Source organism: Herbaspirillum huttiense (genome assembly GCF_047300815.1).
In the GTDB taxonomy this organism is placed as follows: Bacteria; Pseudomonadota; Gammaproteobacteria; order Burkholderiales; family Burkholderiaceae_D; genus Herbaspirillum; species Herbaspirillum huttiense_A.
The window spans coordinates 5172896-5228879 of sequence record NZ_CP178608.1 but is presented as its reverse complement, the minus strand read 5'-3'; the positions used below and the strand labels follow the sequence as shown (position 1 = coordinate 5228879).

Below are 55984 nucleotides of genomic sequence, written 5' to 3'. Positions count from 1 at the left end.
AGTTTCAATCCTGGTATCCAGATCAACGAGCTGACCGAACTGATGGTGATGGAACGCACTACCCTGGTCCGCGCCCTGAAGCCTTTGCAGCAAGAGGGCTGGGTGTCTGCCCAGAAGCCCGAGACCGGGCGCTCCTACCGCTTCGCCGTGACCGATCAGGGCAAGGCCAAGATTGCGCAATGCGCTCCCTTCTGGGAAGAAGCCCGCCAGGAACTGGAGACCAAGGTGGGCAAAGCCAGGGTCGAGCAGATCCGTGACAACAACCTGGCCATGAGTTCCATCGCCTTGTAAAACACTCGTCGCAACAAACGCTGTCGCCTTTGGTGCGGCAGCTTTTTTTAACCCGCTATATGTGTAATTGCACATTTGGAGTACGCAATGGATAAACTGCTTTTCTCGCCCTTCACGCTCAACAGCCTGGTCCTGGCCAACCGCATCGTGATGTCGCCCATGACACGCGGTGCCAGTCCCCACGGCATCCCCACTGCGGAGGTCGCCCGCTACTACGCGGCCCGCGCGGCCGGCGGCGTGGGCCTGATCACCACGGAAGCCATCGCCGTGGACCGACCGTACTCGGCCAACAACCAGGGCATTCCGAACCTGCATCATCCCGAGGCCATCGCCGGTTGGCATGCCGTGGTCGATGCAGTGCACGCCAAGGGCGGGCGCATCTTCGCGCAGCTGTGGCATTGCGGCAAGCAGCAGCCCATGGATCCGCTGTTCGCCGAAGGCATTCCCCATGAAGGGCCCGAGAACATGAGCGCCAGGGACGTGGAAAATACCATCGTCGCTTTCGGCCAGGCGGCGCGGCGCGCCAAGGAAGTCGGCTTCGACGGTGTCGAGATCCACGGCGCCAACGGCTATCTGGTGGACCAGTTCCTGTGGGCCAAGACCAATACCCGCACCGACCAGTGGGGCGGCAGCGTGGCCAATCGTGTCGCCTTCCCGGCCGCGCTGGTCAAGGAGATCAAGCGCCAGGCCGGCAGCGACTATCCGCTGAGCTTCCGCTTCTCGCAATTCAAGCTGAGCGACTACCAAGGCAAGTTGGCCCACACCCCGCAGGAACTGGAGCAGGTACTGCAGCCGCTGGCCGACGCCGGGGTGGACATCTTCCACGCTTCGCAACGCCGTTTCTGGATCCCCGAGTTCGAGGGTTCGACCCTGAACCTGGCCGGCTGGGCCAAGAAGCTCACCGGCAAGATCGCCACCAGCGTCGGCTCGGTTGGCCTCGAAGGACCCGACACGGGCGACCTGCTGGCCCATACCGGCGGCTCGGCCCAGGTCGGCAGCCTGGACCAGGTGGAAGAACGCCTGGCCAAGGGTGAATTCGATCTCATCGCCGTCGGCCGCGCGCTGCTGACCGACGCCGAATGGGCCAACAAGGTACGCGAAGGCCGGCTCGCCGAGCTCAAGGGCTTTGAAGTCCAGTCGCTGCATTCGCTGGTCGGCGCCTGATCGCGGAGGGCGACATCATGGCAGACAAACTCATGCTCACCGGGGCCTCCGGCCAGCTTGGCCTGGCCATCGGCCAGCGCCTGCTTGCAACAGGCCAGACCAACCTGGTCTTCGGCTCGCGTACCCCCGAGAAGCTGGTCGGACGCCTGGGCAGCCAGGACCGCATCCGGCATATCGATTTTGATCTGGAGGAGTCGCTGCAGCATGGACTTCATGACGTGGGCACGCTTTTTATCATCTCTACCGATGCACTGGCCCATCCTGGCCAGCGCATTGCGCAACATCGCAATGCGCTGGAAGCTGCGCGCCGCGCCGGCGTGCAGCGCGTGCTCTACACCTCCATGCCCAATCCGGCCCACAGCGTGGAGATCCCCTTTGCGCTGGATCACGCGGAGATGGAAGCGGACCTCGCCGCCAGCGAACTGAAGTACACCATCCTGCGCAACAGCTGGTACCAGGAAAACCTGCTGGCCTATCTGCCCGCCATCGCCAGGAGCGGTGTCTGGTACACCTCGGCCGGCCAGGGCCGCATCGCCTACGCAGCGCGTGAGGATATCGCGCACGCCAGTGCCGCCCTGGCCGTGCGTGCCCATGATGTCTCGGGCGTGTTCGAACTGGCCGGGCCCGAGGCCCTGACCCAGGAAGAAATCGCCCAAGCCGTGCAGCAGGCCACAGGCAAGCCGCTGCGCGTGGAGCACGTCTCTTCGCAGCGGGTCAGCGAAGAGCTGGGGCGTTTGGGCCTGGATCCTCATGTCATCGCGCTGGTGCTGATGACCGAAGCCAACCAGCGTGCAGGCCTCTTCGAGGTAGGCGAGGGTTCGCTCCCGCACTACCTCGATCACGCTCCCACCTACCTGGCGGACTTCCTTCATCGCCACGCAGCCGTGTTCGCCGCGTGACCCGTCATCGACATACTCAGGAGAATCACCATGCAAGACAAGGCCAAGCGCCATCCCTTCCTCGATGACCTGCATGAAGACGTCATCCTCGTCACCTCGGTGCTCAACCGCCCGGTACGCGGGAAGACGGAAGTGCTCAAGGTCGTCAAGGCCGGTGCGCAGCAGTACGCCAGCCAGACCGCGCGCTTTCTCGACCACGTCGGGCAGCGCAGCTTCTTCGAATACGATGCCACGTTGACAGATGGCCAGGCCGCACGCGGCCTGGTCTCCATCGAGCGGGACGCTTCGGGCAAGGTCACTGAGCTGCACATCGCCTTCAGTCCGCTGGCGGCGGTGTACTCGCTGGCCGGTTCCGTCCGGCAGATCCTGCGCGACGAGATCGATCCCGGCTTCTTCGTGGAGCATTGAAGATGAAGGCCGTGCGACTGATTGCCTACGGCGATCCACGCCAGGGCGTGCGCCTCGATGACGTCGATGCGCCACCCGCCCCGGGGCCCGGAGAAGCGGTGGTGGCGGTGCGGTATGCCCCCATCAATGTGAGCGACCTGATGGTGGTGCGCGACATCTATCCGTGGAAGCCCGCATTGCCGGAGATACTGGGCAACGAAGGCGCGGGCATCGTGCAGGCCGTGGGCGCGGACGTCACCGCCGTGCGTCCCGGCGACAAGGTACTGCTGCCCTTCATGGCGCGCACCTGGCGCCAGCTTGCCACCGTGCCGGCCGATGAACTGGTGGTGCTGCCGGCGGAGGCCGACCTCGTGCAGGCCTCCATGCTGACCATCAATGCGGCCACCGCCTATCTGCTCATCACCAGCTTTGCCGACCTGGCGCCTGGCGACGCCATCCTCTACAACGCGGCCACCTCCGGCTTCGGCCAGTGCGTGGCGACCATCGCACGCCGCCTGGGCTATCGCACCATCGGCGTGGTACGGCGTGAAGAAGACAAGCAGCCGGTGCATGAGCGCGGCTGCGAGCATGTCTTCACCGAACAGGAACTGGCGACAAGCGACCACGCCATCGCCGGCCTGAACATCCGGCTTGCGCTGGAAGGCGTCGGTGGCGCGTCTGCCGGCAAGCTGGCCGCCCGGCTTTCCGACCATGGGGTGCTGGTGGCCTACGCTGCGGCCAGCAAGAAGAGCATGGAGATTTCTGCACAGCATGTGATCTTCAAGCGCCTGCAGATCCACGGGTTCTTCGAGGGGCATCCTGAGCGGATGGCGCAGGTCAGGCCAGCCCTGCAAGCCCTCATCGACCTGGGCCTGGTCGCACATCTGCAGCAGCCGGTGCACGCCGTTCGTCCCCTGGACGAGTTAGTTGCAGCCATGGCCGAAGCCTGTGACGGCAAGAAGATCATCCTGAAACTGGCCGACGATGAGCAGCCATGAAAACCGCTTGATACGATGATGGGCCGGATGATCCATCCACACCCACCCTCCGGCAGCAGATTTGCCGTACACCCACCCCATACCGGGGCGTCTGTTCAAGGCGCCCCTTCCTCAAGAGCTGAATCATGAAACTGGAAAATGCTGTCGTACTCGTCACCGGCGCCAACCCTGGCTCCGGTCTTGAATTTGCCCGCCCGGCACTGCCGCCTGGCGCGGCCGAAGCCTGAGAGGAGGAAGCATCATGAGAATCCTCGTACTCGGCGCCGGTGCCATCGGGGGCTACTACGGCGCGCGACTGCTGCAAGCAGGCGCGGAGGTGAGCTTCGCCGTGCGCCCCCGGCGGCGCGAAATCCTGCAACGCAACGGGCTGGTGGTACGCAGCCCGCTGGGCGATGTGCGGCAGGAGGTCCACACCATCGATGCCGGCCAGATCGATGGCACTTATGACGTCGTGCTGCTGGCCTGCAAAGGCTATGACCTGGCCGAAGCGATCGACAATATCGCACCGGCCATCGGCAGCGACAGCGTGATCCTGCCTTTCCTCAACGGGCTGGGTGTCTACGATGTGCTGGACCGCCGTTTCGGCCGCGCCCGCGTACTGGGTGGTGTGGCCTATATCGCCACCCAGTTGGACAGCGAAGGCGCCATCGAACATCTCGCCCCTGCGGATGTGGTGATGCTCGGTGCGCGCAGCGACAACAAGTTCGCCGTCGATGCGGCAGAGGCGCTTCACGCCTTGCTGCGCACCAGCGAGGGCACGCGCATCCTGTCGCCTGACATCACGCAGGCCTTGTGGGACAAGTGGGCCATGCTGGCCACGGGCGCGGCGATGACCTGCCTGCTGGGGGCGAACATCGCGCAGATCCAGGCCAGCACATCGGGCCGGCCGCTGATCGAGCGCGCCATTGCTGAGGTCGAGGCCATCGCTTCAGCGCAGGGCCATCCGATCCGCGGCGAAGGCGCCGAGCGCATCCGCAAGTTGCTCCTCGATCCGGCTTCGCAATGGAAAGCGTCCATGGCGCGCGATATGGCGCAAGCGGCCCGCCGCATCGAGCATGAAGAAATCGTCGGGGATATGCTGCGCCTGGGTCGCCGCCATGGTCACGACACCCCCTTGCTGGATGCCGCCTATACTTTGTTGCAAATCTATGCAAACCAGCAGGCACGCCCAAGCTGAGGTGCGTTTTGTATTGCCGTGGCCGGTGCAAGGCTGGTGAACAGCAACTCCGCCGATCCCCTCCGCTGACCGGGCAGGGATCGGCGGAGGGTTTTGCCATCTCAGTGCTGGATGGCCTGCACGTCGTCTCTTGCCTTGACGATGGCCAGGAACAAGCGGTCGATATCGGCCTTCTCCGTGCGCCATGAGGAAATGCTGATCCGGAACGCGGCACTGCCTTTCCACACTGTAGGGCCGAACCAGGCCTCGCCTGACTTCTCCACGGCCAGCCTGATCGCGGTGGTTTCCTGGTCGGTGCGGCCCTGGACCACCACCTGGTTCAACACCACCCGGTTGAGCACGTTCAGTCCGGCTCCCTTGAGCAGGGTCGCCAGCTCACGCGCCATCGCACAATGCCGTTCCACCATCGCGGCCACGCCGCTCTTGCCGAGGCTGCGCAAGGCCGCCCAGACCGGCACGCCACGGGCCCTGCGGGAAAATTCCAGGGTCAGGTTCTTCTGCGCATTCTTCGATCCCGACGCATAGGCAGCGTCGCTGTTCATCGCCTGGGCCAGGGCATCGGCATCCCGGCAGATGGACATGGCGCAGTCGTAGGGCGTGTTGAGCCATTTGTGGCCATCCACGGTCCAGCTGTCGGCCTCTTCGATGCCGGCGGTATGGGTCTGTTTGAGCGAGGATGCGCGAGCCCACAGGCCGAAGGCGCCGTCCACGTGGACCCAGGCGCCTGCCTGCCGGGCACGCGGTATCAGTGCGCTGAACGGATCGAACTCCCCCGTATTGACTTCACCGGCCTGCAGGCAAAGGATCGTCATCGCATCCAGCGCCGGCAACCGTTCGGGATCGATACGGCCATGCTGGTCCACCGGGGCCTTGATGATCTGCTGCTGGCCGAAGCCGAGGATGCGCAGCGCCTTCAGGATGGTGACGTGCACCGTCTCGGACACCACCACGCGAATCAGGGGAGCGCCGTACACCCCTTGTTCATGCAGATTCCATCCTGCGCGCAGCAACAACTGCGATCGCGCCACGGTGAGACAGGTCAGTCCGCAGGCGGTGGCCGAGGTGCCGAATCCGATGCCACTCTCGCCTGGCAGGTCGAGGATCTCCAGCAGCCAGCGCCGTGCCACTTCTTCGATGCTGGCGCAGGTGGGCGAGGTCATGGCCATGGCGGCACCCTGGTCCCAGGCCAGCATCAGGCGCTCGGCCGCAGCGGCGGCGGGCAGGGCGGCGCCCACCACGAAACCGAAATAGCGCGGACCATTGGTCACCACCGTGGCTGGTGAACCAAGCGTATCGAGCATGGCCAGCGTCTGCGAGGAGTCGCACCCATGCTCAGGCAATGCTTCATCGAAGCCGCGCAAGCCATCCAGCGCTGCCTGCGTGGGATAGACATTGCGATGATCGACCGAAGAGAGGTAGTCAAATGACCTCTGCTCGGCTTGCTTCATGACTTCCTTTTCGTCTTCCCGCATCTGCTACTCCTGTTTGTTCAATGTTGAAACCAAGCTCAAGGTGCGGCCCATCTTAAATGTGTAATTACACAATGTAAAGCAGATCATCGGCCGCTTGCTCGGCTGAATTTGCTCGCCATGGTGCGGGTGATGCGATCGAGATGCTGTCCTGAAGCGCCCTCAAGGCTGCGGCGGCAAGCCCATGCGCCGACGTGCCAGATGAATGGATCCGTTGCGCATGGCCCAGCGGATCGGCTGTGCGGCCAGCAAGACGGAACGCCGCAGCAGTTCGCGCCGCAGCGCTCCGCGCGGCGTCACGCCCAGCATCTCCTGTGCCCAGGGCGGCAGCAGGTCCACGCCACCGCGCATCATCAGCCGTGTCCACGGTTGCGCTACCGCATTGGGAGCAGCTGCATTCAAGACCAGTTGCAAGGTAGCGCGGGTGCGATCGTCGCAGCGCAATTGCGGGCGCATGCGCGCGATGTAATCGGCGATGGCCGCCCTTGAGCGCGGGACCTCGCGTGCGCCAAGCGCTTCCGCCACGCAGGCGATTTCATCGAGATACTGATCCTGCCGCGCCGCCGGAAAATCCGGCCGGCGATACCGCAGGTACCCCTGCAGGAAGCAATGCACCTCGGCCACGTGGACCCAGGTGAGCAGGTCCGGATCGCTGGCCGCATAAGGGCGGCCGTCGGGTGCCACGCCGGTGACGCCAAGATGAATCTGCTTGACGCGGGCGATGAGCCGCTCGGCGTCTGCCCGGCTGCCGAAGGTGGTGCCGGCCACGAACTGCGCGGTGCGGCGCAGGCGGCCCAGCATGTCGGCCTGGAAGTTGGAGTGGTCCCAGACACCCGCCAGCGGCAGGGGATGCAGCATCTGCAGCAGCAATGCCGCCACGCCGCCGGTGAGCATGGCCGTGAAATCACTATGGACCTGCCATGCCGCCGAGTCCGGCCCAAACAGGCCGGGGTCGCCCGGTGGCTGCAGGAAATCGGCACTGCCGGGGCCACGGCTGATGGCGAGGACGTTGGCTTCGATGCGCTGGCGCAGGAATTCCATGAGGCAGAAAAAGCGGAAAGGGGAGGGCAGTGTGCCATAGCGACTGCATTCCTGCCGGGGCGCTCATGTGGACATTTTTCCGGTTGAGTTTGCAGCCCGCGAGAAGCGCTTCGCTGACATTTCTGTCAGAAAGCGATTTGTCGCAACGCCCCCTGCACGCGGCCTGCGAGGCCGTTACAATAGCCACGCCGCAGGGCCCCAGAAGAACAATATCGGGGCCGCAGGACAGGGAACAGGACGGCGCAATTCAGGGATCGCGGCCAGGCTACCGGGGAAGCACGCCAGGCCGCGCAAGACAGAACACAGCATCGGGGGAGAGGACGGCCGGCATCGCACGGGATGCCGGCTGCGGGCATGGGTGAGCCACAGCGCGCCTGGTCCGGCCTGCCCGTTTCACAGGGATAGCAGTTCATGAACATGGTCGCGCTGGCCTTGCGCCGCCCGTACACCTTCATCGTGATGGCCTTGCTCATCGTGCTGGCCACGCCGTTGACGCTGAAGAACATGGCCACCGACATCTTCCCCGAGATCAATATCCCGGTGGTCTCCGTCATCTGGAACTACAACGGCCTGTCGGCCCAGGAGATGGGCCAGCGCATCGCCGCCCAGAACGAGCGCGGGCTGACCACCGTGGTGAGCGACATCGAACACATCGAGTCGCAATCCCTGGCCGGGGTGGCCGTGATCAAGGTGTTCTTCCAGCCCAAGGCCAACATCCAGACCGCCATCGCCCAGGTGGTGGCCTCGGTGCAGTCGCAGTTGCGCCAGCTGCCGCCGGGCATCACGCCGCCGCTGGTGATCAAGTATTCGGCTTCCAGCATCCCGGTGATGCAGCTGGCGCTGTCCTCGCCCACGCTGCCCGAGCAAACCGTCTTCGATACTGCCGTGCAGACGCTGCGCCCGCAGCTCATCACCATCCCCGGCGTGGCCGTACCGTTTCCCTATGGCGGCAAGACACGCCTGATCTCGGTCGACCTCGATACACCTGCGCTGCAGTCGCGCGGCCTCTCGCCCATCGATGTGGTCAATGCCATCAACACCCAGAACCTGATCCTGCCCTCCGGTACCGCCAAGTTCGGCGGTACCGAATATTCGGTCAAGATCAACGGCTCGCCGGAAGCGGTGGCCGGCTTGAATGAGCTGCCGGTGCGCACCGCCAACGGGGCCACGATCTACCTCAAGGACGTGGCCAACGTGCGCGACGGCTTCTCGCCCCAGACCAACGTGGTGCGACAGGATGGCGCGCGCGGCGTGCTGCTGTCCATCGTCAAGAATGGCGGCGCCTCCACCCTGGACATCGTCGACAACCTGCGCAAGCTCCTGCCCACTGCCGCCCAGACCCTGCCGGAAGACATCAAGATCACGCCGCTGTTCGACCAGTCGCTGTTCGTCAAGGCAGCCGTGACCGGCGTCATCAGCGAGGCGCTCATCGCCGCCGGGCTCACGGCCGCCATGGTGCTGCTGTTCCTGGGCAACTGGCGCAGCACGCTCATCATCGGGCTGACCATTCCGCTGTCCATCATGGCGGCCATCCTGATGCTGGCCGCGCTGGGCGAGACGCTCAACCTCATGACCCTGGGCGGCCTGGCGCTGTCGGTGGGCATCCTGGTGGACCAGGCCATCGTCACCATCGAGAACATCGAGCGCCACCTGCACCTGGGCAAGCCGCTGCATGACGCCGTCATCGTCGGCGCAGGCGAGATCGGCGTGCCGGCCTTCGTGGCGACGCTGTGCATCTGCATCGTGTTCGTGCCGATGTTCTTCCTCTCGGGCGTGGCGCGCTTCCTGTTCGTCCCGCTGGCAGAAGCGGTGGTGTTCGCCATGGCTGCGTCCTACCTGCTCTCGCGCACCCTGGTGCCGACCCTGGTGATGCTGCTCATGGGCAGTCATGGCCAGGTGGACAGCGCCAAGCAGAGCCTGCTGCAGCGGCTCTATCGCGCTTTCGACAACCGTTTCGAGCGCGTGCGCCATGGCTATACGCTGGTGCTGTCTTCGCTCTTGGCGCACCGGCGCCGTTTCGCGCTGGGCTTCCTCGGGTTCTGCCTGCTGTCCTGCCTGCTCTATCCCTTCCTCGGGCGCGACTTCTTCCCCAACGTGGATGGCGGCCAGATCCGCCTGCACATGCGCATGCCGACCGGTACCCGCATCGAGGAAACGGCGCGCGCGGCCGATGAAGTCGAGCGCGTCATCCGCTCACTGATCCCGGCCTCGGAACTGGAGACCATCCTCGACAACCTGGGCGTGCCCAACTCCGGCATCAACCTCTCCTACAGCAATGCCGGCACCATCGGCACGCTCGATGGCGAGATCCTGATGGCTTTGAAGGAAGGCCACCGTCCCACCGAGGAACTGGTATCGCTGCTGCGCGAGCACTTGCCGCGCCGTTTCCCGGGCATCGAATTCTTTTTCCAGCCGGCCGACATCGTCACCCAGATCCTCAACTTCGGCCTGCCGGCCGCCATCGACGTGCAGTTCACCGGCCCCAACATGGAAGCCAACGCGCGCCTGGCCGCGGAACTGACCAAGCAGATCCGCCAGATTCCGGGCGCAGTCGACGCCCACGTGCACCAGCGCCTGGATGGCCCCTCGCTGGACCTGCGCATGGATCGCACGCGCCTGCAGCAGTTCGGCCTGTCTGCGGCCAACGTCGGCCAGAACCTGCTGATCGCCTTGTCCGGCAGTTCGCAGACACAGCCGGCCTTCTGGCTCAATCCCAACAATGGCGTGGTCTACAGCATCGCGGTGCAATCCCCGCAATACCAGGTCGATTCGCTCGATGCCATGCTCAACATCCCGGTCGGTGCCGGTGCCAATGCCGCCACGCCGCCGCAGCTGCTGGGCAACCTGGTCGATGTGCATGCGGGACGCCAGATGGCGGTGGCCTCGCGCTACAACATCTCGCCGGCCATCGATGTCTATGTGAGCGTGCAGGGCACTGACCTGGCCAGCGTGGCCGGCAAGGTTGCCAGGCTGGTGGAGGAGATCAAGCCCAAGCTGGCGCGCGGCAGCCAGGTGGTCATCCGTGGCCAGGTGGAGACCATGCAGTCCTCCTTCATCGGCCTGGGCGTGGGCCTGGCCATGGCCATCGTGCTGGTCTACCTGCTGGTGGTGGTGAACTTCCAGTCGTGGATCGATGCGGCCATCATCATCGCCGCCTTGCCGGCTGCACTGGCGGGGATTGCGTGGATGCTCTTCATCACCGGCACCACGCTGTCGGTGCCGGCCCTGACCGGCGCCATCATGACCATGGGGGTGGCCACCGCCAACAGTATCCTCATCGTCGCCTTTGCCCGGCAGCGCCGCGAGGAAGGCGCGACCCCGCTGGCTTCTGCCCTGGAGGCGGGCTCCACCCGTATCCGTCCGGTGCTCATGACGGCGCTGGCGATGATCATCGGCATGATCCCCATGGCCCTGGGCCTGGGCGAGGGGGCCGAGCAGAACGCGCCGCTGGGGCGCGCCGTGATCGGGGGCCTGCTGCTGGCCACCGTATCGACCTTGTTCTTCGTGCCGGTGGTGTTCGCCGGTGTGCATCAGCGGCTGGCCCGCCGCGCCGAAAGGCGACGCCATCTGGCGGGCGGACCCGCGCATCAGGAGTCTTGAACCATGTCGCATGACCGTCATTCCGAACTCGGCATCCACCCTCTCGGCGAGGGCGAGCCGCAACAGCGCCAGCAGATGATGAAACGCGCCCGCCTGGTGCTGGTCGTGGTCCTGGTGTTGCTGGCCGCCGGTGCCGCTCGCACTATCGTGAGCCGCGCCGCCAACGCCCGTGCACTGGAGGCCGGCACCGCTGAGCGCGCAAAGATCTTCGTGCGGGTGGCACCGGCCCGCAGCAGCGCCGAGGGCCAGACGCTGGCCTTGCCGGGTAGCCTGCAGGGCTTCGTGCAGTCGCCCATCTCGGCACGCTCGGGCGGCTATCTCAAGCGCTGGACCAAGGACATCGGATCGGAAGTGAAGAAGGGCGAACTGCTGGCCGAACTCGACACGCCGGAAATCGACCAGCAACTGTCGCAAGCGCTGGCCGCGCGCCAGCAGGCCGCCTCCAGCATGGAGCTGGCCAGGAGTTCGATGGCGCGCTGGGAAGCCCTGCGCAAGAAGGACGCCGTCTCCCAGCAGGAACTCGATGAACGCCGCAGCGCCTTTGCCCAGGCCAGCTCCAACCTGGCGGCGGCCGATGCCAACGTCGAGCGACTGCGCCAGGTGGAGGGTTTCAAGCGCATCGTGGCGCCGTTCTCGGGCATCATCACGCGCCGCAACGTGGATGTGGGCGACCTGATCGATCCGGGCGCGGGCCGCGCATTGTTCGTGCTGTCGCAGACCGATCCGCTGCGGGTCTACGTCAACGTGCCGCAGGCCTATGCCAACCTGGTCAAGCCCGGCCAGCAGGTGACGGTGACCCAGTCCGAACTGCGCGGGCGCAAGTTCGAGGGCAAGGTCGCACGCACGGCCGGTTCCATCGATGCGGCCACGCGGTCGATGCAGATCGAGGTCACGCTCTCCAATGCCGACAACGCGCTGCTGCCCGGTGCCTTCGTGCAGGTGGAGCTGCCGTTGAAGCCCAGCGGCACGCTGCTGGTGGCGGCCGATACGCTCATGTTCCGGCGGGATGGCTCGCTGGTGGCGGCCGTGGATGAACAGAACAAGGTGCGCCTGAAGAAGGTCAGGCTGGGCCGCAATTTCGGCCTGACGGTGGAAGTGCTGGAGGGCTTGAAGGGCGATGAAAAGCTGATCCTCAATCCTTCCGATTCGCTGGCTGAAGGCGACCAGGTCGAGCCCACACTGGACCAGCCCAAGGACAAGGCCGCCGACAAGAAGGCCGCCTCATGAGCCTGCCGCCCCGCCACAGCGTCGCTAAAGCCTTGGCCCTGGCCAGCGCCCTGCTGCTGGCCGCCTGCGCCAGCGGTCCCGATTACGTGCGGCCACAGGTCGACATGCCCGCCGCCTGGACCCCGGAAGCCCCGTGGCGCGCCATGCAGCCGCAGGACGCCGCCCCGCGCGGCCCCTGGTGGGAGCGCTTCAACGATGCACAACTCAACGCCCTGCAGCAGCAGGCCCTGGCCGGCAACCAGACGCTGGCCATCGCCTCGGCGCGGCTGGCGCAGGCGCGCGCGCAACTCGATGTGGCCGGCGCGGCACAAGCCCCGCAGGTGGGCATCAATACCCGTGCGGCCCGCGCCCGCATCTCGGCCAACCGGCCCCTGACCAACTACAACTCGCCCAATTACGCGACCGTGCAAAACGATTTCGCGCTGGGCTTGAATGTCAGCTACGAACTGGATTTCTTCGGGCGCGTGCGTCGCTCGGTGGAAGCGGCCACGGCCTCGGCCCAGCAATCGGCGGCGGATCTGGAAAACACCCGGCTTCTGCTCACGGCGGAACTGGCCAGCAATTACTTCAACCTGCGCGAGCTGGACATCGAGCTCGACGTAGTCCGGCGTGCCATCGAACTGCAGCGCAAGGCCCTGGAACTGGCCACCTCGCGCCACGACCTGGGAGCGACCTCGGGGCTGGACGTGGCCCAGCAGCAAGCCCTGCTGGACAACACGCTGACCCAGGTGGACCTGCTGGGCCGCCAGCGCGCGCAATACGAGCATGCCATCGCCACGCTGACCGGCACCCCGGCACCTGCCTTCAGCCTGCCCCCTTCGCTGGCGCCCATCGCGCTGCCGGAGATTCCCCTGGGCGTCCCCTCGGACGTGCTGGAGCGCCGCCCCGACGTGGCCGCCGCCGAACGTTCGATGGCCGCCGCCAATGCGCAGATCGGCGTGGCCAGCGCGGCCTTCTATCCCAGCTTCATGCTGCAGCCCGGTTATGGCGTGGACAGCCGCAACTGGGCCACCCTCTTCAATGCACCCAGCGTGCTGTGGTCACTGGGCGTGTCGGCCTCGCAAAGCCTGTTCGATGCCGGCCGCCTGCGCGCCGGGGTGGATTTCACCCAGGCCGGCTACAACGCCACCGTGGCGACCTATCGCCGCACCGTGCTGACCGCGATGCAGGAAGTGGAAGATGGCATCACCGGTATCGCCTCACTGGACCGCGCCTGGCGGCAATCGCAATCGGCCATTACCAGTGCCCGCCGCGTGCTGGACATCGCCACCAGCCGTTACGAGGGCGGCGCCACGCCTTATCTGGATGTCATCACCGCCCAGCAGGCCCTGCTCAACAGCGAACGCCAGTCGGCGCAGTTGATGGGGCAGCGGCTGCTGGTGTCGGTGTTCCTCATCAAGGCGCTGGGCGGCGACTGGCATGTCCGTCGTGAGCAAACACCTCTTGTGCAATCGCAAACTTTATCGTCAACGGAGAGGTAGTGATCAGGTGGCCTGACCAGTTTGCACGATAGTTGGCGCTCTTCCAGTCGGGGTTGTCAGCTTCGGGCAGGAAGCGGGCAATTGCCCCGTAAACGCCCGTGTAATCGGCGTTATGGCCGCTTTCAGACCTGCCTAGAATCGCTGGTGAAATCCATCATCAGCAGAACAACGGGGCAGACATGAACTGGTTCAACAATCTCAAGATTGCCAAGAAACTCATCCTTTCCTTTGCGGCCGTCATCATCCTGACAGTCATCCTCGGCGTCTTTGCGATTCTCGAGCTGAAGGCGGTGAACCAGGCCTCCACCGACATGGCCACCAACTGGCTGCCCACCATCAAGGCGGCACAGTCGATCCAGGCCTCGCTGCCGCGCATGCGCATTTCCGAATTGCAGATGATCACGGCGGCCACGCCCGCCGAGCGTGAAGATGCCATCAAGGCCATCAAGTCGCGGCTGGATATCCTGGCCAAACAGCGCGCCACCTACGAAGCCCAGATTTCGGAAGCGGAAGAGAAACTGGCCTACGAGAAGTTCTCCAAGAGCTTCGCCACCTACCTGGAGATCGACAAGAAGATCGCCCAGATTTCCGGCGAGGGCAAGGAAGAAGAAGCGCGTGCGATGTTCAAGGGCGACTCCAACAAGACCTTCCGCAGCATGCTCGAAAGCATGGACGAGATCATCAAGATCAACGACGCCGGCAGCATGCGTTCGGACCAGGCCGCCACTGACGTCTTCAATGCGGCGCGCGCCTGGATCATTGGCCTGCTGGCGGCCATCGTGGTGATCGCCTTCGCGCTGGCGCTGGCGGTGGCGCGCGCGGTGTCGCGTCCGCTCAATGAGGCGGTGAGCGTGGCCGAGCGCGTGGCGCAGGGCGATCTGACAGTGGACATCCGTTCCGACAGCAAGGATGAAACCGGCATGCTCATGCACTCCCTGCGCGCCATGAACGACAGTCTGCACAAGATCGTCTGCGAAGTGCGCTATGGCACCGATGCCATCACCACCGCTTCGCAGGAAATCGCCACCGGCAACCTCGACCTGTCCTCGCGCACCGAAGAACAGGCCGGTTCGCTCGAAGAAACCGCTTCGGCCATGGAAGAACTGACGGCCACCGTCAAGCAGAACGCCGACAACGCGCGCCAGGCCAACCAGCTGGCCGCATCGGCCTCGGACGTGGCCAGCCAGGGCGGTGAAGTGGTGGGCCAGGTGGTGCAGACCATGGAAGGCATTACCGAAAGCTCGAACCGCATTGCCGACATCATCACGGTGATCGACGGCATCGCCTTCCAGACCAACATCCTGGCCTTGAACGCGGCCGTGGAAGCGGCCCGTGCTGGCGAGCAGGGACGCGGCTTTGCGGTGGTGGCCTCGGAAGTGCGTTCGCTGGCGCAGCGTTCGGCCTCCGCCGCCAAGGAGATCAAGCAGCTCATCGACGACTCGGTACAGAAGGTCGGCGCCGGCAGCGAGCTGGTCGAACGTGCGGGCGCCACCATGAGCGAGGTGGTGGCCAGCGTCAAGCGCGTCACCGACGTGGTGGCCGAGATCAGCGCAGCCAGCAGCGAGCAGAGCACCGGCATCGAGGAAATCAATCGCGCCATCACCCAGATGGATGAAGTGACCCAGCAGAATGCGGCGCTGGTCGAAGAGGCCGCCGCCGCCGCGCAATCCTTGCAGGATCAGGCGGGGCGTTTGTCGCAGGTGGTGAGCGTGTTCAAGATCGAGCGTTGAGGCCCGCCAGACTTGATTGCTGATGACGTCCCCCATTCATTCCATTTTGGAATGAATCGATCCTGCCTTTCATTGCGGCGGCAACGCGAAGCAATAGCCCACCCCATACACCGCCTGGATGGCATTGTGTCCGGGGAAGCAGGGTTCGAGCTTGCGGCGCAAATTCTTGATGTGGGTATCGATGGCGCGATCGGTGACTGAGCGGTCGTCATCGTGCAGGTGATTGAGCAGCTGTTCGCGCGAAAACACCTGGCCCGGCGCGGCCGCGAAGGTCTTGAGCAGGCGCAGTTCCAGCGGCGTCAGGTTCAGCGGTTCGCCGCGCACGCTGGCCTGATGGCGGGCTTCGTCAATGACCAGCGGCGAGCTGTCCTGCGGCGGCGCTTCCGCTTGCACTGAGCGCTGCACCGAGGCATTGCGCCTGAGCATGGACTTGACCCGCGCCACGATCTCGCGCGGCGAAAACGGGGTCTTGCCGATGTAGTCATCGGCCCCCAGCTCCAGTCCGCGCAGGCGGTCTTCTTCCTCGGCGCGCGCCGTCAGCATCAGTACCGGCACGTCCGAGAAGGTGCGCAACTGGCGGCAGATTTCCCATCCATCCATCCCCGGCAACATGATGTCGAGCAGGATCAGGTCCGGCCGCTGTACGCGCACCGCATCCAGTGCCGCATCCCCGCGTGCCACATGGCGCGAGGTATAGCCGGCCACGGCCAGGTATTTCTGCAGCAGTTCAGCCAGCTTGGGCTCGTCCTCGACGATGAGGATGTCGGCCCGCGCGGGGGCGGCGAACCGGAAATCTTCGCTGGACCCGGTCATGCTTTGTCTGCCTCATCGTCCAGGCGGGCCGGCAGCACCACCGTGACCCGTAATCCACCCAGGGGTGAGGCGGTAGCGCCGATGGTCCCCTGGTGCGCATCGACGATGCGGCGGCAGATCGCCAGACCCAGTCCGGCACCGCCACTGGCGCGGTTGCGCGAGGCCTCGACCCGGAAGAAGCGCTCGAACAGGCGCGCCATCACCTCAGGAGGCACGCCCGGTTCGCTGTCATCGAAGACCAGGTGCCAGTGCTGTTGCAGCAGTTGCGCATGCACCTGCAGACGGCCGCCGCTGTCGGTATAGCGCAGGCTGTTCTCGAACAGGTTGTTGAACAGTTGCTGCAGGCGCGCCGCATCGGCATGCACCGGCATGGTGGCGGGCAGGCTGCAGGTCAGCGTCATGCCTCGCTGGCTGAAGCGCTCGGCGTAGATCGCCGCACTGTCGCCCAGCAGCGGCGCGAGGTCGATGTCGGACCGGCGATAGGTGAGGGCGCCGGCATCGGCCAGCGACAGATCGTAGAGGTCGCCGACCAGCTTGTTGAGATGTTCGACTTCGCTCTTGAGCGAGCGCAGCGTTTGCGTATCGGGCTGCAGCACGCCATCTTCCAGGGCTTCGAGCTGGCCGTTGAGGATGCCCAGGGGAGTGCGCAATTCATGCGAGACATCGGCCATGAATTCGCGCCGCAGTTTCTCGTTGCGCTCCAGGGTCATGGCCAGCTGGTTGAAGTCCTGGGCCAGCCTGCCCACTTCGTCGCCCGATTCCACTTCCACCCGGATCGCATAATCGCCGCCCGCCAGGCGGTGCGTTGCACGCGCCACGCGTGTCAGCGGACGGGTCAGCACCCCCGAGATGCGCACCACCAGGAAAGCCGCCAGCATCACGGCCACCACCGCAATGATGATCTGCGCCAGGAACTGGCTTTGCTGGAAACGCAGGTCGATGGAGCCGATCACGCTCTCGAAGGGCGTTTGCGCCACCCAGCCGACGATGACGTCATCCTGCAGCAGCGGACTCAGGCGTGCGTCGGGGCCGACAGCGGGATAGCCGATCACCAATTGACGACGCGCATCGAGAAGCGAAAACCGCAGGGTCGCACCGGTCAGGTCGGAGGGGGTGAAGGTGGGACCGGAAGTGCGGACCGCACCGCTGTGTTCGACGATGGCCGGCTTCATCAATTCGAACCAGGCGCGCGGATTGTCGCGCAGGAATTCCCAATTGCCGTGTTCGCGATAGGCCTGTTCCAGGCGCGGCACCATGTCTTCCATGCGCTGCTGGGCTTGCTCGTTGAGATAGCCGAGGAAGTCGCGGTTGAAAATGTAATGCCCCGCGCCATTGATGGCCGCGATCACCACCACGATCAGGGCCAGCATCGCATAGAAGAGCTTCAAGCGAATGTTGGCGCGATAGAAGAAGCGGTCGGTCAGCTCGGCGATCGAGTGGGCGATGGACATGGGATGCAGCAAGTAGTCGGTGGAATCAGGCCAGAGCTTATCAAGAACCCGGCCTGCGGTGGCATAACACAGGCCGATGTGATGAGGGATGTTGCAGGACGGACAGGCTGCCGCGCTTGCTCATTTTTCCCTCACATTTGTTTTCCATAATCGCGGGTCCGATAGCTCATTGCGCCCGGAAACCGCGCCCACGGCGGCTGGCGGACGGGCAGAAAGCCCCCCGATCATGCAAGAAAACCTCACCCTCCCGCGCCGACCCGGGCGCAGTTGCTCCACCGCAGCCCGCCTGGTGCTGTCGCTGATGCTGGTGGCCGTCCTGGGCGCCTGCTCCAAATCGGGCGACCAGCCCAAGCCTGCCGCCCAGTCCGAAGTCGGCTACATCGTCGTCAAGGCCCAGCGCCAGGCGCTGACCACCGAACTGCCGGGACGCACCACCGCCTATCTGGCGGCCGACATCCGTCCGCAGGTGGGCGGCATCATCCAGAAGCGCCTGTTCAAGGAAGGCAGCAACGTCAAGGCCGGCCAGCCGCTGTACCAGATCGATCCGGCCAGCTACCAGGCGGCCTATGACAGCGCCAAGGCTTCCCTGCTGAAGGCACAGGCCACGCTGGCCTCCTCCAAGCTGAAGGCCGATCGTTATGCCGAGCTCAACAAGATCGACGCCGTCTCCAAGCAGGACAATGACGACGCCCAGAGCACGCTGCGCCAGAACCAGGCCGACGTGGAAGTACAGAAGGCCGCCGTGCAGACCGCAGCCATCAACCTGCAATACACGAAGATCCTCTCGCCGATCTCGGGCCGCATCGAAAAATCCAGCGTTACGCCCGGCGCGCTGGTGACGGCCGGCCAGACCACCGCACTGACCACGGTGCAACAGATCGATCCGATCTATGTCGATGTGACCCAATCCACCGTGGACCTGCTGCGCCTGCGCCGCGAACTGGCCAGCGGCCAGATCAAAAAAAGTGGCGACAATGCCGCCCAGGTCAAGATCCTGCTGGAAGACGGCTCCACCTATGAGCGCACCGGCAAGCTCGAATTCACGGGCCTGTCGGTCGATACCGGTACCGGCATGATCACGCTGCGCGCAGTGGTCCCGAATCCGGAGGGCGTGCTGCTGCCGGGCGCCTACGTGCGTGCGGTGCTGGAAGAAGGTGTCGATGAACACGCACTGCTGGTGCCGCAAAAGGCCGTCAGCCGCGACCAGACCGGTGCGGCGACGGCCCTGGTGCTGGGGGCCGACGGCAAGGTTCAGCAGCGCCTGGTGACCGTGGCGCGTGCCGTGGGCAACAACTGGTGGGTTAGCCGTGGGCTGCAGCAAGGCGACAAGCTCATCGTCGATGGCTTGCAGAAAATACGCACCGGCGACACCCCGCGCGCCATCGACATCACCGACAGCCTGCAGAAGGACCTGGCGCGTGAAGCCGCAGCGGCAGCAGCCGATCCCTCGCTGGGCGGTGATGCCGACAAGGCCGACAAGGCGGGCGAGTCCGCCGCTGCCCCGGCCGCCAGCGCCCAGTCGAAGTAAGCGAGGCGCACATGGCACGTTTCTTTATCGACCGGCCCATCTTCGCGTGGGTCATCGCCATCATCATCATGCTGGGCGGGATGATGTCGATCCGCTCGCTGTCGCTGGAGCAGTACCCGGACATCGCCCCGCCCAAGGTCAACATCAAGGCGACTTATACCGGTGCCTCGGCCAAGACCCTGGAAGACTCGGTGACCCAGGTCATCGAACAGCAGATGAAGGGGCTGGACAACCTGCAATACATGTCGGCCAGCTCCAGTTCGGCCGGCAGCGCCACGGTGGCGCTGACCTTCACCGCCGGGACCAATCCGGACGTGGCGCAGATGCAGGTGCAGAACAAGCTGCAGCAGGTCACGGCACGCCTGCCGCAGGCGGTGCAGAACAATGGCGTGACCGTCACCAAGGCCTCCACCGATATCCTGATGGTGCTGTCGCTGACCTCGGATGACCCGCGCATCACCAGCATCGACATCGGCGACTTCATCAGCAGCACGCTGACCGACCAGATCAGCCGCGTGGAAGGGGTGGGCGACGTGACCGCCTTCGGTACCAATTACGCGATGCGCATCTGGATCGATCCGGCCAAGCTGCAGAAGTACGCGCTCATGCCGTCCGACGTCACCAGTGCGCTCGAAGCGCAGAACACCGAAGTGTCGGCCGGCGAGATCGGCGCACTGCCGGCGCAGCCGGGTCAGCAGATCAACGCCACCATCACGGCGCGCAGCAAGCTGACCACGCCGGATGAATTCCGCAACATCATCGTCAAGTCTTCCGCCGATGGTTCAGTGGTGAAACTATCTGATGTGGCCCGCGTGGAGCTGGGTGGCGAGAGCTACCAGGTGGCCTCGCAGCAGAACGGCAAACCGTCCTCGGCGCTGGCGATCCAGCTGGCCACCGGTGCCAATGCATTGGCCACGGCCGATGCGGTCAAGAAGAAGATGGCCGAACTGGAGCCCTACTTCCCGGCCTCCATGAAGCTCAAGACCAACATCGCCTACGACACCACGCCCTTCGTGCGCGTGTCGCTGGAAGAAGTGGTCAAGACCCTGATCGAAGCCATCGTGCTGGTGGTGCTGATCATGTACCTGTTCCTGCAGAACATCCGCGCCACCTTCATTCCGGCCATCACGGTGCCGGTGGTGCTGCTGGGGACCTTCGGCATCCTGGCCATGTTCGGCTATTCCATCAACACCCTGACCATGTTCGGGATGGTGCTGGCCATCGGCTTGCTGGTGGACGATGCCATCGTGGTGGTGGAAAACGTCGAGCGCCTCATGAGCGAGGAGAAGCTCAGTCCCAAGGAAGCCACCCGCAAGTCGATGCAGGAAATTACCGGTGCGCTGGTCGGTATCGCCATGGTGCTGTCGGCGGTGTTCATCCCGATGGCCTTCTTCGGCGGATCGACCGGCGTGATCTATCGCCAGTTCTCCATCACCATCGTCTCGGCCATGGCCTTGTCGGTGATGGTGGCGCTGACCCTGACCCCGGCGCTGTGCGCCACGCTGCTCAAGCCACATGCGAGCGGCCATGTGCAGCAAGGTAAATTCTTTACCTGGTTCAACCGCACCTTCGACCGCAGCGCGACCCGCTACCAGGGCGGCGTCGGCGGCCTGCTCAAGCGGGGCAAGCGCGGCCTGCTGATGTATGCGCTGATCGCCGTGGCGATGGCGGTACTGTTCATGCGCCTGCCCACGTCCTTCCTGCCGGAAGAAGACCAGGGCGTACTGATGGCCCAGATCCAGCTGCCCACCGGCGCGACCGCCGAGCAGACCGCCACCGTCGTGAAGACCGTGCAGGAATACTTCATGAACAAGCCCGAGTCGGTCGATTCGGTGCTGGCCATCGTCGGTGCGGGCGTAGGTGGCAACAGCCAGAACGGTGCGCGCGCCTTCATCCGTTTGAAGGAATGGGACCAGCGTACCGGCGCTGGGCAGTCGGCGTCCGAGCTGGTGCGCCTGGCCAACGCGGACTTGTCCAAGATCCGCGGGGCACGCGTGTTCCTGATGAATCCGCCGGCGGTGCGCGGCCTGGGACAGAGTTCCGGCTTCGACCTGGAATTGAAGGATGTGGGCGGCGTGGGCCACGATGCGCTGTTGAAGGCGCGTGACCAGTTCCTGCAACTGGCGCGCGGCAATGCGCTGCTGGCCAACGTACGCACCACCGGCCTCGATGACACGCCGCAATTGCGTGTGGCCATCGATGACCGCAAGGCTGATGCACTGTCGATTGCGACCGCCGACATCAACTCGACATTGGCCACCGCCATGGGCGGCACCTACGTCAATGACTTCCTCAGCAACGGGCGCGTCAAGAAGGTGTATGTACAGGGCGACTCCGCCTTCCGCATGCAGGCCGAAGACCTGAACCGCTGGTACGTGCGCAATTCGGCCAGCCAGATGGTGCCGTTCTCGGCCTTCATGAGCAGCAAGTGGACCTATGGCCCGTCGCTGCTGGAGCGCTACAACGGCGTGTCCTCCTTCGAGATCGTCGGTGAACCGGCAGCGGGCGTGAGCTCGGGTACGGCCATGGCTGAAGTGGAAAAACTGGTGGCGCAACTGCCGGCCGGCATCGGTTTCGAGTGGACCGGTTCGTCCTATCAGGAGCGGCTCTCGGGCAACCAGGCACCGATGCTGTATGCGATTTCCATCCTCTTCGTGTTCCTCTGCCTGGCGGCCTTGTATGAGAGCTGGTCGGTACCCTTCGCGGTGATCCTGGCGGTGCCGCTGGGTATCGTCGGGACCGTGCTGCTGACGGGGATCTTCGGGATGTCCAATGACGTGTATTTCCAGGTGGGGCTGTTGACCACGGTGGGCTTGTCGGCCAAGAACGCGATCCTGATCGTGGAATTCGCCAAGCAATTGCACGAGTCCGGCAAGAGCCTGCGGGATGCCACGCTGGAAGCGGTGCAGCTGCGCCTGCGTCCGATTCTGATGACCTCGCTGGCCTTCATGTTCGGCGTGCTGCCGCTGGCCGTGGCCAGCGGGGCCGGCTCGGCCAGCCGCCGCGCCATCGGCACGGGCGTGCTGGGCGGCATGCTGTCGGCGACCTTGCTGGGCATTTTCTTCGTGCCCTTGTTCTACTACCTGATCGGCACCTGGCTGGACCGCCGCGCGGCGAAGAAGCCTCGCCGGGATGACGATCACGCCACACAAAAGGAGGCCATGTGATGACCCGGCCCGTACAACAAAAATCCATTCTCCGGACCCGCACAGCCATGGTGCTGGCGCTGACCGCAGCGCTGGCGGGCTGCGCCAATCTTGCCCCCGATTACGCGCAACCGGCCGCACCGGTGCCGGCCAGCTGGTCCCAGCAGGTCGATGGCAAGCCGGTCGGCAGCAGCGCCGCCAAGACCGATGGCGAGATCGATGCGGACCAGCTCGGCTGGCGCGAATTCTTCCTCGATCCACGCCTGCAGCAGGTGATTGCCGCTGCGCTGGAGAACAACCGCGACCTGCGCGTGGCGGCGTTGAACATCGAGAAGGCGCGTGCCCAATATCGCATCACCGATGCCGATCGTTATCCGGCCATCTCCGCCACCGGCACCAGTACGGCCGGCCGCACACCGGCCGAGCTGTCCACCAGTGGCCGTGCCACGGTGTCGCGGCAGCAGAGCGTGACGGTGGGGATCAGCGCTTATGAACTGGACTTCTTCGGTCGCCTGAAGAATCTCTCAGATGCCGCGCTGGAAACTTATCAGTACCAGGTCGAGACCCGCCGCAGCACGCACATCAGCCTGGTGGCCGAAGTCGCTACGGCCTGGCTGACGCTGGCCTCCGACCGCGAGCTGTTGAAGCTGGCGCAGGACACCTATGCCAGCCAGTCGCGCACCTTCGAACTGAGCCAGCGCAGCCATGATATCGGCACCGTCTCCGGGGTCGACCTGGCCAGCCAGGAAGCCACGGTGCAAGCGGCTCGCGCCGATGTGGCCAGCTACACCAGCCAGGTTGCGCAGGACATCAATGCGCTGCGCCTGCTGGTCGGGGCCGATATCGATGCGGCGCTGTTGCCCACCGGCTTGCCGGATACCGCCAGCGTACTGCCTGCCACGCCTGCCGGCTTGCCCTCGCAGGTGCTGCTGCGCCGCCCGGATGTGCTGGCCGCAGAACATACGCTCAAATCCGCCAATGCCGACATCGGTGCGGCGCGCGCAGCCTTCTTCCCCAGCATTTCGCTCACCGCTGATGGTGGTACGGCCAGCCGCACGCTGGGCGGCTTGTTCAAGGCCGGCAGTGGCAGCTGGAGTTTCGTGCCATCGATCAACCTGCCCATCTTCAACGCGGGCAGCCTGCGGGCCAGCCTGGATTCGGCCAGGATCACGCGCGATATCGATGTGGCCAATTACGAGAAGGCGATCCAGACTGCCTTCCGTGAAGTGGCCGACGCACTCGCCGTGCGCGCCACGCTGGACCAGCGGCTGGATGCGCAGGGCCGGGCCACGGCGGCCAGCGAGAAAGCCTTCCGGTTGTCAGAGGCGCGCTACAAGAATGGCATCGACAGCTATCTCACCACGCTGGTGGCGCAGCGTACGCTGTACTCGGCACAGCAGACGCTGATCTCGCTGCGACTGACCGAGCAGAGCAATCGCATCACGCTCTACAAGGTCCTGGGCGGCGGTTGGAATGAAGACACGGCGCAGCCCGTGGCAGCTGCGCAGCACAGCCCATCGTGATCGCGCTGAGGGCCGTCAGCGCATCCCGATCCGCTGCTGTACCGGCGTGATGTCGATCGTCACCGGGCCCTCATCATTGGCCGCCACCTCGGCATCCATCTGTTCGGCGCTCAGCTTGAACGCGCCCACCAGATGGCTCAGGTGATCGGCCTGCTGGCTCATCGATTGCGAGGCGGCAGCCGCCTCTTCCACCAGTGCAGCATTCTGCTGGGTGTTCTCATCCAGGCGCGCGAGGGCGTCATTGACGGCCAGGATGCCTTGGGTCTGCGCCTGACTGGCGTCGCTGATCTCGGCCACCACCGCCGTCACGCGCTGCACGCTGGCCACCACCTGCTGCATGGTGCCGCCCGCTTGCTGCACGAGGCGGCTGCCATCGCTCACGCTGGCCACCGAACTGTCGATGAGGTGCTTGATCTCGTGCGCGGCCGCTGCCGAGCGCTGGGCCAGTGAGCGGACCTCCGAGGCCACCACCGCAAAGCCGCGGCCTTGTTCCCCGGCACGCGCTGCTTCCACCGCCGCGTTCAAGGCCAGGATGTTGGTCTGGAAGGCGATGCTGTCGATCACGCCGATGATGTCGACGATCTTGCGCGAGGCCGCATCGATCTGGCCCATGGTGGAGACCACCTGCTGCACCACCGCCCCGCCTTGGCTGGCGATGTCAGAGGCTGAGCCGGCCAGTGCGTTGGCCTGGCGCGCATTGTCCGCATTGCGGCGTACGGCGGCGGTGAGTTCTTCCATGGCAGCCACGGTTTTCTCCAGGGTCTCGGCCTGTTGTTCGGTACGCTCCGACAGATTCTGGTTGCCCGTGGCGATTTCGGCCGAGGCCTCGGCGATGGTATGGGTGCCGCTGCGCACCTGCTGCACCAGCGAGGCCAGCTTGTCGCGCATCACGCGGATTTCATACAGCAGGCTGGTACGGTCGCCGGTCCGGGTCTGCACCGGCGCGGACAATTCGCCATGCGCGATGCGTCCGGCGATTTCCACCGCATAACGCGGTTCGCCACCCAGCTGGCCCAGCAGGCTCCTGCGAATCATCCACGCCGTGGCCATCGAGACCACCAGGATCACGGCACCACACAGGATCACCAGCCGCAGCGAGCTCTCGAAGAGGGCATCGGCCGCAGCGCTGGCTTGCTGGTTCTCGCGTTGGACCGACTTGAGCAGCACGTCGATGTCGGCCACGATCTGGCGCCGCAGCGGGCTGCATTCCTTGACCAGGAATTCGCCATAGGCTTGCATCTGGCCGCTTTCACGATAGTTGCGCGGCCGCTTCAGTTCTTCGGCCATGGCCAGCAGGCCGGCCCTGGCTTTCTCGAACTGCGCATTGCCGGCCATGACCGGCTCCAGCTGGCGCAGGGCGGACAGGTACAGGGCTTTCTGTTCGTCGACGATGGCCAGCTCACGCGCCGCATCGGCATCGTCGCGGAAGATGTAGGCGTTGCGTGCCGAGATGCCGGTCTGGTCCAGCGCCTCGCGGGCCACATACAGCGGCTCCAGTCTGGTTTCGGTCACCTGGTCCTGGTAGCGCATCGCACCGGAAATGGCGTGCATGCGCATCAGGGAAAGGGTGATCAGGACCAGCATCAGTGCAATGACGATGCCGAAGCCGATACGCAATTGCGTACCGATCTTGAATTTGCTCAACGTGTGCATGGGTCTCTTGCTTTTCTTGGGCGTCAGTCCGGCTGCGCGGCGCAGCGGACAGGGAGGAATGGAAACGGGACAGGATGGGATGCCGCGCATCGTCAGTCAGCCGGGCCGTCTCGTAGACGGCCCGGCCGTTTTCCCTTTGGCAAGGAGTGTAAATGAGAGTTGTTCCAGTTCCAAGCCAATTTGGCGGATGACCGTGTTTTGTCTCAGTTGCTGAAAAATGGCGTGGTTTTATTGTGAGATGAACGCGTGTTAGCGTGATTTTCCTGAGAGTATTTCCTACGTGAAGCTTCATATCGAGACCCGTCAATTGCCCCTGAATCTGGTTGACAAGCCGTACACCGGCGGGAATAATCCGCCAAGTGATACGACGACGTACAAGCTCTGCTGACCGAATCTACGTGCAGTGCAGTCGGCGATTTCACCGCCTTTGAATTGCAGCACCCGATCCGACAACAACAACGATGAGCAACCATCAGGAGACAGCCCGCATGAGCGCAGACACCGACCGTGATGCGTGGCAGACCGCCCGTTTTTCCCGACTCCTGCTGACCGGCGCGGCCGGTGGCGTGGGCCGGCAATTGCGTGGCCGTCTGGCGTCCTTCGCCGAGCGCGTGCGGGTAGCGGATCTGGCTGCGGCCATGGAGGCCGCGGGTCCCGCTGCGGCGCATGAAGAAGTGCTGGGTTGCGACCTGGCCGACCGCGCTGCGGTCGATGCCATGGTGGCGGGCTGCGAGGCCATCATCCATCTCGGTGGCGTGTCGGTGGAGCGTCCCTTCGAAGAGATCCTGGAAGCCAACATCAAGGGCGTCTTCCACATCTACGAAGCCGCGCGCCGGCATGGCGTCAAGCGCGTCATCTTCGCCAGCTCAAACCACGTCACCGGTTTCTATGGCCAGGATGAGCGCATCGATGCGCACGACATGAAGCGTCCCGATGGCTACTACGGCTTGTCCAAGTCCTATGGCGAAGACATGGCGCAGTTCTACTTCGACCGCTATGGCGTGGAGACGGTGAGCATCCGCATCGGGTCGATCTTCCCGGAAGCGACCAACCGCCGCATGCTGGCCAGCTGGATGAGCATGGACGATTTCGAGCAACTGCTGCGCCGTGCGCTGTTCATCCCTGGCGTGGGTCACACCATCGTCTACGGCATGTCGGCCAACGCCAAGACCTGGTGGGACAACCGCCACGCCGCGCACCTGGGCTATGCGCCCAAGGACAGTTCGGAAATCTTCCGCGCCAAGGTGGAAGCGCAACCGCAGCCGGGAGCCGATGATCCGGTGGCGACCCTGCAAGGAGGCGCCTTCACGGCTGCCGGACCCTTTGATCCGTTGGCGAACTAACTTAATTTATCCACAGCATTTTCTCGTTTCATCGCGGCATTCCGTCGTAGTTCATCGCCGCAGTTCATTGCATTTTTCGCGCGCTACGCCATTCTTCAGCGCGCGGTATGGCAGCACAGCACGCAACAGCTTGACCTGAATCGCAGCAAGGCAGCACCCGGCACACCGGGCCGCTCGCACGCAGCAGGATCGCGCCCGCGCCGCACCGATGTCCGGTTCCCTGAACCCTTGACGGACCCGGCAGCCCATGAACTTCTCTCTCGACTTCACTCCACTGGCGCCTTACTGGCCCGTGTTCCTGCACGGCGCCTGGCTGACGCTGAAGATGACCACGCTGGCCGTCATCGTGGGCGTAGCCATCGGCATCTTCGTCGCCTTCGCCAAGAACAGTCCTAATCGCTTCGTGGCCCGCACCTGCAGCGGCTACATCGAGGTGGTGCGCAATACCCCGTTCCTGGTGCAGATCTTCCTGCTCTATTTCGGCCTGGCCAGTCTCGGTATCCGCATGCCCACCTTCGCGGCGGCGGTGCTGGCCATGATCATCAACATCGCCGCCTATGCCGCCGAGATCATTCGCGCCGGCATTGATTCGGTGCCACGCGGACAGATCGAAGCCGCCGAATGCCTGGGCCTGTCAGTCTGGCGCATCCGCTGGCACGTGATGCTGCAGCCGGCCATCGAGCGCGTCTATCCGGCGCTGACCAGCCAGTTCCTGCTGATGATGCAGGCCTCGGCGATGGCCTCGCAGATTTCCGCCGAAGAGTTGACGGCCATCGCCAATACCGTGCAGTCCGATACCTTCCGTTCATTGGAAACCTATCTCGTGGTGGCTGCCCTGTACCTGGTGCTGGCCGTGCTGGTCAAGCTGGTGGCTTATTCCATCGGTGAAACTATTTTCAAACGCCGCCGCACCTTGCGCCGCGCGGCTGCACAGGGCAGGCGCAGTCCGGTGTCGCGCTTGCCCGCCAGCGATCCGGCAGCGATGGCACCGCTGGCCCATGTGCCGTATGTACATGCTGCCTCGCGGCCGGTGGCGGTCAACACCGCAGCCGCGCTGCGCATCGAAGGGAGCACATCATGATGGGCAACTTCAGCTGGACCTATTTCTTCTTCATGGTGCAGTCGATCGGCTGGACCCTGGTCTTGTCGCTACTGGCTTTCGTGCTGGGCGGCATCGGCGGATTCCTGGTGATGCTGGCGCGCATCTCGCCACGCGCCTGGCTGCGGCGTCCGGCCATCCTCTTCATCGAATGCGTGCAGGGCATTCCCTTGCTGATCCTGCTCTTCATCGTCTATTTCGGTCTGTCGGTCTATGGACTGGTGCTGCCAGCACTGGTGGCAGCGGGGCTGGCGATGATGATCTATGCCAGCGCGTATCTGGGAGACATCTGGCGCGGTTGCGTGGAAGCCATGCCGCGTCCGCAGTGGGAGGCTTCCGAGTGCCTGTCGCTGACGCGCTGGCAGACGCTGCGCCTGGTCATCATCCCGCAGGCCACGCGGCTGTCGCTGCCGCCGACCATCGGCTTTTTGGTGCAGCTGATCAAGATGACCTCGCTGGCATCGGTGATCGGCTTCGTCGAACTGACGCGGGCCGGGCAGATCATCAACAACTCCATCTTCCAGCCCTTCCTGGTGTTCCTGCTGGTGGGGTCGTTCTACTTCCTGCTCTGCTATCCCTTATCGCGCTGGAGCGCATCCATGGAGAGAAAGCTCAATGTCAGCCATCGCTAAACCCGAATCCGCACCGCATCTGCGCGCCGTGGCGGCGTCCCAGGAACCGCAGCCGGTCATCGTCCGGCTGGACCAGGTCTACAAGAGTTTCGGTGACAACCAGGTCCTGAAAGGCGTGTCCTTTGAAGTCGCGCGCGGCGAGATGATCGCCATCATCGGTGCCTCCGGTTCCGGCAAGTCCACCGCGCTGCGCTGTATCGACCGGCTGGAGACCATCGACTCCGGCAGCATCGAAGTGGCCGGCATCCGGGTCGATGATCCGCAGGTCGATCTGCACCAGCTGCGGCGCGAGGTCGGCATCGTGTTCCAGAGCTACAACCTGTTCCCGCATCTCAACGTGCTGGAAAACGTCATGCTGGCGCTGCGCCACGTCAAGCAGCAGGACAAGGCCGAGGCGCGCCGCGTGGCCTTGGCCGCGCTGGCGCAGGTGGGGCTCGATGAAAAGGCCAATGCCTATCCCGAGCAGCTCTCGGGCGGGCAGCAGCAGCGCGTGGCCATTGCGCGCTCGCTGGCGATGTCGCCCAAGGTGATGCTGTTCGATGAAGTGACCTCGGCACTGGACCCGCAACTGACCGGCGAAGTGCTGCGCGTGATGGAAGACCTGGCCGCCAACGGCATGACCATGCTGCTGGTGACGCACGAGATGAACTTCGCCAAGCGCGTGGCCGACCGCATCATCTACATGCACCAGGGCCGGGTCTGGGAAGTCGGCCCCGGCGACATGCTGGACCATCCGCACACCCCCGAACTGCAGGCCTTCCTGGCCGCCGACCTGTAGCGCAAACGCTGTTGCCTGACCTGACCTGACCATTCATAAAATAACGGAGACACAAAATGAAACTAACCCCATTACGCCACCTTGCACGCCCGGCCATTGCGGCCCTGATCCTGGGCCTCGCTACCCATGCCGCGCACGCCGACCAGCTCGACGATATCAAGAAGGCCGGCAAGATCCGCATCGCCACCACGTCCAGCACGCCGCTGTTCGGCTACAGCGACGACAAGCTGCAGCCGGCCGGCTCCGATGTCGATGCTGCGCGCCTGCTGGCGCAGGATCTGGGCGTGCAGCTCGACCTGATCCAGGTGGCCAATGCGGCGCGGGTGCCGACCCTGCAATCCAATCGCGCCGATATCGTGGTGGGCTCGCTGTCGATCACGCCGGAGCGCCTGAAGGTCATCGATTTTTCCACGCCCTATGCGGTCATCAGCCTCATCATCGGCGCACCCAAGAGCATGGCCATCAAGGACTATGCGGACCTCAACGGCAAGCGCATCGGCGTCACCCGCGCCACGCCCAACGACACGCTGACCACGCAGAACGCCAAGGGGGCGGAGATCATGCGCTACGAGGATGATGCCACCCTCATCACCTCGATGGTCACGGGCCAGGTGGAAGTGTTCTCCAGCACGCCCTCCAACCTGCAGGAGATGCAGAAGAAGGCGCCGGGCAAGAACCTGGAAATGAAGTTTGAACAGAAGGCGTTTGATCTGGGTATCGCCATCAACAAGAACCAGCCGCGCCTCAAGGAATGGATCGACAACTGGGTCAAGACCAACCAGAAGAATGGCAGGCTCAATGCCATCTACAAGAAACATCACGGCCGCGATCTGCCGGCTGCCGTGCAGAATCCTGCGTAAGCCGGGTCTGCTCAAGCTACGCCGGGCGCAGCATGGCCCGGCGTTGTTGCGTCAGGCGCAGCGTTCAGCGGCCTTCGAAGATACGCTGGCGTGCATGCCCGATATGGGCGCGCATGGCCGCCTCGGCGTCTTGCGCCGAGCCTTGGGCGATGGCATCGATGATGGCCTGGTGTTCGTCATCGATGACCTGGATGCGCGCGCTCTCCTGCGGTGAACCGAGGTTCTGCGCCAGTTCCATGCACTGGCGGATCGGGCCCAGCGCATGTTCGATGGTGGAGATGAAGAAGGGATTGCGGGTGGCCCGGGCAATGGCCATGTGCAGCGCCAGGTCTTCCTCCACGCCGGTCTGGCCCTGCAGCTGCGCGCGCCGCAGCGCTTGCAGGCAATGGCGCATCAGGGCGATGTCCTCTTCCTCGCGGGCCGTGGCCGCAATGCCTGCCGCACCCACTTCCACACACGCGCGAAACGCGTAATAGCGCTCCACGTCAGGAATGCTGGCAATCTGCGCCGGCGCGCTGCTTTGCAGGACCGGCAGCCGCTGCACATAGTTGCCCGAGCCCCGGCGCGAGACCACGATGCCTTCCGAACGCAGGCGCGAGAGGGCTTCCCGTACCGTCGTGCGGGAGGCCTCGTAGCGCTGCGCCAGTTCCACTTCCGTGGGCAGCTTGCGGTTCTCGCCCAGTTCACCGCGCAGGATGGACGCGATGATCTGCTTGCAGATGTGTTCGGACCGGCTCAGTTGGCCGCGATGTGAAGAATCGGGGGAGGGCGGGTGAAATGCTGACATGTACGATGACTGCTGCCGGGAAGTTCGTCTGTGGTCACTATGAAGGGTTCTGCGCCGGGGCGCAAGCCGGGGCTGCCCGGCGCGCGGAAAGATTCACCTCATCCCCCTGAAATCGGCTTGCAAAGCCGTTTCCGGGAAGGAATCTGCATTTAATTCGGTTGACTTCCGGTGCCGCGATCATTAGAGTTGTCCACCTGCATGAAGAATTAGTCCGACTAATCGCAGCTTAACTTATACGACATCGTATAAATAAAATGATAAAAAAGATAAGAAAACTTCATCTGGAGACAGGCATGCATCCCCGCTCTGCCTGACCCCAGGCGGCTATGAGCCGCCCGGGGATGACGGCTGTGCGCCATCCACCGCGAGAGCGGGCGCGCAACCGGACCCCGGGGCGACGGGCCGCGCATTGCCTGCCCTTTGAAGAACTATCCATTTTGGAGACGCCATGAAGTACGTAAGAGGAATCCGCTGGTACATGGTGACGCTGGTCACCCTGGCCCTGATCGTCAATTACCTGGCCCGCAACACCTTGTCGGTGGCCGCCCCGACCATGATGAAAGAGCTGGACATGAGTACCCAGCAGTACTCCTACATCGTGGTGGCGTGGCAGATCTGCTATGCGCTCATGCAGCCGGTGGCCGGCTACATTCTCGACGCGGTGGGCACCAAGATCGGCTTTGGCATCTTCGCCCTGGCCTGGTCGCTGGTGTGCGCGGCGGCTGCACTGGCGACCGGCTGGCAGAGCCTGGCCTTCTTCCGCGCGCTGCTGGGCATGACTGAAGCGGCCGGCATTCCCGGTGGCGTGAAGGCTTCCACCGAGTGGTTCCCGGCCAAGGAACGGTCGGTGGCCATCGGCTGGTTCAATATCGGCTCCTCCATCGGCGCGCTGTGCGCGCCGCCCCTGGTGGTGTGGACCATCCTGCACGGCGGCTGGAAGATGTCCTTCGTGGTGGTGGGCGTGCTGGGCGTGTTGTGGTTCTTCCTGTGGATGCTGTTCTACAAGAGCCCGCGCGACCAGAAGCTGCTCTCGCCGCAAGAGCGCGACTACATCCTCGACGGCCAGGAAAAAACGCCTGAGAAGGTGGTGCGCGAGAGCTGGACCAAGATCGTGCGCAGCCAGAATTTCTGGTCGATTGCCATTCCGCGCTTCCTGTCGGAACCGGCGTGGCAGACCTTCAATGCCTGGATCCCGCTGTACATGGCCACCGAGCGCCACATGAACATCAAGGAAATCGCCATGTTCGCCTGGCTGCCTTTCCTGGCGGCCGACATCGGTTGCGTGCTGGGCGGCTACCTCAGCCCGTTCTTCCACAAGCACTTGAACGTGTCGCTGTTCACTTCGCGCAAGCTGGTGATGCTGGTGGGCAGTCTGGCCATGATCGGGCCGGCCTGCGTCGGCTTCGTCGATAGTCCGTATGTGGCCATTGCCTTGCTCTCCATCGGCGGCTTTGCGCACCAGACATTGTCGGGCGCGCTGTATTCGATCACCTCCGATGTGTTCACCAAGAACCAGGTGGCCACCGCGACCGGCCTGACCGGCATGAGCGGTTATCTGGGTGCGACGCTGTTCACGCTGCTCTTCGGCATCCTGGTCACGCAGATTGGCTATGGTCCTCTGTTCGTGTTGCTGGCGGCCTTCGACCTGGTGGCCGTGGCGGTGGTGTTTGCGATTGCCCGTCCGCGTCCGGAGGCGATTGCCTGATTGGCGTCACACGCAAGAATGCAGAAGAGGGCGGCGTCTTGGGACGCCGCCCTTTTTTCATGGGGGATCACGGATCAGTGATGCCCGATGCAGTTCATGCCGCCAGTGGCGGGCGCTGCATGGCCACCCACTCCTGCACCGTGGGCCGCTGCCATTGTGCCTTGGCATAGGCGGCCAGACGCGGTGGGACGTGATCGCCATGCAGGGCCAGACGATTGATCATCAGCGCCAGGTCGGTATCGGCGATGCACCACTGGCCGAAGAGATGGTCTGCTCCCTGCGGCAGCAGGGCTTCCGCGAAACGAAACAGCCGCTGTGCTGCGGCCTCTGCCTGCGCAGACAGGGGCGGCTTGCGGGCGCCATAGAAGAGCACCTGGGTATTGCGCTCTTCGCGGATGGGCACGAGGTCGCTGCGCAGCCAGGCTTGCACCTGGCGTGCGCGTGCGCGCAACGCTGGAGTGGAAGGATAGAGCGGTGCGCCGTCGAAGACGTCTTCCAGATATTCGGTGATGGCCGAAGATTCGGACAGTGCCAGCTCGCCATGCTGCAGCGTCGGCACGCGCGCGGTCAGGGACAGGGCGGCATAGGCGGGGTCATGATGGGCCGCAGCGTCGAGATCGATGGTGTGCAGATCGAACGGCAAAGTCTTTTCGCGCAAGGCGACAAAGACCGACATGGCGTAGGGGCTGGCGTATTGGGCGTCGACGTGGAGCTGGAGATCGACCGGGTGACGAGCAGTTTGCATGTGTACCTCATGAAAAACGGTTCAAGTAAGCCGTTCCGCCGGCAGCGCGCCGGGCGAGGTCTGAAAGAAGGGTGATGTTGCGATCCAGTCCCGCCAGGCGATCCGCCGGACGGGACGTGACATCCCCGTCAGCGGAGATGCCGTTTTTTGGTGTTCAGCCCATGCATGCAGGCGCCAGCGGCCGGGAGGGCAGCGGGTGTCTGGATGAGGGATCGCTTCAGTTGCATGGTGTGAGAAGTGATGGGCTGAGCGACGATAGTAAACGAGTTTCACGCGACATTTCTGTTCGTGTGCATCAAAACCACAGAGTACGTTTCAGAATCGCGGTTTTCGCATCGGGCACCCACCGTAGCCGGTGACCGAATTTCCTCCCGTTTCTCAAACCTCTTCGCTACTGCCAGCTTGGCGAACATAACCAAGATGGTTACAATGCAAATGGAAAAGCACACGCCTCACTGCAAGCTGGAAGTGGTTCATTCATTGCTTCGCCAAGGGCGGGTGCGCAAGACGGCGTCGGCACTGCTGGGGGCAGCGGCCATGGGCATCGACGAGATGGGCATGGTGGCCATCGTAGCCAGTCTGGGCAAGCGAGACTTTTACAAGAGCATGACCACGCACGACGATCATCGCATCTGGCAGGACGTGTACCGCCCTGTGACGCGGCACGGTGTGATCTATCTCAAGCTGACCGTGGTTGATGATGTGCTGATCGTATCCTTCAAGGAGAAATGACATGAAATGCCCCCAATGCGGAGGTGCTGCGCTGGTGCGCGACAGGCGTGACCTGCCGTATGCCTACAAAGGTGAAACCACGGTCATTGCAGCCGTCAGCGGCCAATACTGCCCGCGCTGCGGCGAATGCCTGCCGGACCCCGGGGAAGAAGAGCGGATCTCGGCCGAGGCCTTGGCTTTCAACAAGACGGTCAATGCCGGACTGATCGATCCGGAGGAAATCATTGCCGCGCGCCAGGCATTGCAACTGGGCCAGCGCGAAGCCAGTCTGCTCTTCGGCGGGGGCGTCAATGCCTTCAATCGCTACGAGGCCGGCAAGATCAAACCGCCTCGCGCGCTGGTGATGCTGCTGCGGCTGCTGCGCAATCATCCGGGCTTGCTGCGTGAGTTGCGCAATGAACCAACCCGCACGCCGCACGCAGGTCCGGTGTTCGCCGTTCAAGAACCCGCCAGGCCTGCGCGCACGCGCAGGCCCGCCAAGTAAAACGCAAGAGAGGGAACGCCAACCTCCCTCGTGGTGCGATTCGCGGGTGCGTCGGCTCAGCGAATCTCCGCGCTATACCTGAACTTGCTCGCCGCCCCCCGTGATTGCCGCCACTCCAGCGGCGCACCATCCGAACCGAAGGCCACGCGTTCGATCACCACCACCGGTGTCTTCTCCTTCAGGCCCAGCAGCCGGGCCTGTGCGGCCGTCACCGTTTCCACCGTCAGGGTCTCGCGTGCCGAGGCGACGATGAGTCCGCATTCGCGCTCATAGAGCGGATAGAGCAGGTCGCCGAAATCCTCCGGCGCCTTGTCCGCCAGGGCCTTGAAGCGCTGCGCGCAGAGGTAGATGTTCTCGGCCAGCACCGGTTGTCCATCCACCTTGCGCAGGCGCAGCAGCTCGATCACCCGGGCGTGCGCCTTCAGGTGCAAGGCCTCGGCCGCCTGGCGTGGCGCTTCGATGACCTTGCGGCTGACGATGACGCTCTTGGGCGCCAGCGGGCGGCCATCGGCCGATTCAAAGCGGAAGAACCGGAACAGCGAATTGTCGAAACGCGCCTTGCGTACGAAGGTGCCGCGCCCATGGGTGCGTTCCACCAGGCCTTCGCTCATGAGTGTCTCGATCGCACGGCGCACCGTTCCGACCGCCACCTGGAAGGCCTGGCTCAGTTCAGCCTCGGAGGGAATGGCCTGGCCCGGTTGCCACTTCTGGGCACGGATCTGGGCCGCGAGCTGATCGCGCAATTGCAGGTACAACGGCAGGCGCGCATCGGCGCGGTTCTGGTCAAGCATGGAGGGACTGGCCTTGCAAATGGGAAAGTGCTCAGTCTACCCGCGGCTGGCGAGCTTCACAACGACGGGGTGAACAGTGCCGCCCTCCGGCGAGCGGCACAGTGCACCTTCCCTTGTCTGCCACTTGCGCCCGGTAGATGATGCGCCCAAGCCATGCGATGCACACCGGACGTTCTCGCCCGGAAGTGCAGCGTGGTGTGTCGTAAAAACAAGCAACCGATGAGGATTGTTGAGTCACTGCAGCTGTGTTATCGTGCGACAACTCATATATATGACTATATGAGTAGTCAACTAGATAAATCAATCAGCTTCGCGCCACCATCGGTTTTTTCTCAGGCTCCGGCATTGCTTGTTGCCGGTCTGGGGATGCCGTAGTTGCGCGCCTTCAGCTTAGAGGACGAGACAATGTTTTCATGGTATCGGCAGGTCACTGCCAAGGAACGCAAGACTTTCTGGGCCTGCTTCAGCGGGTGGGCGCTGGATGCACTGGATGTGCAGATGTTCAGCCTGGCCATCCCCGCGCTGATCGCGGCCTTTTCGCTCTCCAAGGCGGACGCCGGCATGATCAGCGGCGCCACGCTGGTGGCCTCGGCCATCGGCGGCTGGTTCGCCGGCGCCCTGTCGGATCGCTACGGGCGCGTCAAGACCCTGCAGATCACCATCATCTGGTTTTCCTTTTTCACTTTCCTGAGCGCCTTCGCCCAGAGCTATCCGCAGCTGCTGGTCCTCAAAGCCTTGCAAGGCTTCGGCTTCGGCGGCGAATGGGCGGCCGGTGCGGTGCTGATGGCCGAGACCATCCGCGCCGAACATCGCGGCCGTGCAATGGGCACCGTACAAAGCGCCTGGGCCGTCGGCTGGGGCGGTGCGGTGCTGCTGTTCTCGGTGCTCTTCACGATGCTGCCGCAGGAAATGGCCTGGCGCGTGATGTTTGTCATCGGCCTGCTGCCCGCACTGCTGGTGGTCTACGTGCGCCGCTCGGTACCGGAGACCGATGCCTTCCTGGCCGGCCGCAAGGCGGCTGCCGGCAAGCCTGCGGCCAGTACGCTCCTGGGTATCTTCCGTCCCGACGTGCTGCGCCTGACCCTCATCGGCAGCCTGCTCGGCGTGGGCGCACACGGTGGCTACTACGCCCTGATGACCTGGCTGCCCACTTACCTGAAGACCGAGAAGCACCTATCGGTGCTCTCCACCGGCGGCTACCTGGCTGTCATCATCATCGCCTTCTGGTGCGGCTGCATCGCCAGTGCGCAATTGCTGGACCGCATCGGCCGCCGCCGCACCGTCGCCTCCTTCGCGCTGTGCTGCGTGGCCACCGTGCTGTGCTACATCTTCCTGCCGCTGACCGATACCCAGATGCTGATCTGCGGCTTCCCTCTGGGCTTCTTCGCGGCCGGCATCCCGGCCAGCCTGGGTGCGCTTTTCAATGAGCTCTATCCGAGCGGCATTCGCGGCACCGGCGTGGGCTTCTGCTACAACTTCGGACGCGTGGCTTCGGCCGGCTTCCCGGTGCTGGTCGGCCACATGAGCGACTCCATGCCGCTGGGCCAGGCCATCGGCATCGATGCTGCCATCGCCTATTCGCTGGTGGTGATCGCCGTGCTGATGCTGCCCGAAACCAAGGGACGCCAGATGGAAACCGGCGCATGAACACCACCCCCGCCATGGCCGCGCCGGCGCTGCGCATCGATACGCACGCGCACGTGTTTGCGCGCAGCCTGCCGATGGCCGACGTGCGCCGCTATACGCCGGCCTACGACGTCACCGTCGAGGAGTACCTGGCGCGCCTGGATGCGCATGGCATGAGCCATGGCGTGCTGGTGCAGCCCAGTTTCCTGGGCAGCGACAACAGCTACCTGCTGCAGGCCATCGCCCGCGCGCCGCAGCGCCTGCGCGGCATCGCCATGATCGATGCGCAGTGCAATGACACGCAATTGCAGGCCCTGCATCAAGGGGGCGTGGTCGGGGTGCGTTTCAACCTGGTCGGCGGCGCAGCGCTGCCCGACTTCCAGGGCGCATGGCGCGACACGCTGACCCGCATCGCCGCGTTGGGCTGGCAGGTCGAGATCCATCGCGAGGCAGCCGATTTGCCGCGGGTGCTGGAGCCCTTGCTGGCCCTGGGCTTGAAGGTCGTGGTGGATCACTTCGGCCGGGTCGACCCGGCGCTGGGCGTGGACGATCCGGGATTTCGCTACCTGCTCTCCACCGGCGCCTCGCGCCAGGTGTGGGTCAAATTGTCGGCGCAGTATCGCAATGGCGGCAGCGAGGGGGGTGCGCTTTTCGCCCGCCAGGCCTGGCCGCTGTTGCGCCGGCACCTGGGGACGGATCGTCTGCTGTGGGGCAGCGACTGGCCGCATACCCAGCACGAAAGCATGACCAGCTATGCCGACAGTTGGCGGCGCTTTGAAACGCTGGTGAGCGACGAGGACGATCGGCGCCGCATCACCGGCGACACGGCGGCACAGCTGTTCCAGTTCGCCTGAGCCTGTAGCAGGCTCAAGGGTGGGCCCGCCTTGGGCCATGGTTTTCCGGACCCGGTTCGCTTGACGAGCTGGGTCCTTTGTTTTTGCGGGAAAGGAAATGGCGGAATGCCAATCTTCCTGCGTGATGGAAATGCCGCATCGGGCGGCACATGGGATGAGGGAAAGGGGTATCACAATGAAATGGTTCATGGACAGGAAGATCGCCACCAAGCTGCTGCTGTCCTTCGTGACAGTACTCGTACTGATGAGTGCGCTGGGCATGTTTGCGGTCTACCAGATGCAAAAGGTCAATGCAGCGGCCACGGAAATCGCCCGCAAATGGGAACCCGGCATCCGTATCAGCCTGATGCTGGAACGTGCGCTGGTGCGCGTGCGCTCCACCGAATTCCAGCACATCCTGGGCAACGAGCAGACCATGTCCACGCTGGAGAAGGCGCTCTCTGAGCGCTATGCCGAATTTGCCTCGCTGGAGACGCAGTATCGCCAGCTCGGCCTCACCGCCGAGGAAGCCAGCGCCTTCGACCAGCTCAGCAAGACGCTGGCGGCCTATCTGGTGGAACACAAGAAAATCATCGCGTTGTCCCGCGACAATCACAAGGAAGACGCCCTGGCCCTCACCAAGGGCGATTCTCTCAAGGCCTATCGCGCCATCGAGAAGCAATTCGCTACCCTGCGCCAGGCCAACATCGACCACAAGGAGGAGGCCAACACCCGCGCCGACCAGGTCTACGAGAGTTCGCAGCGCTGGATCATCGGCCTGCTGGTGGCCGGCATCCTGATCGGCCTGGCACTGGCGCTGGCCATTGCCAGGGTAGTCTCGCGTCCGCTGGCTGAAGCGCTGACCCTGGCGCGGCGCGTGGCCGCCAATGATCTCAGCGGCCAGGTCAGCGTACGCAGCCGTGATGAAACCGGCCAGCTCATGCAAGCCTTGAATGACATGACCGCAAGCCTGGGCAGCATGGTCGGCGAAGTCCATCGCAGCATCGCCATCATCAATACCGCCTCCGGTGAAATCGCCAGCGGCAATGCCGACCTGTCTTCCCGCACCGAATCGCAGGCCTCCAGCCTCGAAGAGACGGCTTCGGCCATGGAAGAGCTGACCTCCACCGTGCGCCAGAACGCCGATCATGCACACCAGGCCAACGAACTGGTGAACACGTCGTCGCGCCTGGCCAGTGAAGGGGGCGCGGTAGTGGACCGTGTAGTGCAGACCATGGGCGAGATCCGTACCGGATCGGCGCGCATTGCCGACATCATCGGGGTCATCGATGGCATCGCCTTCCAGACCAATATCCTGGCCTTGAACGCCGCGGTGGAAGCGGCGCGCGCCGGTGAGCAGGGACGCGGCTTTGCCGTGGTCGCCACCGAAGTGCGCAGCCTGGCCCAGCGTTCGGCGGCCGCCGCGCGCGAGATCAAGGAACTGATCGAAGGGTCGGTCCAGCAGGTGGCCAGCGGTGCGGACCTGGTCGACCAGGCCGGGCGGACCATGCACCAGATCGTCGATTCAGTGGCCCGCGTGGCCACCCTGATGAGTGAAATTGCCGTGGCCAGCCGCGAACAAAGCCGGGGCATCGACGAAATCAACAACGCCGTCACGCAGATGGATGAAGGTACCCAGCAGAATGCGGCGCTGGTGGAACAGGCAGCGGCAGCCGCCCATTCCCTACGCGACCAGACGCACCAGCTGGCGGGACTGGTCGCCCGTTTCCAGCTGCGCACCGCATGAGACAGGGCCACTGCGATTGATGCAAGTCCTGCATCAACACCCATCATTGATGCATCCGCTGCACTACCGCGCCAGCGGATCATTCCAGCAGTGCGGCGCCGGTCTTACTCGATCCAGCTCGACTGCGTCAGCTTGACCCGTTCGCCCAGGCGCGGCGCATTGACCAGGTGCCATGCCGTGTATTGCTCGGCATAGGCGGTGTCAGAGGCCATCAGGTCCACCGGCACCACCACGTCAAAGCCACGGAAAGCGGCGCTGGCCGCCGTATGCAGCACCGCGCCGTGGGCGGCGGCACCGATGCAGATGACGGTCTTGATGCCCTTCTCGCGCAGCATCTTTTCCAGGTCGGTGTTGACGAACTTGTCCGGGCCGGATTTGAACAGCGGCTCGCCACCCTGCATGGCGGCTTCAGGCCAGATGTCGGCCGGCGTGCTGTTGCCGCCCAGGGTGTAGATCACCGGCACCTTCTTCTCGCGCGCCATGGCCAGCAGCTTGGCCACGCGGGGCAGCATTGCCACGCAGCGCGGACGCGTATCCGGATGGCAGGTCTGGCGGGCGATGTCCAGCACCAGCACGGCGGTGGTGGCCGGGTCGACGACCACGTGCGAGAGCGCCGGCGCGGCCGGTGCCTTCACCGCCGACCATTCGTCATAGACGCCTTGGGCCGCGGCCGGGAGGCTTGCCGCGAGGCCCATCAAGGCGGCCAGGAGGGCGTGGGAAAAAATGCGCATGGGTTTCCTTTCAGTAGCAGGGGGAGCCTGGAGAATCGGGTTTGTTGTGCGTTTGTTGTTCATTTCCTGCGGGGTGCGATACTCTGCCCGCCACGCGGAAACAAATTATCGCTGAGCTTGTCCTATCGCGCAGGCCAGGCAGCGCATTTGTGCCGCCGGGGACAAGCCGCCAGGGAAGCGGCGCCACGGACAACATTTCACCACGACAATATCTTGCCGGGCGGGGCGGCGGAAAGACAGCATTGAACAAACTGCTTGCGCGACTCGGGCTGGGGCTGACCGGCCTGGCCTTCTTCTGGGCACTGGAGTGCATCAGCACCAACGAACTGGCCAAGAGCGGCGTGCTCATGGCGGCCGCCCTGCCGGGCATCGCCGGGCTGTTGCTGGTCTTGCCATGGCTGCGCGAGCGCCCGCGCTGGTTCTCGCGCGCGGCCCTGGCCATCATCGGGCTGTTCTTCCTGGATGCGGCCATCAAGGGATTCCTGCGCGACTACTTCGGCCTGCGCCCCAATCCCATCCTGGTGCTGCAAGCGATCTTCAACACCAACCCGGCCGAGAGCAGCGAATTCTTCCGCCACAACGGGCGCGACCTGGCCGAGTCACTGGGCCTGCTGCTGGTGGCGTGCACCGGACTGTGGCTGGGCGAGCGCTGGCTGCAGCGCCGTGAACAGGCGCAGCCAGCCGCACCGTGGCGCTGGCGCGGCCGGGTGGCGGTAGGCAGCCTGCTGGCCGTGTTCGTGGCCCTGCATTTCAATCCCACCATGGCCAAGGAAAACCCGCTGCTGTTTTGGCCCATCCGCTATCTGGACTATCGCGAGCAACTGGCCCTGGCGGCCACCATGGAAGCGGACGTGGCCCGCAACATGGCGCATCGCGCCGACTGGCAGGTGCGCTATGCGGGACCCGGGCGCAACACGGTGGTATGGATCATCGGCGAGAGCCTCAATCGCGCCAACATGTCGCTCTATGGCTATGAGCGCCCGACCTCGCCCACGCTGGAAGCGATGCGCAAGGAGCTCATCGTGTTCCGCGACGTGGTCTCCTCGGCGCCGGCCACCATGGACTCGCTGATGAAGATGTTGACGCCGGCCGACCTCAGCGATCCCCAGGCCTGGAACCGCAAGCCCGATGTGCTGATGCTGGCGCGCGAGGCGGGCTTCCGGATTCACTGGCTCTCCAACCAGCCGCCCAATGATGGCTGGCTGGGCCTGGTCTCGCGCCGTGCCGACGCGCAGGTGTTCATCAACAAGGGGGCCGGGCGCGGTGAAAACAATTTCGACGGCAACCTGCTGCCGGCACTGCAATCCGCCCTGCAGGATCCGGCCCCGAAAAAGTTGATCGTGGTGCACCTGCTGGGCGCGCATCCTACCTATGAGATGCGCTATCCCAGCCAGTACGCGCGCTTCGACGCCCTGCGCGACGGGGTGATGGAAAAACTGGAAGGCGCCGATCGCTCGGCATGGATACGCCAGCTGCGCAATGAATACGACAATGCCATGGCCTACAACGATTACGTGGTCGGCAGCATGGCCAGGCTGACCATGAATGCGGCACGCGAAGACAATGCCAGCCTGCTCTTCAGTTCCGATCATGCGCAGGAAGTGGGGCACACCCGCAATCACGCCGGCCAGTCCGTCGCCGACGCCACCGGTTATGAAATCCCCATGCTGGTCTGGACCCGCTCCTTCACCGGCAAGAGCCCGGAAGACAAGGCCCGTCTCGAATACCGCCCCTACCAGACCGACCAGCTGGAACACACGGTCATGGGCCTCATGGGCGTGCAGTCACGCTATTACGACGCACGCCATGACATCCTGAGCGACGACTTCACCAGCGGCGTGTTCCACCAGCAGCGGCGCATCAATGGCCAGCCTTACCAACCGCGCACCGTGGCCTACAACCAGCCCGGATGAGGCGCCGCTGGCCTCAGGGGCCGCCGGCAATCTCGGGGTCGACCAGTTGCGCCAGCAGCTGCAGCGACTCCTGCCAGCCGGCGTAGCAGAACTCCAGCGGGATCATCGGCGGTATGCCCTGCTGCACCACCGTCAGTTCACTGCCGACCAGGCAGCCTGCGATGCTGATGGTGACCTTCATCTCGCCCGGCAGGTTGGGGTCGTCGAACTGGTCGGTATAGACGATGCGTTCATTGGGGACCAGCTCGACGTAAGTGCCGCCGAAGGCCTGGGTCTGGCCCGTGCTGAAATTGGTGAAGGACATCTTGTGCGAGCCGCCCACGCGCGCGTCCATGTGGTGGACCTTGCCGGTGAAGCCATGCGGCGGCAGCCATTTCACCATGGCATCCGGATCGAGGAAGGCGCGATAGACGCGTTCCGGCTTGGCCCGCAGGACGCGGTAGAGTTTGACGGTGTGCGGCTGGCTCATGGCGCGTCTCCTTCAGGTCGGGGAATGGGCAGGACGGAGGGCAGGTCGCCAGCCTGCGGCCGCGCCCTGCCCGTGTCAAGCGCGGCCGTGGCGCATTGCCCGGGCATCGGCCGCCCGGTTCTCGTATCATGCGGCTTTGCCTCCAGCATCCCGCCATGTCCACCTCTGCCGAAATCGTCTTTCCCCGCCACGCCGTCATCATCGGAACGGGCGCCGTCGGCCTGATGAGCGCCATCCATGCGCTCGACCAGGGCTTGCAGGTGACCCTGCTCGACTTCAACGAGGCCGGCAGCCAGGAGGCGTCCAGCTATGGCAATGCCGGCTGGCTGTCTTCGCATTCGGTGATCCCGCCGGTGGAGCCGGGCATGTGGAAGAAGGTGCCCGACTACCTGATGGATCGGCTGGGGCCCTTGTCGATCCGCTGGCGCTACCTGCCGCGCCTCACACCCTGGCTGGTGCGCAATCTGGCCAGCGCGCGCCGTGATCGCATCCGCACCACCGCACGCGCCTTGCGCACGCTGGTGGCCGATGCCCGCCGCCTGCATCTGGAGGTGGCGCAGCGCGCCGGTGTGGCGCACCTGATCGACACCTCGGGCGTGCTGCACGTCTACCGTTCGCGCCAGCATTTCAACAATGACGCCTTCGGCTGGGGCGTGCGCCGCGAGCTGGGCATCCAGTGGCAGGAAGTCGAAGGCGCGGCGCTGCGTGAACGCGAACCGGACCTGGATCCGGCCTTCGGCTTTGCGGTCCAGGTCGACGAGGCCGGCCATTGCCGCAATCCGGGCGCCTACCTGCAGGCCTTGGAGGCCTATGCAATGGCGCGGGGTGCATGCCGCGTCGAGGGCCGGGCCACGGGGTTCCGCGTGGAGAACGGGCGATTGAAGGCCGTGCTGACCGAACAGGGCGAACTGGCCTGCGACGCTGCCGTCATCTGCGCCGGCGCACGTTCCAAGGCGCTGGCCGCAGCCGCCGGTGATCAGGTGCAACTGGAGAGCGAGCGCGGCTATCACGCCGTCATTCACGGGCACGACCATGAAGCGCGTGCGCGCACGCCGATGATGGTGTCCGAATTCAAGGTCATCGCCACCCAGATGGAAACGGGTTTGCGCATCGCCGGCCAGGTCGAGTTCGCCTCCTTCGAGGCGGCGCCCGACTGGCGGCGCGGCGAGATCATGCGCGACATCGCCCTGAAACTCTTCCCCGGCCTGCCGCGCACGCTGCCGCCAGAGGACGTGAAATACTGGCTGGGCCGCCGTCCCAGCACGCCCGACGGCATGCCCTGCATCGGCCCGGCCAGCGCCAGCGGCGACATCATCCACGCCTATGGCCACGGCCACATCGGCCTGGGCTGCTCGGCGCGCACCGGGCGCGTCGTGGCGCAGCTGCTGGCAGGGCAGGCACCGGAAATCGACCTGGCGCCCTTCAGCCCGCAGCGTTTCTAAAGGGGCGGCTTCAGAAAGCGATATCGGCAGCGGCCGTGATGGTGGTACGCACGCCATACGCGCCCAGGTTGGAGAGCGTGGCCTGATGGTGGGCCACCACCTGATCCACCGGCAACACGCCATTGGGCGCGGTGGTGTGCGCGCCGGCCGCCAGCGTCACCGGGAAGCCCAGCGCCAGCGCACGGCGCACGGTCGATTCCACGCAGAACTCGGTCTGCATGCCGCAGATCACCAGGCGCGTCACGCCGCGTTCGCGCAGCAGCGATTCCAGTGCAGTCTGGTGGAAGGCGTCCGAGCCGCGCTTGCGCAGGGTGAGGTCATCGTCCTGGTGATGCAGTCCCTGCGCGAGTTGCCAGCCGGCACTGTCGTGTTGCAAACTGCCGCTGTCCTCATGCTGCACGAAGATCACCGGTGCGCCCGATGCGCGCGCATGGGCCGAGAGCAGGTTGATGTTGGCAATGGTGGTCTCGCCGTTGGCGACGGACCCGGGGCCGGTGCACAGGGCTTGCTGGACGTCGATGATGAGCAGGGCAGTGGTCATGGTGGCGAACGCATCGTCAAGAATGCGCTAGGGTAACAGAGCCCGGCCAAGGGGGGCGCATCGATATTGCCAGCCTGACACTGCGGCAATTTGTCCCATTACGTCGGCCCGGGGGCTTGGCTACAATGATGGTTCATTACCTTATTCCGTTTCTGCAACAATCTCCATGACCGCCCTGTTTGACCGCGTTGAAGGCTTCCTGCGCAAGGCATCCGGACTGCACATCCTGCTGGCCCTGCTGCTGGTGTGCGGCCTGCTGTGCTGGGCCGTGTGGGTATGGGCCACCGGCGAGGGCCGCACGCCTTTCGGCATGCTGGATTTCTGCATTACGCCGCCGGCGAAGTAAGTCTCCCGTCGCTGCCATGCGGTGCGCGCATGCGCGTGCTGTCGCCCGGTTTCCCCTGCGTTCCTGCACGTCCGGCCTGAAGCGCCCTACAATGGCCGCTTCCCCGTTTTTCATCGGCCGCATGCCTGCTTCGCCTTCCTCCAGTACCTTCCACCCCCGCCTGACCCTGCAGACGCTCACCCGTGGTGAGGGCTTGCTGGGCATGCGCGCGCACGGCCTGTTCGGGCCGCGTGGCGGCATGGTGACGGTGGCGCAGATCGATTGGGTTTATGGTGAGGGCGCGCAGCGCTGGAGCATGCCGGCCCCTGTGGGCCACCCCGATGACGAGGCCGGTTACACGCCGGCGCATGTCACGCGCGACCACGCCGCCGAGGCTGCGGCACTGGAGAGCATTCGCGAGATGGGCCTGCTGCCCCTGCGCGAAGATGCCCTGCAATGGCGTGCCGAGAATCCCCTGCATGACGCCGGTCCGCTCTGGACCCTGATGCTGGAAGACGCCTTCGGTGATTTCTGGGCCGACCAGGCCCCGCTTCTGCAGCAGCAGGGCTGGACCTTGCGCGTGCGGCCGGGGTTTGCGCATGAGAGCGTGCCGGTGACCGCCTGGCGCTTCATCGTCAGCAGCCAGACCGGTGAGATCAGTGCGCGCGAGGTAGCCGCGCCCTTGCAGCCGCGCGCCTTCTCCAGCGAGATCTTCGACGGCCTCGATCCCAGCGGGCGCTGGCTGCTGGCTATGGGCATCGAGGTCGATGGCCAGACCCTGGATGTGGCACCGATGGTGGCCGACCTGTTGCGGCGCGACCCGCGCTGGGCTGATGCGCAACAGGTCGAGCGCATGGATCCGCACGCCGTGATCTCGCTGCGTGCGCCGGGCGGCCGCCGCATCGATGCCATGGCCGGGCCGCTCAAGGCGGTGGTGCTGGCCTTGCTGGATCTGCTGGTGGACCTCAAGCGCAAGGAGGGTCCGCTGCAGCTCTCGCCCTGGGACGCCCATCGTCTCGACAGCCTGCAATCCGACCTGCTGGCCCTGGAGGGTGGCGCACCTTGGCACATGAGCGGTGCTGCCGGTGTACTGCAACTGGCACAGCGGCTGCGTGCCGCCGGCAGCGTCCAAGCGGTGGCACCGCCAGCGGGATTGGGACTGACCCTGCGCGGCTACCAGCTGCAGGGCGTGGCCTGGATGCAGTACCTGCGCCAGCATGGGCTGGCCGGCATCCTGGCTGACGACATGGGCCTGGGCAAGACCGCGCAGGTGCTGGCCCATCTGCTCATCGAACAACAGGCGGGCCGGCTCGACCTGCCCGCGCTGGTGGTGGTGCCGACCTCGCTGCTGTTCAACTGGCAGCAGGAAGCGCAGCGCATCGCCCCGGCCCTGCGCGTGCAGGGTCTGCATGGCCAGGACCGCGCGCGCCATGTCAGCGCCATTGCGCAGGGCCAGGCCGACCTGGTGCTGACCACCTATGCGCTGCTGTGGCGCGATCTCGATCTGCTGATGTCGCTGCGCTTTCACCTGCTGGTGCTGGACGAGGCGCAGACCATCAAGAATGCCGCCGCCCGCAGCACCGCTGCCGCGCGCCGCCTGCACGCGCGCCATCGGCTCTGCATGACCGGCACCCCGCTGGAAAACCATCTCGGCGAATTGTGGAGCCAGTTCCATTTCCTCATGCCGGGCTTCCTGGGCGATGCACGCAGCTTCGCGCGCCTCTGGCGCAAGCCCATCGAGCAGCAGGGAGAAACTGTCCGTGCGCGCCTGCTGGCCCAGCGCGTGCGCCCCTTCATCCTGCGCCGGCGCAAACAGGATGTCTTGCAGGAGCTGCCGGCGCGCATCGAGATCGTCGAACGCCTGCAACTGCAGGGCCGCCAGCGCGAGCTCTACGAGAGCGTGCGCATCGCCGCCGACAAGCAGGTCCGCCGCGCGCTGGAGCGGCGCGGCCTGGGCAGCAGCCAGGTCTCGGTGATGGATGCCCTGCTCAAGCTGCGCCAGGTCTGCTGCGACCCCTATCTCCTGAAGCAGGGCCGCATGCCGCGCGGGCTGGAGCGTGCCAAGATCGAGTGGCTGCGCGATACCTTGCCCTCGCTGGTGGAGGAGGGGCGGCGCATCCTGCTGTTCTCGCAATTCACCAGCATGCTGACCCTGATCGAAGCGGAACTGCAGGCGCTGCAATTGCCCTGCCTGATGCTCACCGGCGACACCGAACCGGCCGCGCGCAGCGGCGTGATTGCGCGCTTCCAGCAAGGTGAAGTGCCGATCATGCTGGTGAGCCTGAAGGTGGGGGGCGTCGGCCTCAATCTCACCGCTGCCGATACGGTGGTGCTGGCCGATCCCTGGTGGAATCCGGCCGTGGAAGAGCAGGCCATCGCCCGCGCGCACCGCTTGGGGCAGACACGCCAGGTATTCGTCTACAAGCTGGTCATCGAGGGCAGCATCGAAGAACGCCTGCTCGAATTGCAGACGCGCAAGTCAGCGTTGGCCGAGGGCATGCTGGGGCGCGATGACACGGCCACCATCAAGTTCGGCGAAGAGGAATTGCAGGCCTTGCTGGCACCGCTGGGGGCGGGCATTGCGGAAAAAATCCTGTCATAAGCCTGGCTGATGACAGGAAGGCTGTCTCATCAGCTCAGTTTTTCCATTCCGCCACTTCTTCCAGCGTGCGCCGTTCTGCGTCCACCGCAAAGCGCAGCGCGCAGCCTCCGGCCAGCAGTGCCAGGCATGCGCCCAGCGCATAGCCTGCGGCCACCGCATGGCGGTCACCGCTGGCGATGAGCCAGCCCAGCAGCACCGGCGCGACGAATCCGCCCACGCCGGTCCCGATGGCATAGAAAATCGAAATGGCCATGGCACGCATGCGCAGCGGGAATACCTCGCTGGCCGTCAGGTAGGCCGAGCTGGCCGCCGCCGAGGCCACGAAGAACACCGCGCTCCAGCACAGCGCGAGTGAACGCGCGTCCAGCAGTCCGGCATTGAAGGCCCAGGCCGTGGCGGCCAATCCCGCACCGGAGAGCAGGTAAGTGGCCGCGATCATGCGGCGGCGGCCGATGCTGTCGAACAGGTGGCCCAGCAACAGCGGTCCCAGCACATTGCCCAGCGCAAACGGAAAGATGTAGAGCGCCACGCGATGGTCCGGCACCTGGAAGAAGCGCGTGAGCACCAGCGAGTAGGTGAAGAAGATGGCGTTGTAGACGAAGGCCTGGGCCACCATCATCAGGGCCACCATCACGCTGCGCTGGCGATAGCGATGCAGCAGCACGTGGGCGATCTCGCGCCAGGGCAGCATGCCGCTGCCTGCCGTGCTGCTCTGGCCAGATGCACCCGGCGCGGCGTCCACGGCGGGCAGGAGACCGTGTTGCCGCTCGACCTCCACTTCGATGGCGCGCACCACCGCTTCGGCTTCTGCGTGGCGGTCGTGCATGAGCAGCCAGCGCGGACTTTCCGGCACATGCCGCCGCACCAGCAGCACCGCCACTGCCAGCACAGCCCCCAGCAGGAAGCAGGCGCGCCAGCCCAGTGCGGCGCCCATCACCTGCGGATCCAGGATCACCAGCGACAAGCCTGCACCGAGCGCTGCGCCGATCCAGAAACTGGCGTTGATGATGAGGTTGACCCGTCCGCGCACGCGCGCCGGCACCAGCTCATCGATGGCCGAATTGATGGCCGCATATTCGCCGCCGATGCCCAGGCCGGTCACGAAGCGGCACAGGGCGAGGAACAGGAAATCCTGCGCAAAGGCGGTGGCCAGTGTCGCCGCCATGTACAGCATGAGCGTGAGCATGAAGAGCCGCTTGCGCCCCAGCCGGTCGGTGAGGCGGCCGAAGACCAGCGCCCCCAGCACGGTACCGGCAATGTAGAGCGAGCCGGTCCAGCCGACCTGCGCCGCATCGAGCGCCAGCGTATCGCTGCGCTCCAGCACGCTGCCCAGCGAGCCGACCAGGGTGACTTCCAGCCCGTCCAGCACCCAGGCCACGCCCAGGGCGATGACCACGCGCCAGTGCCAGCGTGACCAGGGCAGGCGGTCCAGGCGGGCAGGGATGGTGGTGGACGGGGTGGCAATCATCGAGGGCTCCGTGGGCGAGACGAGGCGCACCGTGCAGCCTGCGCCTGATCGGCAGACCGCCCGCCTGGAGTGCAGGTTCCTGTGGATGAGCTGGGTGGCATGTGGCCGCAGGTGCCTCAGTCATTTCCTGATGGGCGCAAGCACGGCCGCAAGCTACCATCGCCGTATTGCCATCAACCCATCAGAACGGGGAGGACATGGACTGGTTCGATACCATCATGCAGTACGCCATCTACGCCGCCCTGGCGGTCTGCTCGTTCGGGCTGGTGGCGGCCATTGCGCTGTTCATCGCGCTGGAACACCGCTGGCAGGACCGCGTGAACCAGGATGTGGAGGACCTCGCGCAACATCTGCGACAGGCCCATCACGAAGCCAGCTTGCCCACGCATCCCTGGGAAGAACTGCGCAACCGCATCGGCGAGATGCAGATCGTGGCCGAGGAGACCGACCGGCCCGGCCCTTACAAGAACGTCGCCTGAGGTTTTTCTACCCGCACGCTGATCTCTTTGCTCCGCAGCTGTCCAATCTGTTCCCCCCTTTTTGTGGCACCTCAACGCGGCACGCGTTCTGCGGCTCTGCCTGCTTTCCTACAGCAGGCAGAGCCATTGTCCGCTTAACGGCCGGGTCCGTTGCGGGAATACTGCCCTTCCAAGATGGCACGTGCGCGTGCCGCCACAAGAAGGGAGACCCGCATCATGCCAGCCGCCAATCCAGCCAATACCGACCCGCTCGCACACGATCCGCTGCGTCTTCGTTTGCGCAAGACCCTCGCGGGTGGACGCATGCCGCCGGTGGAGCGTCCGCCGCAGCAGCTTAAGCGCACCGTGCAACTATCTTCCCCAGCTTGTGTGGCTGCGTGCCGTGCAGCCACCGAGGCTGGCCATGCCAGGCCTGTGATGAAGCAGGCCTCGGCCAAGCAAGTCCAGCATGAGGAATACACCCAGCCCCTGCGCGTGAGCCAGCGCCAGTGGACCTGATCCCGAGGAGCCGACCATGACCCGCCCTGATCCGCAACCGCATCGCGCCGACAACGCGCTCGACGATCATCCCGATCCCCGCCACACGCCGCCGCAGGAGGTCGCTCCCGATCCGCTGGCCGGTGCCCCGGCCAAGGGCCGCACGGTGCTCAAGCCCGGCGGCCTGTCGGAGGCGGAACAATTGCTGGAACAACAAAAGCTGGATCGACAGGGACAGTGATGGCGGTTGCAGGTTAAACCTATTGCCTTGATAGTCCCCGACGATTGTTCCAGAACCCGGAACACTCAATTCTCTCCAGCATGGTTTTTCTTCTGAGCGCTCTTCCGTAGACTTCAGTCCATCGATGAACGACATCGCAACGCAAGAAACGATGCGGTTCTAGAGAGTGGCGTGAGCCGACCGACATCCCGGCCACATGCATCACTGAACTGTAAGCAAACCTACTGAAGTCCACTTAACGCATTCAAGGAGAAACATCATGTCCGCAAAGACCATCATCGCCGCCGTCCTGGCCCTGTCCGCATCGTCGGTTGCTTTCGCTGAAGCCCAATACCCGGTCGACCAGCCTTTCGTCTCGCACACCACCCGCGCCGCCGTGAAGGCTGACCTGGCCCGCGCTCAGGCACAAGGCATCGCCAACCAACCTGACTCGGTGTTCCCGGCCGTCAGCAATGGCCCCGCCAAGAGCGCCGTGCAAACCGCCGGCAGCGTCGCCGATTCGACCTACGCTGGTGCCTGATGCAGGGTGATCCGATGCGTGGACCGGCATGATCGGCCACGCATCGCGGTTCGCTGCATCGTCACTGGTGTGAAGCAGAACCCCCCAGCACGTACAACAAGAAAGAGGAATTCATCATGCTGCATCAACTGTTCTCGCGTAGTCTTTCCGTGTATCCGCGGATCTACCTGCAATTTGCCGCTCTGGTCGGTTTGCTCATTGCCGCCGAGTTCAGCTTGAGCACCCTGTCCATGATGCTGACCCAGCGCGCCGTCTATCGCGTCTCGCAACGCGTGCGCCACCGCCGTCAATTGCAGCGCCGTGAACGCTGTGCCGATACTGGCGGCAATTGCTGTGCCTGAGCCTGGCTCAAGAATTTCGATATGAAAAAAGCGGCGCACCCACTGTGGGTGCGCCGCTTTGGTTTTTGGCGCCGATGCCGGGAACGGTGTTGAGGCTGAGGGCTGTTGTCAATGGATGGGTCCGGGACATTCGCTCAGTGTGATTCATCCAAATGGGAGGCGGGCGCATTGACGAATGGCTGCATGTTCAAGAGCCGAGCAACTTTTCAATATCGATCCCCGAAAGTGGCAATTCCGGCTCTGCGAATTGGCGGAGAATCGTCAGGTGCACGTGGGCATTCACCTTGGCTACATTTTCTAGGCGAATTTTTCCTCCCAGTACGATGGCAGGCTCGAATCCATAGATCTCATGCGGCTCAAGCGGGCCTAGTTTGGCTCTGGCGCGTTCGAAGAGCGGCTGGCCGTTCTCGTCTTTCATGTCAAGCTCGATCGGCTCATTGAATGCAAAAAACGAACGGATTGAAAAATCCAGGTCTTCTTTAGTTTTTGCCTTCAATCTATTTTCCAAAGCAGCGACCATATTGAGGGCGCAATAGATCGTGACGCTACATCCTGTTTTTTCACCACACACATGGAGTTCGCCAAATGCTGTCCTCGCAATCACGTGGAATGCATCAATCTCATCCAATCCTGTATCGGCTAGCCACTCATCAACGAGGTCTTCATAGTCATCAGGGTCAACAGTGCAAAAGAGGCCATTCGCATACTCGCACCATCCTTCTTGCTCCCAGTATTTCATTAACTTATCTGGCAGCTTACCGCGCCATTTTTCAAGGCTTGCGGCGGGTACCGGGGAGGTCTTGGTCGCTTCGCCAAAGTTACTAATAAAATATTTGAATCCTTCGTCTCTCATCTCATTCCCTTGCCACTGCAAGGCTCCAGTTTGAAATTCATGAACGGTCCCGAAGTGTTGCAACTAGATTGGCCAGAGCCACGAAGGTTAGAAAGCCTGGGTCGTGACTTTTCTCTTCACTGCTTTGGGGTAAACGGTTTGAGTTTTGGGAGACACTTGTCCCAAGCGCCGCGCGGGAACATGGTAAGAGCCTTCTGGGAAATGTCTTGATCGTGAAATCCTGTGAGTGTTATTCCAAGATTGAAAAAAACGATGAATCCAAGGCAGGTGAGTGGGTTGCCGTCTTCCGCGACCAGCTTCGCAAGAATGACGCTTTCGTCGTCAAGAAACAGATTGTTGTCCTTGAATCGGATGTTTTCCATTTGCCGCCCAAAGCCGATATGAGATACGGCTTCGGCAGAACCCGGCGAATACCCTAGATTCATGAAGCTGCGGAATTCCACTCTCTGGTTCAGATGATTGGAGGCGACGCTGTCTGCGGCACCAAAAATTTTCTCAATTTCGTGAGGCGTCATACCGAAGCATATTTTTCCTGCTCCCCTAACGCCCTTGGTCGTCATGACACTGGATCCCGCGTCTTATCGACCGGGTCGCAGGGCAAGTCGTTGAATTCAAGCCAAGCCTGATCAGCCAAGCGCGCAGAAGCAAGCGCAAAGTCGCGTCGCAACCGCTCGCTGGCGTCAAGCTGGTTGACTAACGGTTCATTTTGGGAGACGGGGTGATACGGAAAAGCCCGCCGCAGAATGCGGGCGCAAGGAGAGTCCGGAAGCCGCTGTTCCAGACCCGGGGATGCTTTGGGCATGCGAAGATCCTGTGCTCATCAAGTATCCCTCCCTGATGCAACACTGGCCCGCATTGTAATGTTTCCATGTGGAAACTGGCAACTTCCGGATGACGGCTGCAGCTACGAAATGCTGACGATGCGACCAAGGGGCAGCCTGCCCGGCAATGGTCCTGGCCCAGCCTGTATCAGCTGGCACCCCAGACAAAGATTCAACTTGAAACAAAGGCCCGGATCCGGCGCGAAACCGGACCCGGGCCTCCAAGGAGCAAGGTCACTGCCCAACGCTATATGACTAGTTCATCCGGTGTGCGCCGCTTTCCTTCGTACTGGCCGATCACAATGCAGCTTGCCAACCTCAAAGCCCGCGCTCCAGCAACTGCAACTGTTCACGGAAGGCCGGCTTGAGGCGATACAGCTGCGCCGGACGATGTGCCCCGCTTTCGAACTGTCCGTCGACCGGATCGAGCATGTCCATTTCCGTCATCTTGCGGCGGAAACTCACCTTGTTGATGCTCTCGCCCATCAGCACTTCATAGACCCGCTGCAACTGCGGCAAGGTAAACACATCGCCCAGCAGATGGCAGGGCAGCGACGAATACTGGCTCTTGCTGCGCAGGCGCGAGACGGCCGTGCCGATGATGTCGCCATGGTCGAAGGGCAGCGGCGGCAGCCGGTCCACGCTGTGCAGGCGAACCTCGTCCCGCTCGGCCTGGGCGATGGTGGTGGCCGGCACCAGCGCGTAATACGCAATCGAGATCGACCAGCCGCGCGGATCACGCGCCGCACCGGAGAAGGTGGCCAGCTGTTCCAGGTAGGGCGCGGCGATGCCGGTCTTGTCCAGCAGCACGCGGCGCGCGGCATCGCGCGCATCGACGTCGGTACGCGCCTGGATATAACCGCCGGGCAGCGCCGCCACCCCCTTGAAGGGCGCATGTTCGCGCTTGAGCAGCGCCACTTCCAGCCCCTCGGCCGTGAGCGTGAGCAACGCCACATCGACTGTGCAGATCACCGGATCCATTTTTCTCCTCGCCTTGTCCAAGTCAGGGAAGTCTAAAGGTACTTAGTGTCATTGTGAATCTATTTGTTGCAATTCGAATCATGGGTGGCCTGTAAACCCCAATTTACAGGGATAACCCAGAAAATTCACGAAGCCTATGTTAGTTGCAAAAGTAAATTAAGTGGTCTACACTGGCCTTACCGTAACCCGACGCACTCCGAAAGGTGGACACCATGAAGCGCTCCCTGCATCTCCTCGTGATCGATCCGCAAAACGATTTCTGCGACCTGCCGACGGACTGGCTGCCGGTGGACCCGGCTACCGGCGGGGTACTGCAACCAGCGCTGCCGGTAGCGGGCAGCCATGCCGACCTGCAACGCGTGGCACGTCTGATCGACCAGGGCGGCACGGGCCTGTCGGCCATCAGCATCACCCTCGACGCACACCACAGGCTGGATATCGCCCACCCCACGTTCTGGCAGCAAGCCGACGGCACGGCGGTCACGCCCTTCACCCAGATCGAAGCCGCGCAGGTGCGAGCCGGTCGCTACCTGCCGCGCGATCCGCAAGCGTTGACGCGCGCACTGGCCTATCTCGATGCCCTGGAAACCGCCGGACGCTATCGCCTCATGGTCTGGCCGGTGCACTGCGAGATCGGCAGCTGGGGCGGGGCGGTCCACGCCGATGTACGCGCCGCCTACAACCGCTGGGAAGAACGCACGCTGGGCGTGGTCACCAAGCTGGGCAAGGGCAGCAACCCATGGACCGAACACTATTCGGCAGTGATGGCCGAAGTGCCGGATGACGATGATCCTGCCACCCAGCTCAACCGGGGCTTCATCGCCACCCTGGCACAGGCCGATACCGTCTACATCACCGGGGAAGCGGGCAGCCACTGCGTGCGCGCCACCACCGAGCACATCGCCGCCAACCTGGATGCCGCCGGCCGTGCCCGGCTGGTGCTGGTAACCGATTGCATGAGCCCGGTGGCCGGCTTCGAGGCGCAGTACCAGGATTTCCTGGCGGCCATGTCACAGGCCGGCGTGCGCCTGGCGACTTCGGAAGAGGTGCTGCAGGAACTGCAAGCCAACGCCTGACCATCCACGTTGAAAGGAGTGCCCATCATGGCACCCGTCGTTCGCAGTCTGCTGGAAACCGATCTCTACAAGTTCACCATGTGGCAGGCCCTGCTGCACAGCCATCCCGGTGCCCAGGCCGAATACACCTTCGTGTGCCGCAACCAGCCGCAATTCCCGCTGGCCGAATTGAAAGAGGAGGTGGAGCGCGAGCTGGACCATCTGTGCAGCCTGCGCTTGAGCAGTGATGAACTGGCCTATCTGGCGCAACTGCGCTACATGAAGAGCGACTTCATCGATTTCCTCGCGCTGTTCCGTTTCCAGCGCAAGTTCATCGAGGTCAGTACCGAGGGCGAGCGCCTGTGCATCGTGGCGCGCGGTCCGCAGGTGCATGTGATGGGTTTCGAGATCTTCGTGCTCTACATCGTCAACGAACTCTATTTCCGCCGGATCGGCACGGCAGCGGCCGGGCAAGAAGCGCGCCGCCGCCTGCAGGACAAGATCGCACTCCTGCACGCCTTCGCCGCTGAAGCGCCAGGCCGTCATCCCTTCGAGTTCTTCGACTTTGGCGTGCGCCGCCGCTACAGCGCAGCGTGGCAGGAGGAAGTGGTGGCTACGCTGGCGCGCGAGGTCCCGCAGTATTTCAAGGGAACCTCCAACGTCTGGCTCGCCAAGAAATATCAGCTGGTGCCCATCGGCACCATGGCCCACGAATACCTGCAGTCCTACCAATCCTTCGGCGTGTGCCTGCGCGATTTCCAGAAGGCCGCAACTGGAAGACTGGGTGCAGGAATACCGCGGCGACCTCGGCGTGGCCCTGACCGACGTGGTCGGCATGGATGCTTTCCTGGCCGATTTCGACCTGTATTTCGCCAAGCTCTTCGACGGCCTGCGTCACGACTCGGGCGATCCCTTCGAATGGGGCGAGAAGGCGCTGGCGCACTATCGCAAGCTGCGCCTGGATGCCAACACCAAGCGCCTGGTG

General features: G+C 64.1%; 49 protein-coding genes and 2 pseudogenes (2 of these 51 cut by a window edge). 36 read left to right on the top strand and 15 right to left on the bottom strand.

All coding sequences use genetic code 11. The annotated features are described in order from the left end of the window. The 7 genes and pseudogenes from ACLRDN_RS23980 to ACLRDN_RS23950 all read left to right on the top strand — a co-directional run. A protein-coding gene (locus ACLRDN_RS23980; protein ID WP_413458317.1) for a MarR family winged helix-turn-helix transcriptional regulator crosses the window boundary here: on the top strand, nt 1-291 show its 3' portion. The gene continues 138 nt to the left of window position 1, outside the view; 291 of the gene's 429 nt are visible here — the last part of the coding sequence; its start codon lies off the left edge, out of view; it ends in the stop codon at nt 289-291. An 87-nt stretch (nt 292-378) separates the two neighbouring features. Further along, nucleotides 379-1455 carry a 12-oxophytodienoate reductase gene (locus ACLRDN_RS23975; RefSeq protein ID WP_413458316.1) on the top strand — a complete coding sequence of 359 codons (1077 nt, stop codon included), beginning with the start codon at nt 379-381 and terminating at the stop codon, nt 1453-1455. A 17-nt stretch (nt 1456-1472) separates the two neighbouring features. Then, nucleotides 1473-2354, top strand: coding sequence for an NAD(P)H-binding protein (locus ACLRDN_RS23970; protein ID WP_413458315.1), 882 nt, complete (start codon nt 1473-1475; stop codon nt 2352-2354). A gap of 30 nt (nt 2355-2384) precedes the next feature. Beyond that, a complete protein-coding gene (locus tag ACLRDN_RS23965; protein ID WP_413458314.1) occupies nt 2385-2762 on the top strand; it encodes a hypothetical protein in 378 nt (125 codons plus the stop codon). A 2-nt stretch (nt 2763-2764) separates the two neighbouring features. Then, nucleotides 2765-3739: an MDR family NADPH-dependent oxidoreductase gene (locus ACLRDN_RS23960; protein ID WP_413458313.1), complete on the top strand. Its 975-nt coding sequence runs from the start codon at nt 2765-2767 to the stop codon at nt 3737-3739. A 125-nt stretch (nt 3740-3864) separates the two neighbouring features. Further along, a pseudogene (locus ACLRDN_RS23955) lies at nt 3865-3954 on the top strand (short-chain dehydrogenase); the annotation flags it as partial. Between the two features lie 26 nt (nt 3955-3980). Further along, nucleotides 3981-4916 carry a 2-dehydropantoate 2-reductase gene (locus ACLRDN_RS23950; RefSeq protein WP_413458312.1) on the top strand — a complete coding sequence of 312 codons (936 nt, stop codon included), beginning with the start codon at nt 3981-3983 and terminating at the stop codon, nt 4914-4916. A gap of 101 nt (nt 4917-5017) precedes the next feature. On the opposite strand, the gene ACLRDN_RS23945 is transcribed toward ACLRDN_RS23950, so the two are convergent. Beyond that, nucleotides 5018-6388 (bottom strand): pyridoxal phosphate-dependent decarboxylase family protein, encoded by a 1371-nt coding sequence (locus ACLRDN_RS23945; RefSeq protein ID WP_413458311.1) that lies wholly within the window; start codon nt 6386-6388, stop codon nt 5018-5020. A gap of 159 nt (nt 6389-6547) precedes the next feature. Continuing rightward, nucleotides 6548-7426: an oxygenase MpaB family protein gene (locus ACLRDN_RS23940; protein ID WP_413458310.1), complete on the bottom strand. Its 879-nt coding sequence runs from the start codon at nt 7424-7426 to the stop codon at nt 6548-6550. Between the two features lie 411 nt (nt 7427-7837). On the opposite strand from ACLRDN_RS23940, the gene ACLRDN_RS23935 reads away from it, so the two are divergent. The 4 genes from ACLRDN_RS23935 (at nt 7838) to ACLRDN_RS23920 (ending at nt 15464) form a co-directional block, all read left to right on the top strand. After that, nucleotides 7838-11026: an efflux RND transporter permease subunit gene (locus ACLRDN_RS23935; protein ID WP_413458309.1), complete on the top strand. Its 3189-nt coding sequence runs from the start codon at nt 7838-7840 to the stop codon at nt 11024-11026. A 3-nt stretch (nt 11027-11029) separates the two neighbouring features. Beyond that, the gene (locus ACLRDN_RS23930; RefSeq protein WP_413458308.1) at nt 11030-12253 is read left to right on the top strand and encodes an efflux RND transporter periplasmic adaptor subunit; all 1224 of its coding nucleotides are present in this window, start codon (nt 11030-11032) and stop codon (nt 12251-12253) included. Then, complete coding sequence (locus ACLRDN_RS23925) at nt 12250-13734, top strand: efflux transporter outer membrane subunit (RefSeq protein WP_413458307.1); 1485 nt, start codon at nt 12250-12252, stop codon at nt 13732-13734. The genes ACLRDN_RS23930 and ACLRDN_RS23925 overlap by 4 nt, the downstream gene beginning before the upstream one ends. Nucleotides 13735-13913: 179 nt before the next feature. After that, a complete protein-coding gene (locus ACLRDN_RS23920) occupies nt 13914-15464 on the top strand; it encodes a methyl-accepting chemotaxis protein (RefSeq protein ID WP_413458306.1) in 1551 nt (516 codons plus the stop codon). 69 nt (nt 15465-15533) lie between these two features. On the opposite strand, the gene ACLRDN_RS23915 is transcribed toward ACLRDN_RS23920, so the two are convergent. Both ACLRDN_RS23915 and ACLRDN_RS23910 read right to left on the bottom strand, forming a co-directional pair. Continuing rightward, nucleotides 15534-16277, bottom strand: coding sequence for a response regulator (locus ACLRDN_RS23915; protein WP_413458305.1), 744 nt, complete (start codon nt 16275-16277; stop codon nt 15534-15536). Then, on the bottom strand, nt 16274-17728 hold the full coding sequence (locus ACLRDN_RS23910) for an ATP-binding protein (protein ID WP_413458304.1): 1455 nt from the start codon (nt 17726-17728) through the stop codon (nt 16274-16276). The genes ACLRDN_RS23915 and ACLRDN_RS23910 overlap by 4 nt, the downstream gene beginning before the upstream one ends. A gap of 226 nt (nt 17729-17954) precedes the next feature. On the opposite strand from ACLRDN_RS23910, the gene ACLRDN_RS23905 reads away from it, so the two are divergent. Genes ACLRDN_RS23905 through ACLRDN_RS23895 form a run of 3 tightly spaced genes read left to right on the top strand, consistent with a single transcriptional unit; the run spans nt 17955 to nt 23925 of the window. Continuing rightward, on the top strand, nt 17955-19256 hold the full coding sequence (locus ACLRDN_RS23905) for an efflux RND transporter periplasmic adaptor subunit (RefSeq protein ID WP_413458303.1): 1302 nt from the start codon (nt 17955-17957) through the stop codon (nt 19254-19256). 11 nt (nt 19257-19267) lie between these two features. Next, the gene (locus ACLRDN_RS23900; protein ID WP_413458302.1) at nt 19268-22423 is read left to right on the top strand and encodes an efflux RND transporter permease subunit; all 3156 of its coding nucleotides are present in this window, start codon (nt 19268-19270) and stop codon (nt 22421-22423) included. Next, nucleotides 22423-23925, top strand: a complete 1503-nt coding sequence (locus ACLRDN_RS23895; protein ID WP_413458301.1) for an efflux transporter outer membrane subunit — start codon at nt 22423-22425, stop codon at nt 23923-23925. The genes ACLRDN_RS23900 and ACLRDN_RS23895 overlap by 1 nt, the downstream gene beginning before the upstream one ends. A gap of 15 nt (nt 23926-23940) precedes the next feature. Here ACLRDN_RS23895 and ACLRDN_RS23890 read toward each other — a convergent pair whose 3' ends face one another. Beyond that, a complete protein-coding gene (locus ACLRDN_RS23890) occupies nt 23941-25578 on the bottom strand; it encodes a methyl-accepting chemotaxis protein (RefSeq protein ID WP_413458300.1) in 1638 nt (545 codons plus the stop codon). A 488-nt stretch (nt 25579-26066) separates the two neighbouring features. Here ACLRDN_RS23890 and ACLRDN_RS23885 point away from each other — a divergent pair, with 488 nt between their 5' ends. The 5 genes from ACLRDN_RS23885 (at nt 26067) to ACLRDN_RS23865 (ending at nt 30290) form a co-directional block, all read left to right on the top strand. Continuing rightward, nucleotides 26067-26921: an NAD-dependent epimerase/dehydratase family protein gene (locus ACLRDN_RS23885; RefSeq protein WP_413458299.1), complete on the top strand. Its 855-nt coding sequence runs from the start codon at nt 26067-26069 to the stop codon at nt 26919-26921. A gap of 247 nt (nt 26922-27168) precedes the next feature. Continuing rightward, complete coding sequence (locus ACLRDN_RS23880; RefSeq protein WP_413458298.1) at nt 27169-28002, top strand: amino acid ABC transporter permease; 834 nt, start codon at nt 27169-27171, stop codon at nt 28000-28002. Then, on the top strand, nt 27999-28652 hold the full coding sequence (locus ACLRDN_RS23875) for an amino acid ABC transporter permease (RefSeq protein ID WP_121041161.1): 654 nt from the start codon (nt 27999-28001) through the stop codon (nt 28650-28652). Before ACLRDN_RS23880 ends, ACLRDN_RS23875 begins: the two co-directional genes overlap by 4 nt. Continuing rightward, nucleotides 28636-29430 carry an amino acid ABC transporter ATP-binding protein gene (locus ACLRDN_RS23870; RefSeq protein WP_259433659.1) on the top strand — a complete coding sequence of 265 codons (795 nt, stop codon included), beginning with the start codon at nt 28636-28638 and terminating at the stop codon, nt 29428-29430. Before ACLRDN_RS23875 ends, ACLRDN_RS23870 begins: the two co-directional genes overlap by 17 nt. Nucleotides 29431-29486: 56 nt before the next feature. After that, complete coding sequence (locus ACLRDN_RS23865) at nt 29487-30290, top strand: transporter substrate-binding domain-containing protein (protein WP_413458297.1); 804 nt, start codon at nt 29487-29489, stop codon at nt 30288-30290. Nucleotides 30291-30354: 64 nt separating this feature from the next. Here the strand turns inward: ACLRDN_RS23865 and ACLRDN_RS23860 are convergent, their stop codons facing one another. Then, nucleotides 30355-31077 carry a FadR/GntR family transcriptional regulator gene (locus ACLRDN_RS23860; RefSeq protein ID WP_134223858.1) on the bottom strand — a complete coding sequence of 241 codons (723 nt, stop codon included), beginning with the start codon at nt 31075-31077 and terminating at the stop codon, nt 30355-30357. A 448-nt stretch (nt 31078-31525) separates the two neighbouring features. Here ACLRDN_RS23860 and ACLRDN_RS23855 point away from each other — a divergent pair, with 448 nt between their 5' ends. Next, nucleotides 31526-32782, top strand: coding sequence for an MFS transporter (locus ACLRDN_RS23855; protein ID WP_413458296.1), 1257 nt, complete (start codon nt 31526-31528; stop codon nt 32780-32782). A 94-nt stretch (nt 32783-32876) separates the two neighbouring features. Here the strand turns inward: ACLRDN_RS23855 and yfcF are convergent, their stop codons facing one another. Further along, complete coding sequence (yfcF, locus tag ACLRDN_RS23850) at nt 32877-33527, bottom strand: glutathione transferase (RefSeq protein WP_413458295.1); 651 nt, start codon at nt 33525-33527, stop codon at nt 32877-32879. A 435-nt stretch (nt 33528-33962) separates the two neighbouring features. Between yfcF and ACLRDN_RS23845 the strand changes: the two genes are divergently transcribed. Further along, a complete protein-coding gene (locus ACLRDN_RS23845) occupies nt 33963-34259 on the top strand; it encodes a type II toxin-antitoxin system MqsR family toxin (RefSeq protein WP_413458294.1) in 297 nt (98 codons plus the stop codon). 1 nt (nt 34260) lies between these two features. Then, entirely contained in the window at nt 34261-34743 is a 483-nt protein-coding gene (locus tag ACLRDN_RS23840) for a type II toxin-antitoxin system MqsA family antitoxin (RefSeq protein ID WP_413458293.1), read from the top strand. A gap of 56 nt (nt 34744-34799) precedes the next feature. Here the strand turns inward: ACLRDN_RS23840 and ACLRDN_RS23835 are convergent, their stop codons facing one another. Continuing rightward, nucleotides 34800-35534 carry a GntR family transcriptional regulator gene (locus tag ACLRDN_RS23835; protein WP_413458292.1) on the bottom strand — a complete coding sequence of 245 codons (735 nt, stop codon included), beginning with the start codon at nt 35532-35534 and terminating at the stop codon, nt 34800-34802. A 405-nt stretch (nt 35535-35939) separates the two neighbouring features. Here ACLRDN_RS23835 and ACLRDN_RS23830 point away from each other — a divergent pair, with 405 nt between their 5' ends. The 3 genes from ACLRDN_RS23830 to ACLRDN_RS23820 all read left to right on the top strand — a co-directional run bounded on the left by ACLRDN_RS23830 (nt 35940) and on the right by ACLRDN_RS23820 (nt 39740). Then, nucleotides 35940-37181 (top strand): MFS transporter, encoded by a 1242-nt coding sequence (locus tag ACLRDN_RS23830; protein WP_413458291.1) that lies wholly within the window; start codon nt 35940-35942, stop codon nt 37179-37181. After that, a complete protein-coding gene (locus tag ACLRDN_RS23825; RefSeq protein ID WP_413458290.1) occupies nt 37178-38014 on the top strand; it encodes an amidohydrolase family protein in 837 nt (278 codons plus the stop codon). Before ACLRDN_RS23830 ends, ACLRDN_RS23825 begins: the two co-directional genes overlap by 4 nt. 175 nt (nt 38015-38189) lie before the next feature. Next, on the top strand, nt 38190-39740 hold the full coding sequence (locus ACLRDN_RS23820) for a methyl-accepting chemotaxis protein (protein ID WP_413458289.1): 1551 nt from the start codon (nt 38190-38192) through the stop codon (nt 39738-39740). Nucleotides 39741-39844: 104 nt separating this feature from the next. On the opposite strand, the gene ACLRDN_RS23815 is transcribed toward ACLRDN_RS23820, so the two are convergent. Further along, entirely contained in the window at nt 39845-40471 is a 627-nt protein-coding gene (locus tag ACLRDN_RS23815; RefSeq protein WP_413458288.1) for a cysteine hydrolase family protein, read from the bottom strand. Between the two features lie 242 nt (nt 40472-40713). On the opposite strand from ACLRDN_RS23815, the gene ACLRDN_RS23810 reads away from it, so the two are divergent. After that, nucleotides 40714-42384: a phosphoethanolamine transferase gene (locus tag ACLRDN_RS23810; protein WP_413458287.1), complete on the top strand. Its 1671-nt coding sequence runs from the start codon at nt 40714-40716 to the stop codon at nt 42382-42384. 13 nt (nt 42385-42397) lie between these two features. Here ACLRDN_RS23810 and ACLRDN_RS23805 read toward each other — a convergent pair whose 3' ends face one another. Next, the gene (locus ACLRDN_RS23805) at nt 42398-42853 is read right to left on the bottom strand and encodes an SRPBCC family protein (RefSeq protein WP_413458286.1); all 456 of its coding nucleotides are present in this window, start codon (nt 42851-42853) and stop codon (nt 42398-42400) included. A gap of 155 nt (nt 42854-43008) precedes the next feature. Here ACLRDN_RS23805 and ACLRDN_RS23800 point away from each other — a divergent pair, with 155 nt between their 5' ends. After that, nucleotides 43009-44295: an NAD(P)/FAD-dependent oxidoreductase gene (locus ACLRDN_RS23800; RefSeq protein WP_413458285.1), complete on the top strand. Its 1287-nt coding sequence runs from the start codon at nt 43009-43011 to the stop codon at nt 44293-44295. A gap of 10 nt (nt 44296-44305) precedes the next feature. Here ACLRDN_RS23800 and ACLRDN_RS23795 read toward each other — a convergent pair whose 3' ends face one another. Beyond that, nucleotides 44306-44836: a cysteine hydrolase family protein gene (locus tag ACLRDN_RS23795; protein WP_413458284.1), complete on the bottom strand. Its 531-nt coding sequence runs from the start codon at nt 44834-44836 to the stop codon at nt 44306-44308. A 166-nt stretch (nt 44837-45002) separates the two neighbouring features. Here ACLRDN_RS23795 and ACLRDN_RS23790 point away from each other — a divergent pair, with 166 nt between their 5' ends. Both ACLRDN_RS23790 and ACLRDN_RS23785 read left to right on the top strand, forming a co-directional pair. Next, nucleotides 45003-45182 carry a hypothetical protein gene (locus ACLRDN_RS23790; RefSeq protein WP_034331740.1) on the top strand — a complete coding sequence of 60 codons (180 nt, stop codon included), beginning with the start codon at nt 45003-45005 and terminating at the stop codon, nt 45180-45182. Nucleotides 45183-45273: 91 nt separating this feature from the next. Continuing rightward, on the top strand, nt 45274-47763 hold the full coding sequence (locus tag ACLRDN_RS23785) for a DEAD/DEAH box helicase (RefSeq protein ID WP_413458283.1): 2490 nt from the start codon (nt 45274-45276) through the stop codon (nt 47761-47763). A 34-nt stretch (nt 47764-47797) separates the two neighbouring features. On the opposite strand, the gene ACLRDN_RS23780 is transcribed toward ACLRDN_RS23785, so the two are convergent. Next, nucleotides 47798-49231, bottom strand: coding sequence for an MFS transporter (locus ACLRDN_RS23780; protein ID WP_413458282.1), 1434 nt, complete (start codon nt 49229-49231; stop codon nt 47798-47800). A 197-nt stretch (nt 49232-49428) separates the two neighbouring features. On the opposite strand from ACLRDN_RS23780, the gene ACLRDN_RS23775 reads away from it, so the two are divergent. The 5 genes from ACLRDN_RS23775 (at nt 49429) to ACLRDN_RS23755 (ending at nt 51289) form a co-directional block, all read left to right on the top strand. Next, nucleotides 49429-49710, top strand: a complete 282-nt coding sequence (locus ACLRDN_RS23775; RefSeq protein ID WP_413458281.1) for a hypothetical protein — start codon at nt 49429-49431, stop codon at nt 49708-49710. A gap of 216 nt (nt 49711-49926) precedes the next feature. Then, a complete protein-coding gene (locus ACLRDN_RS23770; protein WP_413458280.1) occupies nt 49927-50208 on the top strand; it encodes a hypothetical protein in 282 nt (93 codons plus the stop codon). 16 nt (nt 50209-50224) lie between these two features. After that, entirely contained in the window at nt 50225-50428 is a 204-nt protein-coding gene (locus ACLRDN_RS23765) for a hypothetical protein (RefSeq protein WP_413458279.1), read from the top strand. A gap of 259 nt (nt 50429-50687) precedes the next feature. Continuing rightward, on the top strand, nt 50688-50948 hold the full coding sequence (locus ACLRDN_RS23760; RefSeq protein ID WP_413458278.1) for a DUF4148 domain-containing protein: 261 nt from the start codon (nt 50688-50690) through the stop codon (nt 50946-50948). A gap of 116 nt (nt 50949-51064) precedes the next feature. Continuing rightward, nucleotides 51065-51289 carry a hypothetical protein gene (locus ACLRDN_RS23755; protein WP_145605521.1) on the top strand — a complete coding sequence of 75 codons (225 nt, stop codon included), beginning with the start codon at nt 51065-51067 and terminating at the stop codon, nt 51287-51289. A 187-nt stretch (nt 51290-51476) separates the two neighbouring features. Here ACLRDN_RS23755 and ACLRDN_RS23750 read toward each other — a convergent pair whose 3' ends face one another. From ACLRDN_RS23750 to ACLRDN_RS23740, 3 genes are all read right to left on the bottom strand, one after another. Further along, nucleotides 51477-52142 carry a GAD-like domain-containing protein gene (locus ACLRDN_RS23750; RefSeq protein ID WP_413458277.1) on the bottom strand — a complete coding sequence of 222 codons (666 nt, stop codon included), beginning with the start codon at nt 52140-52142 and terminating at the stop codon, nt 51477-51479. 116 nt (nt 52143-52258) lie between these two features. Then, nucleotides 52259-52702: a hypothetical protein gene (locus ACLRDN_RS23745; protein ID WP_413458276.1), complete on the bottom strand. Its 444-nt coding sequence runs from the start codon at nt 52700-52702 to the stop codon at nt 52259-52261. Nucleotides 52703-53281: 579 nt separating this feature from the next. Beyond that, nucleotides 53282-53944, bottom strand: coding sequence for an NUDIX hydrolase (locus tag ACLRDN_RS23740; protein ID WP_413458275.1), 663 nt, complete (start codon nt 53942-53944; stop codon nt 53282-53284). A 212-nt stretch (nt 53945-54156) separates the two neighbouring features. On the opposite strand from ACLRDN_RS23740, the gene ACLRDN_RS23735 reads away from it, so the two are divergent. Further along, nucleotides 54157-55020 (top strand): cysteine hydrolase, encoded by an 864-nt coding sequence (locus tag ACLRDN_RS23735; RefSeq protein ID WP_413458274.1) that lies wholly within the window; start codon nt 54157-54159, stop codon nt 55018-55020. A gap of 27 nt (nt 55021-55047) precedes the next feature. Then, nucleotides 55048-55984: pseudogene (pncB, locus tag ACLRDN_RS23730) on the top strand (nicotinate phosphoribosyltransferase) (it continues 267 nt past the right edge of the window).

What these genes read in the sequence shown, in the direction of transcription:
- ACLRDN_RS23975 (WP_413458316.1), top strand. Translation starts at nt 379, where the DNA reads ATGGATAAACTGCTTTTCTCGCCCTTCACGCTCAACAGCCTGGTCCTG.
- ACLRDN_RS23970 (WP_413458315.1), top strand. Translation starts at nt 1,473, where the DNA reads ATGGCAGACAAACTCATGCTCACCGGGGCCTCCGGCCAGCTTGGCCTG.
- ACLRDN_RS23965 (WP_413458314.1), top strand. Translation starts at nt 2,385, where the DNA reads ATGCAAGACAAGGCCAAGCGCCATCCCTTCCTCGATGACCTGCATGAA.
- ACLRDN_RS23960 (WP_413458313.1), top strand. Translation starts at nt 2,765, where the DNA reads ATGAAGGCCGTGCGACTGATTGCCTACGGCGATCCACGCCAGGGCGTG.
- ACLRDN_RS23950 (WP_413458312.1), top strand. Translation starts at nt 3,981, where the DNA reads ATGAGAATCCTCGTACTCGGCGCCGGTGCCATCGGGGGCTACTACGGC.
- ACLRDN_RS23945 (WP_413458311.1), bottom strand. Translation starts at nt 6,388, where the DNA reads ATGCGGGAAGACGAAAAGGAAGTCATGAAGCAAGCCGAGCAGAGGTCA.
- ACLRDN_RS23940 (WP_413458310.1), bottom strand. Translation starts at nt 7,426, where the DNA reads ATGGAATTCCTGCGCCAGCGCATCGAAGCCAACGTCCTCGCCATCAGC.
- ACLRDN_RS23935 (WP_413458309.1), top strand. Translation starts at nt 7,838, where the DNA reads ATGAACATGGTCGCGCTGGCCTTGCGCCGCCCGTACACCTTCATCGTG.
- ACLRDN_RS23930 (WP_413458308.1), top strand. Translation starts at nt 11,030, where the DNA reads ATGTCGCATGACCGTCATTCCGAACTCGGCATCCACCCTCTCGGCGAG.
- ACLRDN_RS23925 (WP_413458307.1), top strand. Translation starts at nt 12,250, where the DNA reads ATGAGCCTGCCGCCCCGCCACAGCGTCGCTAAAGCCTTGGCCCTGGCC.
- ACLRDN_RS23920 (WP_413458306.1), top strand. Translation starts at nt 13,914, where the DNA reads ATGAACTGGTTCAACAATCTCAAGATTGCCAAGAAACTCATCCTTTCC.
- ACLRDN_RS23915 (WP_413458305.1), bottom strand. Translation starts at nt 16,277, where the DNA reads ATGACCGGGTCCAGCGAAGATTTCCGGTTCGCCGCCCCCGCGCGGGCC.
- ACLRDN_RS23910 (WP_413458304.1), bottom strand. Translation starts at nt 17,728, where the DNA reads ATGTCCATCGCCCACTCGATCGCCGAGCTGACCGACCGCTTCTTCTAT.
- ACLRDN_RS23905 (WP_413458303.1), top strand. Translation starts at nt 17,955, where the DNA reads ATGCAAGAAAACCTCACCCTCCCGCGCCGACCCGGGCGCAGTTGCTCC.
- ACLRDN_RS23900 (WP_413458302.1), top strand. Translation starts at nt 19,268, where the DNA reads ATGGCACGTTTCTTTATCGACCGGCCCATCTTCGCGTGGGTCATCGCC.
- ACLRDN_RS23895 (WP_413458301.1), top strand. Translation starts at nt 22,423, where the DNA reads ATGACCCGGCCCGTACAACAAAAATCCATTCTCCGGACCCGCACAGCC.
- ACLRDN_RS23890 (WP_413458300.1), bottom strand. Translation starts at nt 25,578, where the DNA reads ATGCACACGTTGAGCAAATTCAAGATCGGTACGCAATTGCGTATCGGC.
- ACLRDN_RS23885 (WP_413458299.1), top strand. Translation starts at nt 26,067, where the DNA reads ATGAGCGCAGACACCGACCGTGATGCGTGGCAGACCGCCCGTTTTTCC.
- ACLRDN_RS23880 (WP_413458298.1), top strand. Translation starts at nt 27,169, where the DNA reads ATGAACTTCTCTCTCGACTTCACTCCACTGGCGCCTTACTGGCCCGTG.
- ACLRDN_RS23875 (WP_121041161.1), top strand. Translation starts at nt 27,999, where the DNA reads ATGATGGGCAACTTCAGCTGGACCTATTTCTTCTTCATGGTGCAGTCG.
- ACLRDN_RS23870 (WP_259433659.1), top strand. Translation starts at nt 28,636, where the DNA reads ATGTCAGCCATCGCTAAACCCGAATCCGCACCGCATCTGCGCGCCGTG.
- ACLRDN_RS23865 (WP_413458297.1), top strand. Translation starts at nt 29,487, where the DNA reads ATGAAACTAACCCCATTACGCCACCTTGCACGCCCGGCCATTGCGGCC.
- ACLRDN_RS23860 (WP_134223858.1), bottom strand. Translation starts at nt 31,077, where the DNA reads ATGTCAGCATTTCACCCGCCCTCCCCCGATTCTTCACATCGCGGCCAA.
- ACLRDN_RS23855 (WP_413458296.1), top strand. Translation starts at nt 31,526, where the DNA reads ATGAAGTACGTAAGAGGAATCCGCTGGTACATGGTGACGCTGGTCACC.
- yfcF (WP_413458295.1), bottom strand. Translation starts at nt 33,527, where the DNA reads ATGCAAACTGCTCGTCACCCGGTCGATCTCCAGCTCCACGTCGACGCC.
- ACLRDN_RS23845 (WP_413458294.1), top strand. Translation starts at nt 33,963, where the DNA reads ATGGAAAAGCACACGCCTCACTGCAAGCTGGAAGTGGTTCATTCATTG.
- ACLRDN_RS23840 (WP_413458293.1), top strand. Translation starts at nt 34,261, where the DNA reads ATGAAATGCCCCCAATGCGGAGGTGCTGCGCTGGTGCGCGACAGGCGT.
- ACLRDN_RS23835 (WP_413458292.1), bottom strand. Translation starts at nt 35,534, where the DNA reads ATGCTTGACCAGAACCGCGCCGATGCGCGCCTGCCGTTGTACCTGCAA.
- ACLRDN_RS23830 (WP_413458291.1), top strand. Translation starts at nt 35,940, where the DNA reads ATGTTTTCATGGTATCGGCAGGTCACTGCCAAGGAACGCAAGACTTTC.
- ACLRDN_RS23825 (WP_413458290.1), top strand. Translation starts at nt 37,178, where the DNA reads ATGAACACCACCCCCGCCATGGCCGCGCCGGCGCTGCGCATCGATACG.
- ACLRDN_RS23820 (WP_413458289.1), top strand. Translation starts at nt 38,190, where the DNA reads ATGAAATGGTTCATGGACAGGAAGATCGCCACCAAGCTGCTGCTGTCC.
- ACLRDN_RS23815 (WP_413458288.1), bottom strand. Translation starts at nt 40,471, where the DNA reads ATGCGCATTTTTTCCCACGCCCTCCTGGCCGCCTTGATGGGCCTCGCG.
- ACLRDN_RS23805 (WP_413458286.1), bottom strand. Translation starts at nt 42,853, where the DNA reads ATGAGCCAGCCGCACACCGTCAAACTCTACCGCGTCCTGCGGGCCAAG.
- ACLRDN_RS23800 (WP_413458285.1), top strand. Translation starts at nt 43,009, where the DNA reads ATGTCCACCTCTGCCGAAATCGTCTTTCCCCGCCACGCCGTCATCATC.
- ACLRDN_RS23795 (WP_413458284.1), bottom strand. Translation starts at nt 44,836, where the DNA reads ATGACCACTGCCCTGCTCATCATCGACGTCCAGCAAGCCCTGTGCACC.
- ACLRDN_RS23790 (WP_034331740.1), top strand. Translation starts at nt 45,003, where the DNA reads ATGACCGCCCTGTTTGACCGCGTTGAAGGCTTCCTGCGCAAGGCATCC.
- ACLRDN_RS23785 (WP_413458283.1), top strand. Translation starts at nt 45,274, where the DNA reads ATGGCCGCTTCCCCGTTTTTCATCGGCCGCATGCCTGCTTCGCCTTCC.
- ACLRDN_RS23780 (WP_413458282.1), bottom strand. Translation starts at nt 49,231, where the DNA reads ATGATTGCCACCCCGTCCACCACCATCCCTGCCCGCCTGGACCGCCTG.
- ACLRDN_RS23775 (WP_413458281.1), top strand. Translation starts at nt 49,429, where the DNA reads ATGGACTGGTTCGATACCATCATGCAGTACGCCATCTACGCCGCCCTG.
- ACLRDN_RS23770 (WP_413458280.1), top strand. Translation starts at nt 49,927, where the DNA reads ATGCCAGCCGCCAATCCAGCCAATACCGACCCGCTCGCACACGATCCG.
- ACLRDN_RS23765 (WP_413458279.1), top strand. Translation starts at nt 50,225, where the DNA reads ATGACCCGCCCTGATCCGCAACCGCATCGCGCCGACAACGCGCTCGAC.
- ACLRDN_RS23760 (WP_413458278.1), top strand. Translation starts at nt 50,688, where the DNA reads ATGTCCGCAAAGACCATCATCGCCGCCGTCCTGGCCCTGTCCGCATCG.
- ACLRDN_RS23755 (WP_145605521.1), top strand. Translation starts at nt 51,065, where the DNA reads ATGCTGCATCAACTGTTCTCGCGTAGTCTTTCCGTGTATCCGCGGATC.
- ACLRDN_RS23750 (WP_413458277.1), bottom strand. Translation starts at nt 52,142, where the DNA reads ATGAGAGACGAAGGATTCAAATATTTTATTAGTAACTTTGGCGAAGCG.
- ACLRDN_RS23745 (WP_413458276.1), bottom strand. Translation starts at nt 52,702, where the DNA reads ATGACGACCAAGGGCGTTAGGGGAGCAGGAAAAATATGCTTCGGTATG.
- ACLRDN_RS23740 (WP_413458275.1), bottom strand. Translation starts at nt 53,944, where the DNA reads ATGGATCCGGTGATCTGCACAGTCGATGTGGCGTTGCTCACGCTCACG.
- ACLRDN_RS23735 (WP_413458274.1), top strand. Translation starts at nt 54,157, where the DNA reads ATGAAGCGCTCCCTGCATCTCCTCGTGATCGATCCGCAAAACGATTTC.